Annotated in this window: 40 protein-coding genes and 2 tRNA genes (1 of these 42 running past the window's edge); 20 read left to right on the plus strand and 22 right to left on the minus strand. The window is 68.9% G+C overall.

The features are described 5' to 3' along the window. The 4 genes from pepT to KA383_13670 form a co-directional block, all read right to left on the minus strand. Positions 1-1,223 carry the 5' portion of a peptidase T gene (pepT, locus tag KA383_13655; protein ID MBP7747163.1) on the minus strand. Its footprint begins 7 nt before the window's first position, so 1,223 of the gene's 1,230 nt are visible here — the first part of the coding sequence; the start codon lies at positions 1,221-1,223; its stop codon lies beyond the left edge, outside the window. A gap of 199 nt (positions 1,224-1,422) precedes the next feature. Beyond that, complete coding sequence (locus KA383_13660) at positions 1,423-4,782, minus strand: PD40 domain-containing protein (protein MBP7747164.1); 3,360 nt, start codon at positions 4,780-4,782, stop codon at positions 1,423-1,425. 595 nt (positions 4,783-5,377) lie between these two features. Beyond that, positions 5,378-5,451 (minus strand) — tRNA-Arg (locus KA383_13665). Between the two features lie 53 nt (positions 5,452-5,504). Further along, positions 5,505-5,589 (minus strand) — tRNA-Leu (locus tag KA383_13670). Between the two features lie 168 nt (positions 5,590-5,757). Between KA383_13670 and KA383_13675 the strand changes: the two genes are divergently transcribed. Beyond that, a complete protein-coding gene (locus KA383_13675) occupies positions 5,758-7,026 on the plus strand; it encodes a peptidyl-prolyl cis-trans isomerase (protein ID MBP7747165.1) in 1,269 nt (422 codons plus the stop codon). 107 nt (positions 7,027-7,133) lie between these two features. Here the strand turns inward: KA383_13675 and KA383_13680 are convergent, their stop codons facing one another. Together KA383_13680 and KA383_13685 are read right to left on the minus strand one after the other, a co-directional pair. Next, positions 7,134-7,982, minus strand: coding sequence for a hypothetical protein (locus tag KA383_13680; protein MBP7747166.1), 849 nt, complete (start codon positions 7,980-7,982; stop codon positions 7,134-7,136). Further along, positions 7,982-9,856, minus strand: a complete 1,875-nt coding sequence (locus tag KA383_13685; GenBank protein MBP7747167.1) for a hypothetical protein — start codon at positions 9,854-9,856, stop codon at positions 7,982-7,984. The genes KA383_13680 and KA383_13685 overlap by 1 nt, the downstream gene beginning before the upstream one ends. A gap of 210 nt (positions 9,857-10,066) precedes the next feature. Between KA383_13685 and KA383_13690 the strand changes: the two genes are divergently transcribed. Both KA383_13690 and KA383_13695 read left to right on the plus strand, forming a co-directional pair. Beyond that, positions 10,067-10,492 carry a hypothetical protein gene (locus tag KA383_13690; protein ID MBP7747168.1) on the plus strand — a complete coding sequence of 142 codons (426 nt, stop codon included), beginning with the start codon at positions 10,067-10,069 and terminating at the stop codon, positions 10,490-10,492. Positions 10,493-10,497: 5 nt separating this feature from the next. Then, positions 10,498-11,655 (plus strand): ThiF family adenylyltransferase, encoded by a 1,158-nt coding sequence (locus KA383_13695; GenBank protein ID MBP7747169.1) that lies wholly within the window; start codon positions 10,498-10,500, stop codon positions 11,653-11,655. 111 nt (positions 11,656-11,766) lie between these two features. On the opposite strand, the gene KA383_13700 is transcribed toward KA383_13695, so the two are convergent. The 4 genes from KA383_13700 to KA383_13715 form a co-directional block, all read right to left on the minus strand. Further along, entirely contained in the window at positions 11,767-12,201 is a 435-nt protein-coding gene (locus tag KA383_13700) for a cupin domain-containing protein (GenBank protein MBP7747170.1), read from the minus strand. A gap of 100 nt (positions 12,202-12,301) precedes the next feature. Then, positions 12,302-15,355 carry an indolepyruvate oxidoreductase subunit beta gene (locus KA383_13705; GenBank protein ID MBP7747171.1) on the minus strand — a complete coding sequence of 1,018 codons (3,054 nt, stop codon included), beginning with the start codon at positions 15,353-15,355 and terminating at the stop codon, positions 12,302-12,304. A 66-nt stretch (positions 15,356-15,421) separates the two neighbouring features. After that, positions 15,422-17,047 (minus strand): indolepyruvate ferredoxin oxidoreductase, encoded by a 1,626-nt coding sequence (locus KA383_13710; protein ID MBP7747172.1) that lies wholly within the window; start codon positions 17,045-17,047, stop codon positions 15,422-15,424. Positions 17,048-17,179: 132 nt separating this feature from the next. After that, positions 17,180-17,920, minus strand: coding sequence for a protein-L-isoaspartate(D-aspartate) O-methyltransferase (locus KA383_13715; protein MBP7747173.1), 741 nt, complete (start codon positions 17,918-17,920; stop codon positions 17,180-17,182). Between the two features lies 1 nt (position 17,921). On the opposite strand from KA383_13715, the gene KA383_13720 reads away from it, so the two are divergent. Both KA383_13720 and lepA read left to right on the plus strand, forming a co-directional pair. Beyond that, positions 17,922-18,719 (plus strand): DUF72 domain-containing protein, encoded by a 798-nt coding sequence (locus KA383_13720; protein MBP7747174.1) that lies wholly within the window; start codon positions 17,922-17,924, stop codon positions 18,717-18,719. A 126-nt stretch (positions 18,720-18,845) separates the two neighbouring features. Beyond that, the gene (lepA, locus tag KA383_13725) at positions 18,846-20,642 is read left to right on the plus strand and encodes a translation elongation factor 4 (GenBank protein MBP7747175.1); all 1,797 of its coding nucleotides are present in this window, start codon (positions 18,846-18,848) and stop codon (positions 20,640-20,642) included. A 198-nt stretch (positions 20,643-20,840) separates the two neighbouring features. Here the strand turns inward: lepA and KA383_13730 are convergent, their stop codons facing one another. After that, positions 20,841-21,503, minus strand: a complete 663-nt coding sequence (locus KA383_13730) for a hypothetical protein (protein MBP7747176.1) — start codon at positions 21,501-21,503, stop codon at positions 20,841-20,843. Positions 21,504-21,593: 90 nt separating this feature from the next. On the opposite strand from KA383_13730, the gene KA383_13735 reads away from it, so the two are divergent. Next, positions 21,594-21,977: a hypothetical protein gene (locus tag KA383_13735; GenBank protein ID MBP7747177.1), complete on the plus strand. Its 384-nt coding sequence runs from the start codon at positions 21,594-21,596 to the stop codon at positions 21,975-21,977. Positions 21,978-22,081: 104 nt separating this feature from the next. Next, positions 22,082-23,551, plus strand: coding sequence for a carboxypeptidase M32 (locus tag KA383_13740; protein ID MBP7747178.1), 1,470 nt, complete (start codon positions 22,082-22,084; stop codon positions 23,549-23,551). Between the two features lie 11 nt (positions 23,552-23,562). Here the strand turns inward: KA383_13740 and KA383_13745 are convergent, their stop codons facing one another. After that, positions 23,563-25,992 carry a tetratricopeptide repeat protein gene (locus tag KA383_13745; GenBank protein MBP7747179.1) on the minus strand — a complete coding sequence of 810 codons (2,430 nt, stop codon included), beginning with the start codon at positions 25,990-25,992 and terminating at the stop codon, positions 23,563-23,565. A gap of 171 nt (positions 25,993-26,163) precedes the next feature. On the opposite strand from KA383_13745, the gene KA383_13750 reads away from it, so the two are divergent. Both KA383_13750 and KA383_13755 read left to right on the plus strand, forming a co-directional pair. Then, on the plus strand, positions 26,164-27,894 hold the full coding sequence (locus tag KA383_13750) for a DUF2961 domain-containing protein (protein MBP7747180.1): 1,731 nt from the start codon (positions 26,164-26,166) through the stop codon (positions 27,892-27,894). Between the two features lie 107 nt (positions 27,895-28,001). Then, the gene (locus tag KA383_13755; protein MBP7747181.1) at positions 28,002-30,236 is read left to right on the plus strand and encodes a hypothetical protein; all 2,235 of its coding nucleotides are present in this window, start codon (positions 28,002-28,004) and stop codon (positions 30,234-30,236) included. Positions 30,237-30,252: 16 nt separating this feature from the next. Here KA383_13755 and KA383_13760 read toward each other — a convergent pair whose 3' ends face one another. The 4 genes from KA383_13760 to KA383_13775 all read right to left on the minus strand — a co-directional run bounded on the left by KA383_13760 (position 30,253) and on the right by KA383_13775 (position 35,024). Next, entirely contained in the window at positions 30,253-31,206 is a 954-nt protein-coding gene (locus tag KA383_13760; protein ID MBP7747182.1) for a CDP-archaeol synthase, read from the minus strand. A gap of 27 nt (positions 31,207-31,233) precedes the next feature. Beyond that, complete coding sequence (locus tag KA383_13765; GenBank protein MBP7747183.1) at positions 31,234-32,019, minus strand: isoprenyl transferase; 786 nt, start codon at positions 32,017-32,019, stop codon at positions 31,234-31,236. Positions 32,020-32,021: 2 nt separating this feature from the next. Next, positions 32,022-33,317, minus strand: coding sequence for an adenylosuccinate synthase (locus KA383_13770; protein ID MBP7747184.1), 1,296 nt, complete (start codon positions 33,315-33,317; stop codon positions 32,022-32,024). 135 nt (positions 33,318-33,452) lie between these two features. After that, positions 33,453-35,024, minus strand: coding sequence for a hypothetical protein (locus KA383_13775; protein MBP7747185.1), 1,572 nt, complete (start codon positions 35,022-35,024; stop codon positions 33,453-33,455). Between the two features lie 91 nt (positions 35,025-35,115). On the opposite strand from KA383_13775, the gene KA383_13780 reads away from it, so the two are divergent. Continuing rightward, entirely contained in the window at positions 35,116-35,964 is an 849-nt protein-coding gene (locus KA383_13780; protein ID MBP7747186.1) for a CPBP family intramembrane metalloprotease, read from the plus strand. A gap of 10 nt (positions 35,965-35,974) precedes the next feature. Here KA383_13780 and KA383_13785 read toward each other — a convergent pair whose 3' ends face one another. From KA383_13785 to thyX, 4 genes are all read right to left on the minus strand, one after another. After that, positions 35,975-36,499, minus strand: a complete 525-nt coding sequence (locus tag KA383_13785; protein ID MBP7747187.1) for a hypothetical protein — start codon at positions 36,497-36,499, stop codon at positions 35,975-35,977. Positions 36,500-36,756: 257 nt separating this feature from the next. After that, the gene (locus KA383_13790) at positions 36,757-38,889 is read right to left on the minus strand and encodes a tetratricopeptide repeat protein (protein ID MBP7747188.1); all 2,133 of its coding nucleotides are present in this window, start codon (positions 38,887-38,889) and stop codon (positions 36,757-36,759) included. A 37-nt stretch (positions 38,890-38,926) separates the two neighbouring features. Then, positions 38,927-40,012 (minus strand): hypothetical protein, encoded by a 1,086-nt coding sequence (locus tag KA383_13795; GenBank protein ID MBP7747189.1) that lies wholly within the window; start codon positions 40,010-40,012, stop codon positions 38,927-38,929. 35 nt (positions 40,013-40,047) lie between these two features. Continuing rightward, a complete protein-coding gene (gene thyX, locus KA383_13800; GenBank protein MBP7747190.1) occupies positions 40,048-41,058 on the minus strand; it encodes an FAD-dependent thymidylate synthase in 1,011 nt (336 codons plus the stop codon). Here thyX and KA383_13805 point away from each other — a divergent pair. The 3 genes from KA383_13805 (at position 40,970) to ribD (ending at position 44,468) form a co-directional block, all read left to right on the plus strand. Then, a complete protein-coding gene (locus KA383_13805) occupies positions 40,970-42,370 on the plus strand; it encodes a hypothetical protein (protein MBP7747191.1) in 1,401 nt (466 codons plus the stop codon). The genes thyX and KA383_13805 overlap by 89 nt on opposite strands. A gap of 155 nt (positions 42,371-42,525) precedes the next feature. Then, positions 42,526-43,362 carry a DUF1571 domain-containing protein gene (locus KA383_13810; protein MBP7747192.1) on the plus strand — a complete coding sequence of 279 codons (837 nt, stop codon included), beginning with the start codon at positions 42,526-42,528 and terminating at the stop codon, positions 43,360-43,362. Then, the gene (gene ribD, locus KA383_13815; GenBank protein ID MBP7747193.1) at positions 43,359-44,468 is read left to right on the plus strand and encodes a bifunctional diaminohydroxyphosphoribosylaminopyrimidine deaminase/5-amino-6-(5-phosphoribosylamino)uracil reductase RibD; all 1,110 of its coding nucleotides are present in this window, start codon (positions 43,359-43,361) and stop codon (positions 44,466-44,468) included. The genes KA383_13810 and ribD overlap by 4 nt, the downstream gene beginning before the upstream one ends. Positions 44,469-44,476: 8 nt before the next feature. On the opposite strand, the gene KA383_13820 is transcribed toward ribD, so the two are convergent. After that, positions 44,477-46,120 (minus strand): hypothetical protein, encoded by a 1,644-nt coding sequence (locus KA383_13820; protein MBP7747194.1) that lies wholly within the window; start codon positions 46,118-46,120, stop codon positions 44,477-44,479. Between the two features lie 216 nt (positions 46,121-46,336). On the opposite strand from KA383_13820, the gene KA383_13825 reads away from it, so the two are divergent. After that, entirely contained in the window at positions 46,337-47,245 is a 909-nt protein-coding gene (locus KA383_13825; protein ID MBP7747195.1) for a hypothetical protein, read from the plus strand. An 18-nt stretch (positions 47,246-47,263) separates the two neighbouring features. Here the strand turns inward: KA383_13825 and KA383_13830 are convergent, their stop codons facing one another. Then, positions 47,264-48,289, minus strand: a complete 1,026-nt coding sequence (locus KA383_13830; protein ID MBP7747196.1) for a hypothetical protein — start codon at positions 48,287-48,289, stop codon at positions 47,264-47,266. Between the two features lie 213 nt (positions 48,290-48,502). Here KA383_13830 and KA383_13835 point away from each other — a divergent pair, with 213 nt between their 5' ends. From KA383_13835 to KA383_13860, 6 genes are all read left to right on the plus strand, one after another. After that, entirely contained in the window at positions 48,503-48,961 is a 459-nt protein-coding gene (locus KA383_13835) for an HIT family protein (protein MBP7747197.1), read from the plus strand. 12 nt (positions 48,962-48,973) lie between these two features. Next, the gene (locus KA383_13840) at positions 48,974-51,547 is read left to right on the plus strand and encodes a U32 family peptidase (protein MBP7747198.1); all 2,574 of its coding nucleotides are present in this window, start codon (positions 48,974-48,976) and stop codon (positions 51,545-51,547) included. 20 nt (positions 51,548-51,567) lie between these two features. After that, a complete protein-coding gene (locus KA383_13845) occupies positions 51,568-52,986 on the plus strand; it encodes a cbb3-type cytochrome c oxidase subunit I (protein ID MBP7747199.1) in 1,419 nt (472 codons plus the stop codon). After that, positions 52,983-53,591, plus strand: coding sequence for a cbb3-type cytochrome c oxidase subunit II (locus tag KA383_13850; protein MBP7747200.1), 609 nt, complete (start codon positions 52,983-52,985; stop codon positions 53,589-53,591). Before KA383_13845 ends, KA383_13850 begins: the two co-directional genes overlap by 4 nt. Beyond that, positions 53,588-54,262: a cytochrome c gene (locus KA383_13855; protein ID MBP7747201.1), complete on the plus strand. Its 675-nt coding sequence runs from the start codon at positions 53,588-53,590 to the stop codon at positions 54,260-54,262. The genes KA383_13850 and KA383_13855 overlap by 4 nt, the downstream gene beginning before the upstream one ends. 451 nt (positions 54,263-54,713) lie before the next feature. After that, positions 54,714-56,643, plus strand: a 1,930-nt coding sequence (locus KA383_13860; protein ID MBP7747202.1) for a hypothetical protein, incomplete at its 3' end; no start/stop codon positions are given.

Raw genomic sequence — 56,643 nt, forward strand, 5'->3', positions numbered from 1 at the left:
TCCTTCCCCCAGAGCTGCGCCAGCTCGATCAGCACCTTCACCGACGTCTCCATCTCCTCCAGGCACGCGAACTCCAGCGGCGAATGGAAGTTGTGCATGCCCGTCGAGATGTTCGGCGTCGGCAGGCCCATTTCGCTGAGCCGTGAGCCGTCCGTGCCGCCGCGGATCGACGCGTACTTCGGCTCGATGCCGAGCTTGCGATACGCCTCGGCCGCCAGCGTGACCGCGCGCGGCTCCTTCTCCAGGTGCTCGATCATGTTCCGGTACTGCTTCGTGACGTTCACATCAATCTTGGCTCGCGGGTGCTCGGCGGCCACCGACGCGGCAATCGTCCGCACCAGTTCGGCCTGCTGCGCCAGCTCCGCGGTCACGAAGCTGCGCAGCAGGATCTTGATTTTCACTTCCGGCACGCCGCCTTCGATCACGTACGGATGCAGGAAGCCGTCGCGCTTCTCGGTCGTCTCCGGCGCCAAGCGGTGCCACGGCAGCCGCGTGATGAACTGGCCGGCCAGCCGGATCGCGTTCACCATCTTGCCCGTCGCCAGCCCGGGGTGAATGTTCACGCCGGTGATCGTCACCGTCGCCAGATCGGCGGAGAAAGTCTCATTCTCCAGCTCGCCGGAAGCTTCGCCGTCGAGCGTATACGCGGCCGTCGCGTTGATCTTGCCGATGTCGACCTTGTCGGTCCCGCGGCCGACTTCCTCGTCGACGGTGAAGACCACGCGGATCGGGCCGTGCTTCAGCGCGGGCTTGCTCTGCAACTCGGCGGCAGCGGTCATGATCACGGCGATGCCGGCCTTGTCGTCCGCGCCCAGCAGCGTCGTGCCGTCCGACGTGATGATCGTTTTGCCCTTGAGCGCGGCCAGGCCCGGCGTCTCGTTGACCTTGATCACCTTCGACGGATCCCCCGCCAGCACGATGTCCTGCCCGTTGTAGTTCTTATGGAGCGTCGGCTTGACATTCTTGCCGCTGGCCTCCGGCGACGTGTCCTGGTGCGCGAGCCAGGCGATCGTCGGCGCGCCCGGCACGTTGCCCGGAATCGTGCCCATGACGATGCCGTGCTCGCTGACGTTCACGTCCGTGAGCTTCAGCGCCCGCAGCTCATCGGCCAGCATCCGGCCCAGCTCGAGCTGCCCGGGCGAGCTCGGCGCCTTGTCCGTGTCCTCGACCGCGGTGGTCTCAACCTTCACGTAGCGGCAAAAGCGATCCAGCAACGTATCCACAACACGCCTCCGTCAGCGTCTTCCCAAGAGCCCGTGACCCGCGCGGGGCACGCCCCAATTACCCGGGTGGTACGGGCATCTTGCCCGTCGCCGTGGCGGGCGGGACGCCCGCACCACCCTCCCAAAGGCACCGCCTCCCCACGGCGGTGCCGTAGTCTGCACCGGCGCCACGCCGGTCGCAAGCGCCGGCCGCAACGGCCTACGGCATCCCGGCCTTCTTACTCTTGTCGGGGTACGGCGGCGGCGACGGCAGCTCAAACGGCTGCTCCGCAATCCGCTTCATCACGTTCTCGATCGCCGCGTCGAGCTGCGCGTCCTTGCCCTGCAGCACGTCGCCCGGCATGTTTTGCACCTCGATGTCCGGGACCACGCCCGTGCCCTCGATCAACCACTGGCGGTCGAGGCCGTACAGGCCGAATTGGGGCGGGGTGACCGTGCCGCCGTCCACCAGGTCCTGGTGCGGCTCGATGCCGATCGCGCCGCCCCAGGTCCGCATCCCGATCACCGGCGCCAGCTTGCGGATCTTGATGGCCTCCGCAAAGAACTCGCCGTTCGAGCCCGTGTCCTCGTTGATCAGCACGGCCCAGTGCCCGGCGAAGACGCACTCCGGCGTCGGCAGCGGCTTGCCTTCGCGCGGCTTCGTGACGCTCCACATCTGGCGCTCCAGTCGGTCGATGATCATGTCCGCCGTGAAGCCGCCGCCGTTGTAGCGCTCGTCGACGATGATGCCCTGCTTGTAGTGCTGCGGATACCAGGCCTTCGCAAACTCGATGCAGCCGGCGGCGCCCATGTCCGGAAGATGGAGGTAGCCGACCTGCCCCTTGGTCTTCTCGGCCACGTATGCCCGGTTCCGCGCCACCCACTCGCGGTAGCGGATCGTCGACTCGCCGGCGATCGTCCGCACGCGATAGGTCTTGGCCCCGTCCGGCGACGGCTGGTCGTTGTACGTCAGCGTCACGACCGTGTCGGCCTTGTTCTGCAGATGCTTGTAGACCTCCGCGTCCGTGGTCACCGTCACGCCGTCGATCGCGATCAGGTAATTCCCGGCCTTGATCGGGCACCCCGGCTCGTCCAGCGGCGAGCGCCCGTCCGGATCGCCCGGCGTGCCCGGGATGATCCGGCTGATCTTGTAGTACTTCGCGCCGGGCTCGAGCGCGAACTCCGCGCCCAGCATGCCCGTCGAGACGCGCCGGCCGCGCGAAGCAATGTCGCCGCCCGACACGTACGTGTGCCCGATGTTCAGTTCGCCGAGCATCTCCCCGATCAGGTAATTCAAATCGCTGCGGTCGCCGCAAAACGGCACGAACTTGCCGTACTGCGCCCGCATCGCCGCCCAGTCCACGCCGTGCATGTTCGGGTCGTAGAACCAGTCGCGCTGAATGCGCCAGGCCTCGTTGAAGATCTGCGTGAATTCCGCGATGCGGTCGATTTCGAGCCGCACCGCGCCGAGATTGACGCGCCCGTCACCGACATTCGCCGACGCGCCCGCATCCACGACGCCGTACGTGCTGCCCGCGCGATAAATGAGCTTCTTGCGGTCGGCGGACAGGTGGTAGTTGGCGATGCCAGCCAGGACCCGCTTCGGCTCCTTCTTCTCCAAGTCATAGTGGTGCAGGTCCAGGCTGCCGCCCGTGTGGTCCGTCACTACCTGGTACTTCTCAAACTCGTTCTCGGTCTTGGCCAGGTAGAGGAAACCCTTCTCCGTCGCTTCGAGCCGGAAATAGTTGCCCGCCGGCACGTTCTCCGCCACCAGGATCCGGCGCTCCAAACCTTCCAGATCGATCTTTGTCTTCTTCTCGTCGCCGTTCTTCTGGTCCGGCTTGTCCTTCTTCTTGTCTTGGTCGCCCTTCTCCTGCGGCTCGTCGCGCTGCGGTTCCGCGCCGGCTTCCGGCTCGGCCTTCTTCTCCGCCTCCTTCACTTCCTCGGCGGAGTCCTTGGGCGCGAACGGCGACGGCGTGTCCGCCGCCAGCAACACGATGTACGGCTGCGCCATCTCCAGGAACACGTGGTTCTGATCCACGAACCCCATCACCGGGTTGAACGTCCGGTTCGACAGGAAATACAGGTATTTCCCGTCCGGCGAAAACGACGGGCTCCAGTCCTCGGTCTGATCGTCCGTCAGGCGATACGACTTCTTCTCCTCCAGCGAATACAGGAAGATGGCGTCGAACATCGACTGCTCCATCTTCGTGTACGCGATCCACCGGCTGTCCGGCGACCAGACGTAATCCTGAATGCCCCAGCGCTCCCAGGCGTCGTCGTAGTCGCTCTGGTCCAGCACGGTCCGTGTGCCGCTCTCGACCTCCACCAGGTTCAGCTTCATGAACTTGTCGGAGAACAGCAGGTACTTGCTGTCCGGCGACCAGACCAGGTGCATCCGGAAGCCCAGCCCGCCCTGCGTGAGCTGCCGCCACTCCTTTTCCCCCTTCTGATCGACCAGGTAGATCTCCTCTTCACCGGTCTTGTCGGAGATGAACGCGATCCAGCGGCCATCCGGCGACCACGCCGTGTTCTTCTCGCGCGAACCCGACGCGCGGGTCAGGTTGATCGGCTCACCATCCTTCGCGGGCAGATTCAGAATCTCGCCCCGCGCTTCGATCAACACACGCACGCCCGTCGGCGACAGGCCGAACGAGCCCCTCGTCGGCTCGACACGCTCGAAGGCCGGCCGCACCGCGATGAGATCGCTTGGAATCTCGACCGGCACCGCATGCGACTTGCCCGTCGCGAGGTCGAGCAGATGCAGCGTCTCGCCGTACTGATACACGATGTGCTTCGGACCGAGCGACGGGTACTTCACGTCGTAGTCCTGGTACGCCGTCAGCGGCGTCACCTGCTTGGTCTTGACGTCGTACTTGTACAGGTTCAGCGTCCCGAACTGCCGGTCCGACACGAAGTAGATGGCGTCGCCGTGCCACATCGGGTAGTTGTCGCTGCCGACCCAGTCGGTAATCTTCTGATAGTCGCGCTTCTCCAGGCTCCCCATCCAGAGATCCTGCGCATCGCCGCCCACGTGCCGCTTCCACGTCGCCGACTCGCGCGAGATGCGGTTGTACGCGATCATCTTCCCGTCCGGTGACACGGTCGTCAGGCCGGCCCGATCCACCGGCAGCCGCTCCGGCGGGCCGCCCTCGACCGACACGCGATAGACCTCCTCGCCGCGGAACGGATACTCGCGGACCGCGCGGAACAGGATCCACTTGCCGTCCGGCCACCACCCCAGCACGCGGTCCATCGACGGGTGGTACGTCAGCCGCCGCGGCACGCCGCCCCTCGCGTCCATCACGTACACGTCCGTCCCGCCGTCATACTGAGCGGTGAACGCGAGCAGGCTCCCGTCCGGCGAGAACCGGGCCCACGTCTCCGTACCCGGGTCATTGGTGATCCGCCGGGCCGTGCCGCCCGTGATCGGGACGAGCCAGAGGTCGTCTTCGTACGTAAAGACGATCTGGTCGCTGGAGACGTTGGCGATACGCATCAGGTGGCTTTCGGCGGAGGCGCCAGCGGCCAGCGTCGCCGCCGCCAGGAACAGCGCGAGTCGCAGAGTTCGGGTGCGCATGCTGGGTTCTCCTTTCTGTCTCACGGGCCGGGCGCGGCGAGTTCAGCCCGCCACGCCGGCAACGAAGGTTGCGTCCGGGACGGGACCGCCTGGCCATCCCGCGCCCCACCCGGTCCGAGCGGACCCCCGGGGGGCGGTGAAAGCGGTATCGTAACTCGACGTCCCCGCGCTGGGAAACCACCTCTGACAACTATCAACGGCATGGCAACCCTGGAATTGAGGCCGGAAGCGGCGACTCATGAAGAAATTTCGCCTGCGGCGCGTTGCGCCGGGTCCGCGCCGGCGACTATAGGAAAGTCGGCGCTCCGTGGTGGAGCCTGTCATCTGGTTGCTCCGGCCCGGGTGGATGACAGGCCCCCGGAGCGGCCGCGAGACATCGGTGCGGAGCCTCCTGCCGATGTGCTCCGGCGCGCAGAACCCGGTGCCATGTCACGTGCAGGCGTGGGGGACCACGTCGACGCGGGGCTGGCACCGGGTCTGCGGCCGCACCTGTGGGGATCAGCAGCGCATTACCAGAACAGCCCAACGGTGCGCAGCTTCAGCCACGCTGTGCTTACGGGCGGGTGGGAGTACATTCAGCCAGACAGGGGCAGACCGCGCCGCGGGGGATTCGAACCCTCAACCTTCGGCTCCGTAGGCCGACGCTCTATCCAGTTGAGCTAGCAGCGCTCGCGCTCAGCCGCCGCGCCAACCACCGACGCCGCGGCACAACTCTCACTTCATGCCCGGAACTGGATTCGAACCAGCACGAGGTTAACCCTCACCAGGCCCTCAACCTGGCGCGTCTGCCAATTCCGCCACCCGGGCGAATTCAGGGTCCACAAGCCCGGACCCCGGAACCCAACAGGCTACGAGGCCGGCCCGCCGGCGTCAAGAGGAATCGCCGTTTGCTCGCGCGCGGGACCGCCCGACACGAGCGCCGGTTTTGCCGTCCGCGGGTTGCGCGCGCGCGACCCATCCGCTATATTGGGCTCCATGCGAACATTGCTCTGCATATCTGGGGTGCTGATCGTCGTGAGCGTTTGGGGTCCGTGGGCCTGCCAGCGCGCCCAGCGCGAGACGCCCCCACCCGACGCCCGCCGACCCGAAATCAGGTCCGCCACCGAGCTGGCCGCCGAGCGTGAAGCCCGCATCCGCTCCGGCGAGGTCGTGCCGACCAGCGCGCCGGCGCTGTTGTCGCCCGCGCGGGCCATTACGTCGCGGCCCGCGCCACCGCCGCCCCCGCCGCCCAACGCCATCGCGGCCGACATCCTGATCGTCAACAGCACCGTCCTGACCATTCCGGAGATCCTCTATCCGCTGCGGCCGAGCCTCGAGGAAATCCGCCGCACGCGGACGCGCACCGGGTTCATGGACGAGGCCCGCCGGCTCATCCGCCGCCGCGTGCAGGAAGAGATCGGCAGCGTGTTGATCTATGCCGAGGCGGTCGCGAAACTCCAGGACGACCACAAGAAATCGCTGGACGCGTCGGTGGACAAGGAAGTCGCCGGCATGCTGGCGCGCGAGTTCGAGGGCAGCGAGGCCAAGCTCGACGCCCACCTGCGCGAATACGGGCTGACCAGGGAGCAGTTTCGCAGCAACGTCAAGCGCAGTCTCGTCGTCCGGCAGTACACGCGCGAGAAGATGATGCCGCAGGTGCAGATCCGGCGCGATGAGCTGCTGGCCGAGTATCGGCGGAACATTGCGCGGTACAGTACGCCGGCCACGCGCGAGCTGCTGCTGATCGAGTTGCCGTTCGAGCAGTTCCTGCCCGAGGGACTGACTTGGGCCAAGGCGTCGCCGCCGGAAAAGGCCGCCGCCAAGCTGAAGGCGCTGCGGCAGGCACGCGAGGCGCACGCCGCGCTGGCGCAACAGTCGTTCGCGGACGTCGCCCGCGCGTATTCGCTCGGTCTGCACGCGGACACGGGCGGCTCGTGGGGCATGATCAGCCGCCCGCTGCAGGCGCCGTATGACCAGCTCAGCAAGCCGATCTTCGAGTTCAGCTCCGGGCAGGTCAGCGAGCCGATCGAGACCGATACGGGCTGGTACATCGTCGGGTGCGGGGCCATCGAGCCGGAGCAGCAGCGCTCGTTCGCCGAGGTGCAGGACCAGATCCGCGCCCAGTTGATGGAAAAACGCTTCAGCCGGCTGTCTGCCGATTACGTGGTGCGCCTCGCCGAGAAGGCCACGATCACGGCACTGGAGCCGTTCGTCGCCGCGGCCCTGCGCCGCGCCGACCAACTGACCGCCGTCGCGGCGCGCTGACCCCGCGCGCCACGGGTAGCCAATTCGTAGCCGATTCCCTCGTCAGGCAGCCTATTCACACGCAGCACGGACGGACGCGGTGTACAGGTCCGATCTCCACCGGGCGTTCACTTGATGATGACGCGGATGTCCGGCGGCGGCGGCAATTCGATGAAGATGTCGAGCAGCGGCACCGACTCCACCCGGATGGTCACCTCGCCGAGCAGCGCGGCGAACATGAACAGCGGCCAGAATGCCGCCACGACCGCCGCCTGGAACGCGACGGTCACCGCGGCGAATACCGCCGTCATCAACTGGCCCATGATCACAATCATCAAGTGACTGAGCGCCAGCATCGGCACCACCAGGAGCACCTGCAACAGCGGGCCCAGCGCGCGCTGGCTCAGCTTGGCCGTGTCCGCCGGCGCGGTCGGCAACTCCAGCGTCCGCCCCGTCACGGACTCCACCAGGGCGGCCACTTCGGTCGCGGTCTTCTGCAGATCGACCTCCGCTTCGGCCGTCTCAGTGGTCTGCGTCACCGCGTCGTACACCACAACCGTCGCCTGCAGGCGCTGCAACGAGACCTCGTTGTACGTGATGCGTGCGTAGCTACCATCCGGTCCCTCGAGGTACACCGGCCGCCCAAGCTCAAACACGATCAACGCCTCCTGGCCAGCCGCCGTCCGGATCAGGATCGACTCGACCTCGCCCACCGCGCCACCCACGGCGCGCGCGCCGTACACGTAGAAGGCGTCGCCGGCGGCGTTGCGCCCGGCCACCATGAGCGGGTCGCTGGTGTCCTCATTCAGGAACATGCCCGCCGTGTGCGTGTCCAGGCTGTCCCCGTCCGTGTTGTCCGAGCCACCGTCGATGATCGACTGGATCTGGCAGCCGAACGGCGCGATCACGAGGGCAAGCGCGAGCAGCGTGACGAGCCACTCACGCGCCAGTTGGCGAACAAGCCTTCGATCTGACATCATTGTCCTCCTGGCCCGGAGGCCTGGCCTTCCGGCTTCGATTGCACCAGCGTGAACTGCACGCCCTGCGGAACGGTCGCGATCGTCAGCACGGTCTGCGCCGCGTACCGCGTCAGGCGCACGCCGTTCGTCGTGCCCGCATCACCGGCCAAATCCGCCAGCAGCAGCGCGCCCAACTGCACACCGCCCGGCTGGCTGGCAGTCCCGCCCTGCCCGGCCTCGCGCGCCAGCCGGCGATCCACATACCACGTAAACCACGTCTCAGCGGGCACGCACGCCGCGAGGTGCTGCCACGCGGAACATGCGCTCGTCGCCGCCGGCGTTACTGCGCCGCAAGCCGCCTCCACCGCCCCGCCATCTCCGAGATACAGCCGGTCGGCCGTCACGCCCAGCGCCAAGCCCGGCGGCAGCAGCAACTCCGGCAGCGCCAGCAATTCGAACACGCGCCCACCAACCGCCGCACGCCGCTGAAGCAGGTCTTGCGCGGCCAGCTCGCCCAGGAACAGCGTGACCGCCTCCACGTCGCGCTGCCCGACGCCCAGCAGGAACTCCGCGCCACGGGCACCTGCCGGCACCCGCAGGCTCAGCGTCACGGGGCTCTCCAGGTAGTCCAGCAGATCGCGCCGCCAATCGAGCGACTCATCGCCCGGCCGTCGCATCGGCAGCGCAGTCCGAAAACGCTCGGCCACGTCCGGATCGGCGGCACGCAGCAGCGCTTCCACCTCATCCAACACGGCCGGCACACGCACGCTGCAATGCCCGTACAGACACGTGTCACCCGTCAACGTTGGCGCCGGCGGGCCGTTTGTCCGGCTGAGCAGCCCGACCAGCCCCACGCGCGGACCGACCAGCAGCATGTCCGCCTGCCAGTCACACGCCCCTGCGCCCGGTGCGACGCGGCCCACGATGCCGGCGAGCGGCTCCAGGCCCGCGAGCTTGATCTGCCGGGTGAATTCGTCCCGGGCACGACCGGCCAGCGCCGCGCGCGTCCGTTCGAACAGCCGTGGCACGTTGATGAGCACCTCGATCCCCCCGGGCGGCCCAAGCGCCTGTCGCAGCACGTGATGCAACTCGGTGGTCGAGAGCGCCTCGGCGGTCTTCTCGCTCCAGAGCAGCGTGCGGACGCGCTCCGGCGTGTCGGCTACAACCAGCCGCCCGCGCGACAAGCACAGCGCCAAACGCGGTGGAACGCCCTGTCCGGACAGGATGCCGCCCAGCCCGTGTCTCAGCAGCGCGCCGAATGGCTCCGGCAGCGCCGAGCGCTCCGCATCCAGCGCGCTGAATTCGTCGTCTTCGAGCGCCTCCGGCGTGCGCGCGGCTGCCTCCTGGGCCCCCGCAAACACGTCGATGCTGTCCACGCCCGCCATCACCGTTTCGTGCCGTCCCTGCGTCTTCAGCTTGGCAACCAGCGTGTCGTAATACGTCTTCGCCAGGTCCGCGTCACCGATCCCCGCGACCAGGCCCACCTCCGCGTTTCCGGCCCCCGGCGGCGCGACGACGTACAAAGTCAGCGGACCAGCAAGCGGGTTACGTAACTGCTCCGCGGGCACCCCAAGCGTCCGGGCCAGCCGGCCGCGTAGCTCCGCGAGCACCGCCGCCAGCGGATTGAGCGACCACAGCGAATTCGCCGCTGCCGGATCGTTCAGCACTGCCACGGCGGTCGTCTGCCCAAGGTCACCGAGCACGCGTCCGGCGTCAGCGATGCCCACATAAAGTAGCGCGTCCGCCGGCGCAAAGTCCGCCGGCTGCGGGCCGGCCGGTTGCGCGGGCTGCGTTGTCGGTTCCGACGGCGCCGTGGCCGGCGTCTGCGCCATCGCACCCCACGCCGCGCTGAGTAGTACCAGGACCGCAAGGCGGACCGTCATGCGTTGCATTACGTTGCCCTCTCCACCCGGCCGCACACCGTGCCCGCTCGGCACGCGCGCCATGTACGTCCGGCCGGAAGGCATCCTAGAACCAGCCCAAGTGGGCGACAAGTGCGGCCCAGTTCCATGTGCCGGCGTGACCGGTTCAGCGCCCGCCGGTACGATGCGCGGCGGTGCAGGCCGGCGTACTCACCGTCTAACCAACCGGAGGTGCAAGTTATGAGCGAGCCGGAACCGAATCCACCTGTGCGGTACGCGCGCGCCACCGGCGACGGCGGTGGCGACATCGTGCTGTCGCTGGTCTCCGCCGGGTTGTTCCTGTACGTCGGATACGTGCTCCTGGGTGGTACCGGTGATCCCGTGTACGTCGGCTCCATCAAAGCACTCAAATGGGGTGCGTGCGTTGTCGGCGTCGGCATTCTGTTGACCCTGGGCATGACGCTCGCGCGCATCCCCGGTGCAGCGCTGCTCGACGTGGCCATCAGCGCGCTCGCTACCGCACTATGCCTCGTGGTCGGCGTGATCTGGCTTATCTTCAGCGACACCGACGGCATACTTCTGCTGCTGTTCGCCTTGCTCAACGGCGGCGCGACGCGCTCCGCCTGGTATCGCTGGCGCCGGCAGCGACGCCCGTCGGAGAGATGAACCCCATGCCGCGCGATGCCGACCTCGATCCCGAACTCGCCCGCTACAGCCGCCAGCTGCTGTTTGCCCCGCTTGGCGTCGCCGGCCAGCGCCGCCTGCGCCAGGCCACGGTGACGCTCATCGGCTGCGGCGCCCTCGGCTCGGCGCTCGCCAACCTACTCGTCCGCGCCGGCGTCGGCGCGCTCCGCATCGTCGATCGCGATTTCATCGAGCTGAACAACCTCCAGCGCCAGACGCTCTTCGACGAGCACGACATCGCCCAGAATCTGCCCAAGGCCGAGGCCGCCGTCCGCAAGCTCCACAAGATCAACTCCGCGGTCGAGCTCGAGGGCCTCGTATCCGATGTGCACGCCGGCAACATCGCCGACCTGTGCCGCGCTGCGGACCTGATCCTCGACGGGACTGACAACCTGGAGACGCGCTACCTCATCAACGACTTCGCCGTGCGCGCGGATATCCCGTGGGTCTACGGGGCGTGTCTCGCGGCGTCGGGGCTCGTGCTGCCCGTCCGCCCCCATCAGACGCCGTGCCTGCGCTGTCTCTGGGAAAACCCGCCGGCCCCCGGCACCACGCCAACGTGCGACACGGCCGGCATCCTGGCCGCCACCGCGAACATCGTCGCCAGCCTGCAGGCCACAGAAGCCATGAAATTACTGGTCGGCAGCGGGCAACCCCCGATTCGGCCGGCGGATGCAGCACGCAGCGCACCGACCGGCGGCCGCCTGTTCACGATCGACGTGTGGGCCGGCCGCATGCGCACTGTCAATGTGCAGGCTGCATTCGACGAAGGTGATTGCCCGTGCTGTCGGCAGGGCCGCTACGAGTTTCTCAGCGGCGCGCGCACCGCGGCCAGCACCACCCTCTGCGGCCGCGACGCCGTGCAGATCCTCCCCGCAGACACGGGTGGCACGAGCGTCTCGGGTGGTGCAGGAGTCTCGGGTGGTACGGGCGTCTCGCCCGTCGCGGATGCAAAGAAGCTGAGCTTCAAGGCCATCGCCGACCGGCTCCCCCCACGCTCGAACCCCAAGTGGAACGAATTCATGCTGAAGTTCACGGTCGAGGGGTTCGCTGTGACCCTCTTCCCCGACGGCCGCGCGATCATCCAAGGCACCAGTGACCCCGCCATCGCCCGCGGCGTCTACGCGAAATACATCGGCATCTGAGCCCGGCCGTCCACGGCCTGGCTTCGCCAGACCCCAGCCGGCGGCACTCCCCTTGTCACCTTGTCACGTTGTTACCTTGTTGCCTGCTCAGGTTGTTACCACGGAGCGCGTTCAATGCTCGTGCCCCGGCGCGTCATACGCCGGCGCAACCACATAGATGTACCGCATCAACGCCGTCCCCGTGTTGAACACGTTGTGCCGCAGGTCCGGCGGATTGTACGCGTACTGCCCGGCAGTGATCGGGCGGCGACCAGTGCCCTCGGTCTCGACCTCGCCCGCGCCTGCCAGGCAGATGATCAGCTCTTCATAATTGTCCGTGCTGTGCCAGCCGCAGTCCTTCCCCGGCTCGAGCGTCACGAGCCCCGACCGCATGCGCACGCCTTCTTCTTTGCTGAGCAGCCGCGCATATTCGTGCGTCTCCGGCAGCGGACGCACGAACGCCGCGCGCTGCGGCACCGCATGCGCCGCGCCGCCCGCCGTGCAACCTGTGTTCAGCATGATCGCCAAGACTCCACAGATGAAGGAACCAACCACGATCCGGCTCATCCGAACCTCTCCTGCGACCCGGCTGCGCCAGACCGCGCGCCGGCGCCAATACGGCCCCCATTGTTGCCTTCTCACCTTGTTACGTTGCCACGCTGCTGGCCTACGCCGGCTGTGCGATCCTGCCCGGCACTTCGGCTGCAACCACGCCCGCCGCGTCCATCGTCGCGATCCGGCCCTGTTGGATCCGCACCCGCTGGCACATGTAACGCCCCAGCGCCCGCACCGCCTGGTCCGCCGAGCGGAACACCGGCACGCCCGCCGCCCGCAGCGCCCGCACCATCGCCTCGTACAGCGGCCCCGAATCGATGTTCACCACGATCGGCTTCGTCGCCGCCGCAAACAGCTTCGGCAGCCGCGCGACCAGCGACCCCGGCTTGCCGATCTCGTCCGGCGTCGTCAGCATCGCGGGCGTCAGCGGCACGAACGACAAGACCAGCGCGTCGACCTCCGGGCTTTCCAGTATGACCCGCGCCGCATCCTCGTACGCCTCGTCCGTCGCCATCGGCGTCAGGTCCAGCGGGTTCCGCGCGTTCACCAGCTTGTCGAGTTTGTGCGCCGCCAGCACCTTGCCCAATTGCTGCTTGCACGCGTCCGGCAGCATCGCCATCTCGACGTGATAGTCCGCGCCGATCGTGCAGTCCGCCATCCCAACCGTCTCGAACCCGGCGTTGCTCATCGCGCCCAGCCGCAAACCGTGCACCGGCTTGCTGTGCAAGGCCGTCGCCAGGTCGACGAGCTGCTCGAATTCCTTGAACGTCTCCACGACGAGCGCCCCGGCATTCGCCGCCGCCGCCGTGCACACGTCGTAATCGCCCGCCACCGACGCCGTATGTCCGGCGGCGGCGGAGCGTCCAGACGGCGTGCGGCCGGCCTTGTAGAAGACGACGGTCTTGCCCGCCGTCGTCACGCGCCGCACCGCCCGCACGAAGTCCAGCCCGTCGAGATTGGTGAAGCCTTCCGCGTACACGCCGATCACGTCGATGTCGTTGCGGACGCCGACCGCCTGCACCAGGTCCGCCAGGCTCAGGTCGATCTGGTTGCCCAGCGAGATGGTCAACGCCGGGTCGAGCGTCTCCAGGTTGCTCAGCCGGCTGACGATGAACGCCCCGCTCTGCGACACCAGCGCCACGCGCCGCGCCGGCGCGCTCCAGCGCGTGTCGAGCTTGGACTGTGGAATGAAGAACGTGTCGTAGCGCCCCGGCCGCGACTGGATGCCCATGCAGTTCGGGCCCAGGAACACCGGCCCGCCGTCCTTCTGCTCGCGGCCGGTCGCAATCGCCAGGCGAATCTGCTTCTCGATCTCCTCGGAGCCCTCCGTCTCACCGAGCCCGCCCGGGATCGTGATGGCCGCGCCCACCTTGCCGCTCGCCACCACGTCGCGCGTGATCTGCGGCATGCTGGTGGCCGGCGCGGCGATCACCAGCATGTCCACGAATTCCGGCAGGTCCTTGACGGTCGGCACGCAGGCGATGCCGTCGATCTTCTTCTCGTTTTCCTTGATGACATGCAGATGCTTCGTATCGAACCCGCACTGCTTGATGTTGTTGAGGATGATCCGGCCGAAGTTCATTGCCGTACTCGACACGCCCAGCACCGCGATCGCCCGCGGCTCGAGCAGGCGGTGCACCTTCTCGATCGGCCGCGGCAACGGCCGCTTCGCCGCCGTGCCCAGCCGCCCGCGCCCGTCGAGCGGCACCATGCGCTGCTGGCGGAACGCGAACGGGTTCACTTCCAGCTCCGCCACGTCCGGCCCCTCCGCGCCGCGATCGGTGCAGAAGTGCCGCGCCAGCGAGATGAACGCCCGGAAGCACCGCAGCAACTCGCCATCCGAGACGATCCGGTGATGGCCGCGCGCCTGTCCCGCCAGAAAGTCGTACGCCGCGGTCTGCTTGAACAGCTCGAGGAACTCTTCGGCGGACGTGTCCGTCGCGCAGGCCTTCGCCACCGCGATGCCCGGCCGCATCTTCGCCGCGAGATATTCCGTGTCCACGCCGCCCAGCCCGGCCGCGATGACCGGGCCAAACTCGCGCGTCGCCCGCACGCCGACGAACAACTCCTGACCGAACCCCGACCCCGCCCGCTCCACGCACTCCACCACCAGCGTCCCCGCCACCCGCGACGTGGCGGTGTGACGCCCGACCATCCGCTCCATCTCGCGCCGCACGGCGTCATAGTCCTTCGGCACGAATACCACGCCCCCCGCGTCGCTCTTGTGCGTCACGTCCTGCGACACCAGCTTCAACACCACGCGCTCGCCGGGGAAGTGCTCCAGCGCCTCGTGCGAGAGCAGGCTGTCCTTCGGCACGAACACGTACCGCGGCGGCGAGATCGCCCCCAGCAGCTCCACGAGCATGTAGATCTCGTGTTCGTACAGCGGCCGGCGGCCTTCCTCGTAGGCCCGCAACAGCGTCCGCTCGAACGCCGTCGCCTCCGCCCCTGTCAGCCGGTTCTCCACCAGGTCCACGTCGTCGAACTTCGGCGGCATCGGCGGCTCCGGCTGCATCAGCTGTTCGGGCTTCAGGCCGTCGATCCAACTGCGCACCGCCCGCGACGTGCCGCCCCGCTGCAGACCGTCGCGATACGCCGCCGCCGCATTCCGCCCGAGCTGAAACGCGCGGCGGTTGACCTGCACGATCTTCTCGCCCTTGGCCGCGAACATCTCCGCGACCGCGTCTTCCAGCTCGCCCGCGTCCAGTTCCAGGAACAGCGAGCCCGCCCCCAGCGTCACGATGTTCGCGCTCAGCACTGAGCCGGCCGCCTTGGCCAGCCGATCGGCGTCCAGCAGCACGTGCCGCGGAAACGCCGCGATGCGGTCGAGCACCTGCTCGATCGCCGGGTAGTTCTCGATGTTCACGAACGCGTTCGTGCTGACGATCAGTACCCCGTTGTCGCCGAGATACTGCACGTAGCGCAGCGCCTCCAGCGGCTCGACGGAAAAGATGATGTCGGCGTGCCCAACGGGGATCAGGTCGCTGAACAGCTCGTGGTCGGCGATGCGCAGGTGCGACTGCACCGCCCCGCCGCGCTGCGACATGCCGTGCACTTCCGCCTGCCGCAAATGCATGTTCCGCCGCAACGCCGCGATCGAGATGGCGCGGGCGATGCTCAGAATGCCCTGCCCGCCGACACCCGCGAGAATGAGATTCTGTTCCACGGTGGCTTCCTTTGCGAACGGTTCAGCGCCGGGGGCGCGCTGCGGACCGCGTTACCCCGGCGGCGGCTATTGACTGCACGCTGCCGTGGCCGACTTCGCCGCCGGCTCGGCAGCCTTGGCCTTGCGACGATTGTGAATGCACTCCCGCTGCGCCACGATTACAGACAGCCCACGATGGTTGATGGCCTGCGTGATGAGCGCCACATTCTGCTCGTGGTTCTTGCTCAGCGGTTCCAGAACGTGCAAATGCTCCGGCGGCACCGCCAGCCCGCGCAGCAGGTCAATGAGCTGCTGACCGGCCGCCATGGTCTCCTGCCCGCCCGTCATCGCGACGATCGCGTTGTCGAGTATGAACACGGTGATGTCCGCGTTCGCCCGCACCGCGCCGATCAGCGGCGTCATGCCCGAATGCGAAAACGTCGAGTCTCCGATCGTGCACAACACCGGGTACGCCCCGGCCTGCGCAGCCCCATGCGCCATCGCGATCGACGCGCCCATGTCCACGCACGAGTGCACGGCCCGGTACGGCGGCAGCACCCCCAGCGTGTAGCACCCGATGTCGCTGAACAGCTTGGCCCCCGGAAACGCCGCCGTCGCGTCAATAATCGCCTTGAACGTGTCGGCGTGCGGGCAGCCGCGGCACAAAGCCGGCGGGCGGTTCGTCAGGTCGTCCACCGCCGGCGTCGCCGCCACGAACGGCTGACCCAGCGCCGTCGCGACCAGGTCCGGCGTCAATTCGCCGTCCGGCGGCAACGTGCCATCGAGCTTGCCGTGCACGGCCTTGCCCGCCAGACCCAGCAGCCCGGTCAGCCGCTTCTCGATGAAGGGATAGCCTTCCTCGACCACGAAGATCTCGTCGCAGTGATCGACCAGGCTCCGAATCTGCGCCACCGGCAACGGATAGGTCACGACGCGCGCGAGCGAAAAGTCATCGCGCCCCGCGAGCACCTCCCGGACGTAGTTATACGCGATGCCCGACGCCAGAATGCCGCGCCGCCCCGCCAGCTTCAGTTCGTTCTGCGGCCATTTCTCCGACCACTCGCGCAGCACCGGCTGCATCGTCAACAGCCGCCGGAAACGCCGCCGCGCATTCGACGGCACGAGCGTCCAACTGTTCGGGTCCGGGACCGGCAACTGCCCCTCCAGCGGCGGATCCGGCTCGCGCACGCGAACGTTCGCCCGGCTATGCGACAGGCGCGTCACCAACCGGATCAGCACCGGCAGGTTGAACTTCTCGGACAACGCGAATGCCGCACGCGTCAGGTCATACGCCTCCTGCTGATTCGCCGGCTCCAGCACCGGAATCTGCGCGAACTCGCCGTAGTAGCGGCTGTCCTGCTCGTTTTGCGACGAGTGCATCCCCGGGTCATCCGCGACGACCACGACCAGTCCGCCGTTTACGCCGGTCAGCGCCGAGTTAATGAACGGGTCGGCGGCGACGTTCAGGCCAACGTGCTTCATGGAGACAATCGCCCGCCGGCCGGCATAGGACATGCCCAGCGCTTCCTCGTAGGCGACCTTTTCGTTAGCCGACCAGCGCGCCGAAACCTTGCCCTCGGCCCGGGCCGCCTCGGAGATGAACTCGAAGATCTCGGTCGCGGGCGTCCCCGGATAGGAGAACGCTCCGCCAATGTTCGCGTGCAAGGCCGCCAGTCCGACGGCCTCGTCGCCGAGCAGCAACTCTGTCTTCATCGCGTCAGGCTCCCATGGGCCGCCAACCCAGCCGCTGGAGACAGCGAGAGCCGTCGCTCCAGCCGGGGCCGGCACGGTTCGGTGGTTCCCCCAGAGCATACTGCATTTTGCGTGCCGTTAAAACCGGGCGCCTCACTCCCGCCAGCCCGCCGCCCCCAGCAACTTGACAAATCGGCACTTCAATATGTTGTCCGTCACCAAGCCCGCCGCCGTCCGGGTCACCCGCACGAGCATCTGGTCCCCCGTCGGACCGATCGGCACCACCAGCCGCCCACCTTCCGCGAGCTGATCGCAGAGCGGCTGGGGCACCTCGGGCGCTCCCGCCGTCACGATGATCGCCGGATACGGCCCGTGCTCCGGCCAGCCCAGCGAGCCGTCCGCGCAGCGAAACGTGACGTTGCCGATCCCCAGGGCCCCCAGCCGCTCCGCCGCCTGCGTCATCAGCCGCGAGTACCACTCGATGGTGTATACATGCCGCGCCAAACACGTCAGGATCGCCGTCTGGTACCCCGAGCCGGTGCCGATTTCCAGAACCGGCTGGTCCGGCTGGACTTCCAGCAATTCCGTCATCCGCGCGACCATGTACGGCTGCGAGATCGTCTGCTGACAATCGATCGGCAAGGCCCCGTCGCTGTACGCCGCCCCGCGCTGGCCGGCAGGCACGAACAGCTCACGGGGAATGCGGCGCATGGCTTCCAACACCGCCGGCGCACGTATGCCCCGCGCCGCAAGCTGCTCGGCGACCATCTGCGCGCGCTCCGCGGCGCGCTCGGGCTCAATCGGCTGGGCGGGCGTGCTCACCTGCGTTCCTCGCCAGCTATCATCTATCGTATCGCGGACCGGCGACGAAGGGCAGCATGCCCGGAGCGACATCATGAGTGGCACTATCCGCATCGGCACTTCGGGCTGGTCCTACGACGACTGGGTCGGCCCGTTCTATCCACCCGGCACGGCCAAGGGGGAGTATCTCAGCCACTACGCGACCCGGTTCGACACCGTCGAGGTCGATAGCACGTTCTATCGCCCGCCCAGCCCGGCAATGATCAGCGGCTGGGCTCAGCGCACCCCGGCGGAGTTCGCCTTCGCCCTCAAGACACCGCGCGTCATTACGCACGACCAGATGCTGCAGGACTGCGACGCGGAGATGGAGTCACTGCTGGAGTCGTTGCAGCCGCTCGGCAAGCGCCTCAAGGTGCTCCTGCTGCAATTCGGCTACTTCAACCGCGCCACCTTCGCCAGCTCAACGCCGTTCTTCCAGCGCCTCGACACGTTCCTCGGCCGCTACGCCGCGCGCGTGCCGCTGGCCTGCGAGATTCGCAACAACAACTGGCTGACGCCGGAGTACTTCGACCTGCTGCGCGGCCATCGGGTCACGGCCGCCCTAGTCGAACACGCCTGGCTCCCGCCCATCGACCGCCTGTGTGCGGAACACGACGTGCACACCGGCCCGTTCGCATACGTGCGTCTGATCGGCGACCGCGCGGGCATCGAAAGAACCACGCAGAAATGGGACCAAACGGTCGTGGATCGCAGCGCCGACCTGCGCCGAGTCGCGCGCGCCCTGCGCCAGATCGCCCAAAGTGCCGACGTCCTCGTCTTCATCAACAACCATTACGCCGGCCACGGCCCCGCAACCTGCCGCGACCTCCGCACCGCGCTGGACAAAGCGTAGCCGGCACGGCACGTGGGGCGGAGAAAGGGATCCATATTCCACCGCGCCCACCCGTTCGTGCCGGCGCGTTACTACCGGTATAATGAACGACTCGAAGTATATGGCCGCACTGCGAAACGAGCGGGCATGGACCAGACGCGTATCCGCAACTTCTCGATCATCGCCCACATCGACCACGGCAAGAGCACCCTGGCCGATCGGCTCCTCCAGATCTCGGGTGCCATCTCCGAGCGCGAGCTCAAGGAGCAGGTGCTCGACGACATGGACCTCGAACGCGAACGCGGCATCACCATCAAGGCCTCCGCCGTCACCCTCGACATGGACGTCGACGGCGAAACCTACATGTTCAACCTGATCGACACGCCCGGCCACGTCGACTTCCACTATGAGGTCGACCGCGCGCTGGCCGCCTGCGACGGCGCGCTGCTCGTCGTCGACGCCACCCAGGGCGTCCAGGCCCAGACCGTCGCCAACGCCTACGCCGCCGTCGGCAACGACCTCGAGATCATCCCCGTCATCAACAAGGTCGATCTCGCCAGCGCCACGCCCGAGGACGCCGCCCTCGAAGTCGAGCACGTCCTCGGCATCAGCGCCGACAACGTGCAGTTCGTCTCCGCCAAGAGCGGCCTCGGCGTCCAGGAGCTGATCCGCGCGATCGTGAGGTACCTGCCCCCGCCCAAAGGCGACCCCGCCGCCCCGCTCCAGGCACTGATCTTCGACTCCGAATACAACGACTATCGCGGCGTCATCTGCTACGTCCGCGTGATGAACGGCACGCTGCGCAAAGGCCAGAAAGCCCTGCTCATGGGCCGTCAGCGGACCTACCTCATCACCGAGCTCGGCAAGTTCCGCCCGCACATGACGCCCTGCGAGCAGCTCGCCGCCGGCGAAACCGGCTACATGGTCGCCAGCATCAAGAGCCTGCACGATGTGACCGTCGGCGACACGATCACCGACGCCACGCACCCCGCCGCGCAGGCCCTGCCCGGCTACCAGCCGCCGCAGCACATGGTCTTCTGCGACTTCTACCCGTCGAGCGGCGAGACCTTCGACGCCCTGCGCGAAGCGCTGGAGAAGCTCAGCCTCAACGACGCCTCATTCAGTTTCCAGCCCCAGCACAGCGACGCCCTCGGCCCCGGCTACCGCTGCGGCTTCCTCGGCCTGCTGCACATGGACATCGTCCAGGAGCGGCTCGAACGCGAGTGCGGCGTCAGCGTCGTCCAGACCGCCCCCAGCGTCACCTACGAGGTCCTGCTCCGCGACGGCTCCCTCAAGCGCGTCGAGTCCGCCGGCGACCTGCCCGACATGGGCCACATCGAGGAGCTGCGCGAGCCGATCATCGAGCTCCAGGTCATCACGCCCGCCGACTCCATCGGCAACATCATGCAGCTCGCCGAGCAACGCCGCGGCGAATACAAGAAAACCGAGTACATCTCCACGCAGCGCGTGCTGCTGACGTACGAATTCCCGTTCAACGAGATCCTGTACGACTTCTACGACAAGCTGAAGAGCGTCACCCGTGGCTACGGCACGATGGACTATCACGTCATCGGCTACCGTGCCGGCGACCTCGTGAAACTCGACATCCTCGTCAACGGCGTGCCGGTCGATGCCCTCTCGCTGATCTGCCACCGCACGAAGGCCGAAGCCCGCGGCCGGCGGTTCCTCATCAAGCTCCGCCGGGAGATCGACCGCCACCAGTTCGAGATCGCGCTGCAGGCGGCGATCGGGACGAAGGTCATCGCCCGCGAGACGATCAAGCCGTTCCGCAAGAACGTGACGGCCAAGTGCTACGGCGGCGACGTGACGCGCAAGCGGAAGCTGCTGGAAAAGCAGAAAGAAGGCAAGAAGCGGATGAAGACGATCGGGCGGGTCGACATTCCGCAAAAGGCGTTCATGACGGTGCTGGAGCCGGAAGATTAGGAAGGCATGGAGGCACACGGTGGGCACCGCCCACCACCGTCGCCAAGGTCACGCGGAGGAAAGCGACGCAGCGACGCAGACAGGGCCCCGAGCGCCAGCGAGCAGATCCGCGCAGCGCGCTACGTGCCAGTGCCCTTGAGCAGTGACACACCGCCTCGATCCCCAATCCCTTGCGCCCTCGATCCCCCGCCCCGTTGCTCAGGGAGCGGCAATCCGGGCTTCGAAGTCCGCCTTCAGCACCGGATCGGCCAGGATTTCGTTGACCCGCACGGCCAGCGCCTGCCCGTACGCCAGGCCCAGCCGGCGTTCCTCCTCCGTCGTCGTCCCCATCAGCGTGGCCAGGAAATCGGCCTGCACGTCGCCCGCCGGACCGGCGATGTTCTTGTCGATCTGCACGCTGCCAACCAGCTTCGACAGGCGGTTGTACTTCACGATGCGTTCGTCGAGCAGCGCCGGCCGCTGGGCGGGCGGCGTCGCGTCATAGGACCGGATGTCGTCCATCACCAGCGGCTTCAGCGCGGCGAAGAGGTTCTCACGGAACGCCTTCTGCTCCTCGGGGCTCGACACGCGATACTCGGCCGCGAAACGCTCGCGAAAGCGCGCATCACGCACCAGCCGCTGCACCTGCTCGGCCAGCACCGCCTCCGCCCGCGCCCGGTCCAGCCGCGGCAGGCCCTGCTTATGCATGATGAACTGCGCCACCGCGTCCGCCGGAGTATCCTTGCCCGGCACGGACGGCACCAGCAGCACCTGCGTCACCAGCAGCCACACCAGCCCCAGCCCCACCACCGGCGCGACGCAGGCCAGCACCAGCATCAGGCTGCGCACACGGTACAATGGCTTGATCGACGCGGTGAGCACGGTGGCTTCTCACAGGCTCAACGGGGCATAGCTTCCCCGGCACCGCGAACCAGCGTACGCGAAGGATTCGGCCTCGTACAGACCCGCACCATGCCGGCATTTGTCCTGCTTGAACACAGCGTCCGCCGGGCGGATTACGCTCCGCCGGATGTGCACTGGGACCTGCTGCTCGACGCCCCTGAGTGGGAGCGGCTGCCGACGTGGCGGCTGGCGCGAAACCCGCTGGTGAGCGCGGGTGACATTCCGGCGGAGCGGATCAAGGACCATCGCCGGCTGTACCTGGATTTCGAAGGCGAAGTGAGCGACGGGCGCGGGCTGGTGCGGCGGATCGAGCGCGGGCCGGCGACGATCGAGCGGCTGACCGGCGAACGGCTGGCGGTGGTGCTGGAGGGAGCCGCGCTGCGCGGGCGCTTCGAGACGGTGCGCGACGCCAACGGCGCGCTCATCTGGCGGCGCCGCGGTGACGCGCCGTGAGGCTGTGCACTCGACCGCGCGCCAGCTTCGGCGTATAAGGGCCGTCTTACGATCCGTTCATCCAAGGAGAACCACGCGTGCCGGGCAAGACCTACCAGAAATTCATCGCACAGGTGCGCGAGATTCAGACCGCGACATCCATCGAGGCGCTGCTCGACTGGGACCAGGAAACGCACATGCCGCCCAAGGGCATTACCGCGCGCGCGGCCGCGTTGGCGCTGGTCGCGGGGCTGGGGCACGAGAAGCTGCTGGACCGCAAGTTCGCGCGCCTGCTGGACAAGGTGGAACAGGCGCAGGCGGCGGACCCGGTCGAGGCGACAAACGTGCGCGAAGTGCGCCGCAACTACCAGCGCCGCAGCAAGCTCTCAACCGCGCTGGTGCAGGAGCTGGCGCGCACCGTCGCCGTCGCCAAGGCGGAATGGGCGCAGGCGCGCGCCGCGTCCGACTTCGGGCGCTTCGCGCCGCACCTGGAGAAGCTGCTCGAGCTGAAGCGCGAGGTGGCCGAGCGCATCGGTTATGACACGGAGCCGTACGATGCGCTCATGGACGAGTACGAGCCCGGCGCCCGCGCCGCCGCCGTGCAGCAGGTCTTCGACGCGGTGAAGGCCGAGCTGGTCCCGCTGGTGCAGGCGTTGCGGAGCGCGCCGCGGCAGCCCGACACGACGATCCTGGAACGCCCCTGCCCGGTGCCCGCGCAGGCGGCGTTCGGCCGGCGTGTGGCCGAGGCCATGGGCTTCGATTTTGAGGCCGGGCGGATGGATACCTCGGTGCACCCGTTCTGCACGAGCATGTCCCCGCTCGACGTGCGCATCACGACGCGCTACGACGAGCACTTCCTGCCGATGTCGCTGTTCGGCATCATGCACGAGACGGGCCACGCGCTGTACGAGCAGGGTCTGCCCGCGGAGCACGCCGGCACGCCCGCGGGGACGTCGGTTTCGCTGGGCGTGCACGAATCGCAGTCGCGGCTGTGGGAGAACTTCGTCGGGCGCGGCCGCGCGTTCTGGCAACACTGGTTCGGTCCCTTGCAGGCGGCGTTCCCGAGCCTGGCGGACGTGTCACTCGACGCCTGGTATCACGCGATCAACGTCGTGCGGCCGTCGCTGATCCGCGTCGAGGCCGACGAGCTGACGTACGGCCTGCACATCATGCTGCGGTTCGATCTCGAGCGCCGGCTGCTCGGTGGCACGCTGCCGGTGGCGCAGTTGCCCGCGGCGTGGAACGCAGGCATGCAGCAACTGCTCGGCGTCGCGCCGCCGGATGACGCGCGCGGCTGCCTGCAGGACATTCACTGGAGCCTGGGGATCTTCGGGTACTTCCCGACCTACGCGCTGGGCAACCTGTACGCGGCACAGTTCTGGGCGACGCTCCGTACGGCGCTGCCCGACCTGGACGACCGGCTGGCGCGGGGCGACCTGCGCACGCTGCTCGACTGGCTGCGCCAGAACATCCATCGCCACGGGCAGCGTTATCGGCCCGGCGAGCTGGTCGAGGTCGTGACCGGCCGGCCGCTCTCGCACCTGCCGTACATCGAATACCTGCACGCCAAGTACAAGCCACTGTATGGGCTGTAGAGCGCGAGCCGCTACGGCGTTGGCTCGCGATACGGCCGCTGCTGCTCATAGAGCTGCAGGCGCGCGTCCAACGCTTCTACCTGCGCGGCCGCATTCGCGGACCGTGCCAGACTCAGCGCCTGCCGGGCCGCGCGGACGGCGTCCTCGAAACGCCCGACCTCGGCATACGCCGCCGCCAGCGCATCGAGCGTCGGCAGCGGCGGCGTGCCGGCATACGCCGCGGCCTGCTCCGCCGCCTCAAGCGCCTGCGCACCGTTTCGCACGGCATCGTCCGGCGCGGTTGCCAGCAGCCAGGCGAGTGCAGTAAGCACGCTCACGTTGTTGTTGGCTTGCTGTCGCGCCTGGCGGAGCACCCGCAGGGCATCGGCCCAGCGACCCTGCTTGCCCAGCGCGCGGGCCAGATTGCAGCTCGCGTCGGACAGGGTGGGATCGTGCCGCAGGGCCTCCTGAAACGCCGTGATCGCCCGCGCGAGGTCACCGAGCCTGGCATGCGCGACCCCCAGATTCTGCAGGGCCTGGGCGTGCTCCGGCTGTTCGCGCAGCACCGCCTCGAAGGCGCTGATGGCATCCTGAACCAGGCCCTGGCGCAGCCGGACCACACCCAAGTCGTAGTGGACGGCCGGATCCGGCCGCAGCTCCAGGGCGATGCGCAGGTGCTCGGCGGCCGGCGCGAACTGGTTCACGCCGGCGAGGAGCCGCCCGGTGGCCAACTGCGTATCCGCATCACGCGGGTGAAGCTGCAGCGCCACGCGGAGCTGCGCCAAAGCGTCGTTGGGACGGCCGGTCGCAGCGAGAAACTGGGCATATTCACGACGGGCGGGCACGCTATCGGGATGCTCGGCCACCGCCTGCGCGTACTGTGCGTCCGCCTCCTGAATCTCGTTCAGGCCCACCAGCGTCTGCGCCACCGCCAGTTGCCGGTGCATACTGTGCGGATCCAACTGGAGCGCGGCGCGAAATTCGGCCAGCGCCGCGCGCAGGTCGCCGGGGCCGCGCGGCGGCAAGGTCGCGTACGCCCGCGCGCGCAGATAGTGCCCCTCGACTTCCTCCTGCCGGCGGAACGCGCCGCGCGAGGGCGGCGTCAGGGCCAGCAACACGGCACAGACCACGGCGAGTGCCGCATAGATGCCGGCCGGCTTGAACTCACGCCGCCGCACCCAGTCGACCAGTTGGCAGGCGCCGGCCGCGGCAAGGATTACGAGGACCGGCACGGCCGGCAGGCGGAAACGCGCGGGGCAGAAGAACGCCACAACCGTGGCCATGTAGAGCACGAGAAACGCCAGCGGGAGGAACCACGCGCGGTCACGCCGGCCAAGCAGCATGGCCGCCGGCAGCGCCAGACACGCCACGGGCGCAAAGCCGATCCAGAACAGGAACGAGATCGGCGCCTGGCGGGCGAGGAACCAGATGGACTGATTGTTGGGTATTTCGATCGGGCTCCAGAACAGGCCCAGCTTGCGGAACATGTGGCGCAGCCAGGCCCCGGGCTCCGCGCGCACCCACGCCCAGGCCTGCTCGTACCAGTAGTCGGACACTTCGCCGTCGGTGAGTTTTCGGCCCAGCGCGGTCTCGGGAATCTGGCGGAGATCGACCAGCCACTCGTCCCACGTCGGGCGCAGGCTGGGCGCGGCGGCCAGATAGCCGGTCGATTCGGGGTTGTTGCCGATGTAGAAGTTGATTCCGCCGGCCGACGCGATCAGCACGGCCTCGCCGCCGACGAAGTAGTTGCGCAGCGTGACGGGCAGCACCACGATGACCAGGCCGGCCGCGGCGAGGGCCGCGCCGCGCAGGCGCTGCCCGACGCGGCTGCGGGCCGGTGCGGCCAGCCATGACCAGATCACGATGGCAGGCGCCAGCACAAGTACGTTCGGGCGCGTGATGGCGGACAGGCCCCACAGTATGCCCGCCAGCAGGTAGAGCGCCAGCGAATCCCGGCGCCCGGCGGCCAGCAGCGCCCACAGCAGCGCGACGTTGAGAAACACTTCGAGTCCGGCGGTCAGCAGCTCGGCATCGAAGTAGATCGCGGGCCAATACAGCGCGAAGATGCCGCCCGCGATGAGGCCGACGCGGAACCCGCCGAGCGCGACCCCCAGGCGCGCGACGAGGTAGCAGCTCAGTGCTCCCAGCAAACCGCCCGCCAGGCGCGCCGCGAGCACGCTCGGGCCGGTGACCACGTAGAGCAGGCCCAGCAGGTAGTAGTACAGCGGGGCCCGCAGGTATGGCCGGTCGCCCATGCCGGTGCCGGCCGCGATGCGCTGCGCCCACTCGTGGTGGACGAGCCCGTCCATCTGGGGATAGCCAAAGACCGGATTGTTCCGATATTGTCCCCAGAGGTAGCCCCCGCGCAGCAGCAGGGCGAGCAGCAGGACCAGGCCGAGGAGCAGATGTTGCCCACGCGTGAGCCGCCGAACGCCGGCCACACCGACCGGACGGGGCACCACGGCCAGCGCTCTGGCCGGCGCACCCGGCGACGCCTGCCGGGGACGCTTGCGATCGGCGGGGCGGCGGTCTCTGCCCATACGGACACGCACTCCGGCAGTTCGGGCACACGGCGTCGGCCCGATGTCACACACGCCGGCCGCGGGCACAACGCCCGCGCGCCGCGGGCCAGTATGATATCGACTGCGGCGGCCGCACGCTTCTGCCTCGCCGGCAGCGCGCTATTGTCGCTCATGATGGCGGGCGGCTGCCCCGTGGTCAGCGACGGCCGCGCTCTGGTGCGTAGCGCGCGCGACCAGCAGGCCGCCATCGCGGCGGCTGCGCCCGCGCTCTCGGGCGAGTGCGACCGCGGGCTGCAGGCGCTCAGCGCCTGGGATGCGCTGCCGTGCCTCGGCACGCGGACCTACACCCAGTTCTCCAGCCACAATCGCAACCCAGGCACCGCGGACTTCGAGCCCGGCGAAAAGGACTTCAACAACTTCATCGCGCTGTCCGGCCCCGATCAGCCGTTGCTCCTGGGACACGTGGACGGCCCGGATCCCGACGGCGGCACGCTCGGCGGGTACGTGCTCGCCGCCGTCGATGACGGCCCGGGCTACGTCGCGCGGATGTTCTTCACGCGCTTCGGCCCGACCGACCTGTTCCGCCAGCAGGGGTTCTTCGCCTCGCCAGACCTGGGGCGCTTCGAGAACGAAGTCCTGCGCGTCTACGTCGACGATCTGGACGCGCCCACCCTCGTCATCCCGCTGACCGACTTGGGCACCGCTGCCCCGTTCACACCGCCGCTCGCCGGCCGGACCGCGGCGGCGGTCACGAGTTACGTGCCGATCAGCTTTGGCCAGCGCCTGCGCGTCGTCCTGGACGGGCTAAACCCGCTGAGCGGGTATTTCTATCACATCGGCGTGCAGCGCATCGACGCGCCCACGCGCGCGTACTCGCCGCGGCTGGCGGAAGATCCGGATTATGCCGCGGCGGTGAGCCTGTGGCGACGCTTCGGCGGCAACCCGAACGCCGTCGGCGAATTCCTGGTGGAAGCCGAGGCATTCGAGATCGCCCCGCGTTCCTCCGCGACGATTTGCACTGACGACACGGGGGGCACACTCACGCTGTTGCGGTTCATGGCGAGTGCGCGCCAGCCCGAACTTCTGCATGCCCAGCGACTCCAGGTGTTCTATGATCGCGCCGCGACGCCGGCGATCGACGTGCCGCTGGACGCCTTCTTCGGGTGCGAGGCGGCACTGGCCTCGTTCCGCACGCTGGCCCTGCGCGTCGAGGTCACAGACGAGCGCTTCGACGCCGCCTGCTTTCTGCCGATGCCGTACGCCAGCCGGGTGCGGATCGCCCTGCTGAACGGCGGCGCCCATCCATTCGCCGTGCGGGCCAGCGTGGCCGTGAACCGAGCGTTGCCGGCCGAGCCGTGGGGCTATCTGCACGCGCATCACCACGCAGTCGAGGGCGCGCAGGCGGCGGGTTCGCAGCATGAGGTCGCCAACCTCGTGGGGCGCGGACGGTACATCGGCACATGTCTCGCCGCCGCCGGCCTGAGCGATCCTCGTCCGGGTCAGCCCCGTGCCGTGCTTAACATCCTGGAGGGAAACGAGTTGGGGATCATCGACGGAGAAGTGCGTCTGCGTGGCACCGGCACGGAAGACTACTACAACGGCGGGTTCTACTTCGCGACCGGGCCGTACAGCCGGCCATTATCCGCGGCGAACCACGTGCGGGGTGAGTTCGCCGTCGAACCCGGCGAAGTGTCCTGCTCCCGCTGGCACCTGCTGGGCGACGCGCTCGACTTCCAGCAGTCGTTTCTGCTGTCCTTCCAATACGCGGCCGACAACCCCGCACTGGTGGTGCGCTATGCGACGGTGGCGTACTACTATCTCGATCGACCCGCCCCGCGGTAGGGGCGGCGGCACGGACGGGACGCAGGCACGACCGGCCGGTCGCCGGTAGAATCACGGGGCTGCAACCACGCTGGCGTGGTCCCGGTACGCCCGAGCCCGGAGAGCACATGACGGAAACCATGATTCAGTCGGCGCCGTCTGTGCACACCGAGCCCACGCCGCTCGCGCTACGCCGGGAGCTGGAGCGTCAGTTTGAAGCGTGCGACCTCCTGCGGCCGTTTCGCCGGGCCTGTTACGAGGCCGGCGACGAGTTGACGCTGCCTGTCACCGGCGTGATGCCGGCGCACACGGGGCGTCTGACGGTCGAGGTGGAGCGTTTCGTGGGCGGCGGTTTCGCGGGGCAGGTCTATCGCGTCATTCTGCGACAGATCACGCCGGACGCTGAGCCGCTGGCCGGGCTAACGGTCGGGCAGACCTACGCGATCAAGATCCTGAAGCCGCCGTCGGGCTTTGCCTGTCTGTTCAGGGACTTCCTGTACTTCCTGGCGTACCAGGGCGCGTTCAGCGCCCAGGTCAACCCGGTGGCGGTGCGGGTCGGCGTGCTCTGGCAGAAGCTCATCCGCCGGGCCGCGGCAGGCCGGCTCGGCGCGCCGGACGCGGTCTGTGACACGTACGCCACGTTTTACGACGAGGACCTCCGCAGTTTCGGCGAGATCAACGAGTGGGTGAGCGGGCGCACCTGGAAGCTCGAGGTGGATGAGCGCCTGTTCGAGCGCTGGCGTTTCGAGGGCGCGCCGCCGCCGGGCGTGAACAGCCCCGAGTACATTCACAAGCGCATCTTCATGCGGGAGCTGGTGGCGCTGCTGCACGAGATGGGGGCACCGGAGCTGGCCCGGCAGTACGAATGGTGGACGTGCAAGAGCCAGCCGAACGCGCTCAAGCGCACCAGCGCGGAGCATTCCCCGCAGGCCGGCCTGACGGCGATCGACTTCCGGGCCGGCCTGGCGCTGTTGCCCGTGCTGCCGATGAGTCCGGCGGACTTCTGGCTGATTCTGCGTGGCCTGCTGCGCGGCCGCATCGTGCAGTTCGACCGCAGTGATCCGCGCCGGTTCGCCGAGTTCATGGCTACCCACCGCGCCGAGTTCGCGGATCTGCAATTGGCGGTCGAGGAACTGCAGCGCCAGGAACCGCTATATCGCCGGTCGCTGCCGGACATCACGTACCACCATGTGCGTCTGCTGACGGACGCTACGCTGCGGGAGTCGGTGCGGGCTGGGGCGATCACGGGCTGGCAGCACCTGGGGCGGATCGACGCGGAGCACGCGGCCCGGCTCGGCCAGCGGCCCTGGCTGTGCACGCTGCTGTACGTTGTTGCGCTGGTGCCGCTGCTGGGGCGGTTCGTGCTGAAAATGTGGGGGCATGCGCAGCAGCGCGCCCACGTGTGGCGCGCGCTGACCAGTTGGGACTATCTCCTGCGCGCCATGCGCGGCGCGCGGCTCGAGACGTTGATCACCTGGCATCGCCAGGGACGCGCGAGCGACGAGCGCACGTTGCGGCTTGTCCACCGGCCGGTGCGCTACTGGCTGCAGCGCATCCTCATCGGCTGGTTGCCGCCGCACTGGCACCGCGCGTGCGTGGAGCCGCGCTACGCGTGGGAGCGGCTGCGCGCGCGCGCGCGGTTCCTGCTGCAGTTCCTGGGCCGGCCGGAATTCCGCGAGCAGTGGCTGCTGGAGCAGGTCCACCTCGGGCACGCCGAGGGCATGCTGACCGACGCGGAGGCGGACAAGATCGCGCACCAGGTCCGCGACCCGTACATCCAGAAATACCTCAGATGCCTCGCCGTGCATCTCTGCACGTTGCCCATCACGCAGGTCGTCATGGTCATCGCGGGAGCCGCGGTCGGCGCCTATTTCCTGCTGGTCCGCGGCGCGCCTTGGGCGGAGGCCGTGCTCGCCGGTTCGGGCGTCGCGGCCGCGATCCAGCTCGCCCCGGTTTCGCCGGGCTCCATGGCGCGCGGGCTGTTCGTGCTCTATATGATGGTCCGCGAGCGTGACATTCGTAACTACTACATTGCCGCCCCGGTCTCGTTCATCCACGTGATCGGGTACCTGGCGTTCCCGCTGCAGATGGTGGCGCACGACCCGGCCCTGGCACGGTTCATGGCCGGACGCTGGGCGACGAGCGCGGTCCGGGTCGTGCCAGTCTTCGGCGAGCGCGGCGGATTGCTCGAACACATCGTCTTCGACACGTTCTTCAATCTGCCGCTTTCATTGAAGCGCCGCTTCAAGAGTCAGCCGATCTCGACAGCGGCATGCGTCCTGGCGATGCTCGCGCTGCTGGTGTACCCCGTCCTGGTGATACTCACGCTGGCGCAGGCCGGCTGGATCCACTTGCGCGGCTGACCCCCGCCTACGCGTCTCAGCCCGGCGGGACGAGGTGGAACATGCGCGTCCAGAAGAACCACGCCACGGGCGCGGCCAGCAGCGGCGAATCGAGCACGTCGAGGACGCCGCCCAGACCGGGCAGGGCCTGGCCCGAGTCCTTCATCTCCGCGTCGCGCTTCAGCAGCGACGCGCACAGGTCGCCGGCCACCGAGAAGAGCCCCAGCAGCAACCCGAGCAGGACGAGCGCCCAGGGATGCGGCAGGTAGCGCTCCTCGATCCGCACGATGCCGGCGGTGTGCAGCCAGTGGCCGATGGCGATGGCGCACAGGATCGTGGCGAGGAGGCCACCCACGAAACCTTCCCAGGTCTTCTTCGGGCTGAGCCACTCGATCATCTTGTGCCGGCCGAAGGCGCGGCCGGTGAAATATGCGCCGGTGTCCGTGATCTTCACCAGAAACACGGAAAACAGCAGCACGGCGACGCCGGTGCTGCCACCCACCTCCATTCGCAGCTTGGTCATGAAGCCGGCCAGGCCGCCGGCATAGAAGATGATGAAGATGGTGAAGGCCAGGTTTTCCATCGCCCGCTCGGTGCCGCGGGTCACCGCCTGCAACAGGAACAGGAACCCCAGCGCGACGGCCAGCCAGAGCATGCCCAGCGATTCGTCGTAGCCTCCGGTGACGGGCGACAGGTTGTAGGAGACATACGGGCCGATGACCAGCGCCGCGGCGAACACCTGGGCAGTCAGGCCAAACGGCCGATGCCCGCGGGCCCGCGCGAAATGCACCAGCTCGTGCGTCGCCGCCATCGTGAGCACCAGCACGATCAGCGTGCACAGCGCCCCATCCGTGAGCCACGCCCCCAGGTTGAGCCCCAGCGCCGCGACCGGCAGATGCGGGGCCGGCCGGGACGAGAGGTACCCATCCAGCAGCATCAGCGCGATGATCGCGAGCGCGAGCGGAATCCCAACCAGCAGACGTTTGCGCATAGCCGTGTCCGGCGATTTCGCCGGGTGTCAGTCCCGTTTCTGTTCGGCCGGCGGCGCCGCGTCCACCACCGCGCCGAAGCGCCGCGTGCGACCCGCGTAGTCGCGGAGCGCCGCGTGCAACTCGTCCACGCCGAAGTCCGGCCAGAGCACCGGCGTCACGTGCAGCTCCGCGTAGCTGATCTGCCAGAGCAGGAAGTTGCTGACGCGCATCTCGCCGGCCGTGCGGATCACGAGGTCCGGGTCGGGCAGCCCGGCGGTGTAGAGCGCGTCGGAGATCGTGGCCTCGACAATGTCCTCTGGGCGCAGCTCGCCGCGTGCGACCCGAGTGGCGAGGCTGCGCACCGCGTCGACGAGCTCCGCGCGCGCGCCGTAGTTCAGTGCCAGGCACAGGGTCATGCCGCTGTTGTTGCGGCTCACGTCGACGGTCGTGTCGAGCTCGCGCAGCACGGAGGCCGGCAGCCCGGCCCGCCGCCCGACCGGCACGATCCGCATGTTGTTGTCCATGATTTCCTGGCGCTCGGAGGCAAGATACTCGGCGTAGAGCGCCATGAGGGCGTTCACTTCGTCGCGCGGGCGTTTCCAGTTCTCCAGGCTGAAGCTGTAGAGCGTCAGGCAGGGGATGCCCAGCCGGGCGCACTGCGTGACGATCGCCCGGACCGATTTCGCCGCGTGGCGATGGCCCTCGATCCGCGGCAGGCCGCGCTGCTGGGCCCAGCGCCCGTTGCCGTCCATGATGATCGCGATGTGGCGCGGCAGCGCGGCGCGCTCCAGACCGAGCACGGCCAGGGGATCGGGCGGCGGCTGGGTCGGCATCGCTAGACCTCGTCCCCCACCAGGATCATCTGCTCGCGCGACGGGCCGACACCGATCATACGGACGGGGGCCCCCAGCCGTTCGCTGAGCACCCGGACATAATCGCGCGCCGCCGGCGGCAGGTCACCAAAGTGCCGGCAACCGCCGAGGTCTTCAGTCCAGCCCGGCAGCGTCGCGTAGACGGGCTCGACCGCGTCCAGGACGGCGAAATCGGCGGGGTATTCCTCCAGCAGAGTCCCGTTCGACTTGTACGCCACGCACACCTTGAGTGGATCGATGCCCGCGAGCGTGTCGAGGTGGAGCAGGGCCAGGCACGTGGGGCCGCCGAACATCGTGGCGTACGACGTGGCGAAGGCGTCGAACCAGCCGCAGCGGCGCGGCCGGCCGGTGGTCGTGCCGAATTCGTGGCCGCGCTGCCGGATGGTCTCACCCAAGGCATCGTGCAGCTCGGTGGGGAACGGCCCGGCGCCGACGCGCGTTGTATACGCCTTGATCACGCCGACGACGGACTGCAGGGCGCTCACCGGCACACCGGCGCCGCTGACCACGCCGCCGCCGCCGGAGTTCGAGCTCGTCACGTAGGGGTAGGTGCCGTGGTCGAGGTCGAGCAGGCTGCCCTGGGCACCCTCGAACAACATGCGCTGGCCGGCCTGCCGCAGCTTGTGCAGCAGCACGGTGGTGTTGCACACGAAGGGGCGGAGCTGGTCGGCGAAGGCGAGGTACTCGTCGGCGATGCGGCTGGCGTCGAACATCTCGCGCTCGCCGTACACCCCGGCGAGGTAGGCATTCTTGTGGGCCACCACCGCGGCGAGCCGCGCGCGGAAACGGTCCGCCGGGTAGAGGTCGCACACGCGAATCGCCCAGTGGCGGGCGCACTTGTCGGCGTAGCAGGGGCCGATGCCGCGGGCGGTCGTGCCGAGCTTCTCGCTGACGCGGGCCGCGCCCTCGGCCAGCACATCCTCGCGCCGGTGGTGGGGGAAAACCAGGTGCGCGCGGTCACTGATGCGCAGGTTCTCCCCGATCGCCACGCCCCGCTCGCGCAGCGACGTGATCTCGCCCAGCAGCACGGCCGGATCGAGCACGACGCCGGACGTGATGACGCTCAGGACGTCGGGGCGCAGGATCCCGCTGGGCAACTGGTGCAGGGCAAACTTCTCGCCGCCGATGACGACGGTGTGGCCCGCGTTCGCGCCGCCGCCGTAGCGGACGACCACGTCGAAGTCGGCGAGCAGCAGGTCGACGACCTTGCCCTTGCCCTCGTCGCCCCACTGCAGACCGACGACGCACGTGTTGCCCAAGTCGCGAAAGCTCATCTCAGCTCAATCCCTGCGGCCATGGCCGATCGATGGCCGCGGCGCGCAGTTCACAACGCGCCGCGGGCACCCGGCAACACGCTTTGTAGCATCAACCCCCGCCGCTGGCAAACCGCGCCGTCAGCGCCCCTCGATCAGCCGCTGCAGCCGGCACGCGAGTCGCTCTTGGAACTCGATACTGCCGTCGCCATGCAGACCCTCGTCATCCGGCAACTGGACAGCCGAGCCGGCAGCACCCAGCCGCACCCGCACGACGGTCGGCGGGACGTCGCAGGCATCCGCCGCGTCGAAGTTCGCGGCGTACTTCAGGCCGGAAGCCGTGTCGAACTGCCAGGTGACGATCTGGCGTGCGAGGTGTGTCTGGGCCCAGGCGGTCTGCTCGCGGGCTTCGCGTGCCAGCCACTTCATGAAGATGGCCATCGGCTCCGCGGGCAGCCCGTCGTGCGCGTCCAGGTTGTCGATCCGGCCGGTGCGAATGACCAGGTGACGCTTGGGCCGGGCGACGGACGGGTGCAGGACGATGCCCAGGTGCGCGCACGCCGGGTCGGGGGACGCCCAGCGCACGGCGTGCAGGGGCGCATAGCGGCGGGCCAGGTCGGCCAGGTCGCGCACCACCGTGTCGCCGTCATCCCAGCGGTTCCAGAACTGCACGCAGTCCGCGACCGGCAGCGCCACATGCGTGCGCAACAGGTGGGCTGCCACGCGCGGCGCGACCAGCGTCCCGTGCTCTCCGGCCAGCAGCCAGGGCAGATCGGTCGCGAGCAATTCGCCGCCGCCGACCGCCCGCATGGCCGACAGCACCGCGCCATGCCGGTCGGCCCACGGCGTTTCGCTCGACAGCAGCGTCGCGAAACCGACCTCATCCGCGTAGCGCTTCCACGCCCGCCCGGGTTTCAGTCCACGCTGGACAAATCGGCTGCGCGCATCGATGGTCGCGTACGGGACGACGTCCTGCAGCGCGAAACCGCGCGTCGGCACATCAGCGTATTCCACGCGCGCCGACATGAGCCCGTGCTGGTCGGCGTAGCGCACCGGCCGCACGTCCGCTGCGCCGGCGGCAGTCGCCAGTCCCGCCAGGGTCTCCAGATCGACAATCAGCCAGGACGCTGCGGCGACGCGCTCAACTGCGGACAGGCCAAGCCGCAGGGAGCAGACCCAGCGCGGGTCGAGCACGCAGGCCGCGCCGCGGGCCTGCCGCGCGAGGTCGTCGAGCGACGCCGGCGCCGCGAGCACGCGCACTTCCATGCCCGCCAACAAGGGGCGCAGCCCCGCGAGCGATGCCGGCAAGATGACACGGCGCACCGTGAACGATGTTCGGTAGGTGCTCCAGCGCGGCACGTTGGCCAGCGGGTGGCATTTCGGGTCGCGCTCCGCCACGACGTGCAGCGCAAGCTCGGCGAACTGCCCGGCGGACGCGCCGGCCGAAAGCGCGAGCCGCAGATGCGTCACATCAGCCGGTGTGCGGAACCAGCCGAGCAGCTCGCCGGGCGGGCCGCCCGCGTGCAGGGGCACGCACCGTCGCGACAGCAGTTGGGACCCCCGCATGAAGCTCACCACCATCGCCGACCGTCGCAGCACCACCCCCGCCACCAGCCGGGCCCGCACGAGATACCACTCGGCGCGCTTGCAGCGGACCGGCCGCGCGTCCGGCGTACCCACCGGTCGGGCAATTCTTCCGCGCTGGACCGACATACTGACTCCATCAGGGCGCCGGACTGGAACCGGCAGGGTATTATCGTGGCCGCGCGGCCCGCGCCAACCGCGCGCCGCGACGAGCCACGATATGAGCGACATGCCGACCATTCCAACCCCGCGGGACCGCGACATCATCACCGCACGTCCCGTGACCTGCGCTGCGCTCCCGCCCGCGCCGGCCCCGCTGGCCCTGGCGTCGCTGTCACGCCGGGCCGCGGCCCTCGATCTCCTCCTGGTCCTGCTGGTGACGCTGTTGGTCCCCTTCGGTTTCGAGCTCAGCGCGCTGCTCGTCGTCCCGGAAGGGCCGGACTACCCCGTGCAGCAGATCATCATCATTCGGAAATGGTTCGATGCGCTGCTGCTGATCGGCATGGCGGGGTACCTGGTGCACCGGCACCGTCTGCCGAGTTCCGACTTCGGCATGCAGGCCGCGCGGCTGGGGACGCAGGTGCTCTGGGCCCTGCCGACGCTGTGCGCCATCTACGCGGTGTTCGTGTGCCTGATGCTGGTGATCAGCGCCGTCGTGCTGACTCAGCCGGGGCTCGAAAGCGACCTGGCCCGCCGTTCGGAGTTCATGCGGTACCTGCCGCTGCACGACTTCGCGGGGACGGTCCTGCTGCTGATCGCGGTGGCGCTGCACGAGGAGCTGCTGTTCCGCGGGCTGCTGCTGCCCTACCTGCACCGGCTCGGGTGTTCTTGGGCCGTGGCGATCCTGATTTCCAGCACGGTCTTTGCATTGCTGCACGTCACGCAGGGTTGGCTGGGCGTCGTGCAGGTGTTTGGCGTGGGGGCGGTGCTGGGACTGTTCTTCGTGCTCTCACGCAGTCTGCTGACGGTCGTGATCGCGCATTTCATGTTCAACCTGATTCAGACCCAGCTCGTGCGCGTGCTGCTGCCGTGGCTGGAAGAATTCGCTCAGCGGGTCACCCCCCACTGATTCCCGGGGCTCAGACGCCGAGCCAGCGCACCAGGAGCATGAAGAGCGCCGCTGCCAGCGCCCCCGCCCCCGCGAGGCGCGCCCAGGCCCGGCCCGCGCCCACCGTCGTCCGCGGCCGCGGCAGGATCGGCCGGGCGACCGGTGGTTCGTCGCCGTCAAATTGCACCTGGGCAATGAGCAACTGCGCCCGGAATTCGTTGATGCCCAGTTCGGCCGCCCGCTCCAGGATCGCCTGACGCCGCGAATGCCGCAGCAGACCATCCTCGAGCGACGCGGCGATCAGCGTGCGCAGCTCACCCACGGGGTCACCCTCGACCGCGTGCGTGCGCAGATACTCATCTTGGCGCCGCGGGTCACAGAGGGCCGCGTACGCCAGGTGCAACTCCTCCAGGTCACGACGCGAGACCTGATGCCGCCGCGGGTCATCCAAGTCTGCCAGTAGCCGCGCCCGCCGCTCCAGGAAACGACCGGTAATCTCGCGGGGCGTGTGCCGTCCCGGCGTGAGTCCAAGGATGGTGAAATGATCCTGGGCCATCTTTCCGGCCTCCTACTAAACCATACGCCGGAAAGCGTCGAAGACAATCGTTTCCGCGCGCCGGGGGGAGCGTGCGGTTCACCCCAGGGCTGAGCCGCGGCAAAGGTCCGAGAAGATCTCCAGGAAGCGGCCGGGGTCCGCGCGCGGCACGGCCCGCGCCCAAGCGGTCGGCGCCCACCCGCATGCGGGCGGTCGGCCGCGCCGCGAACGTGTCACGGCGAGCGATAATTCGTGCGGTCCGGCAGTAGCCAGGGTGATTACTTCCCGTCGGCGGGCGGCGCCTCGAGCGCGGCCAGCAGCCGGCGGGCGTCAGGATGTTCCGGCTCGCGTTGCAGCACGGCGCGCACTTCGGCAAGCGCCGCGTCACGCTGCCCAGCCCGCGAGAGGCTGACGGCCAGGTTGTAGCGCGCCATGGTGTGGTCGGGATGGTGCTCCAGAACCGCGCGGTAAGCCGCAATCGCCGCGTCACGCTGACCGAGCCACTCGAGCGTGACGCCCAGGTTCACCCCGGCCTCGACAAAGTCCGGGCGCGCCTGGAGGGCGCGGCGATACCGGGCGAGGGCGGCTTCGTGCTCACCGCGTTGCCCGTGCAGCAGGCCGAGCATGTAGTGTGCCTCGGGCTGCTCGGGCTCCAGGGCCAGGGCGCGGTGACAGGCCTCGCGCGCTTCCTCCAGACGCTGCTGCGCCAGCAGAATCTCCGCCATGCGAACGTACGCTTCCGTCGCGTCCGGCTGGCGGCGCGCGACTTCGCGGTATTCCGCGAGCGCCTGTGCCAGATCGTGGCGGTCGCGCTGCACCAGCGCGAACTGCAGGCGGGCCCGCGTGTCGTCGGGCGCGAAACGCAGGATTCGCTGCCAGGCCGGCACGGCCTCATCCAGCCGCCGGGCGTCGGTGAGTGCCTTCGCCAGGCCATACGCGGCGGTCCGGTCGAGCGGTTCAATGCGCAGGGCCGCATGGTATTGCTCAATTGCGTCGTTCAGGCGGCCACTCCGCGCGTAGATCGCGGCCAGGTTGTGGTGCGTGATCGGCCCGGGCGCGGCGCGGATTGCCTGTTCCCAGAGTGACTCCGGCGTGCGCCAGACCAGGCTTTGCCGCGCAGTCAGGACCGCCAGACCGGCCAGGCCAGCCACGCTGACACCGGTGCCGGCGAGCGCCAGCCCCCGCCACCGTGGCCGGCGCCAGAGCCACAGCAGCCCGCCGCCCACCAGCAGCGCCCAGCCGATCGACGGCAGGTAGCTGTAGCGGTCCGCGACTTCCTGCAGCCCGCTCTGCGCCAGCCCCAGCACCGGCGACAACAGGACCGCGTGCAGAAGCGCGACGACGGTCAGCCAGGGCCAGCGCCGGCCATAGCGCGCCAGTACGAGCACAATCAGGAGGAGGGCGATCGGCGCCAGCAGGTACTTCACCGACCGCAGCGAGATTTCGGCCGGCATCTGGTACAGCGGCGAGAGACCGAACGGCGCGACGGTCTTCCACAGGTAAAACACGACCCCGTAGCACGCCTGCAGCAACCGGGCCCAGACACCGTGCTCGGTCAGCGGCACCGCGGCTTCGGCGTACGTCTGCGCCAGCCCGGCGATGACGGCAAACACAAGCGCGGGCACAAGGAAGGGGATCTTCTCGACGTACACGCGGCGCGCGGCCGCGGTGAACCATCCGCCCGTCGCCGGACCGAGGCGGCGGAGCGGATACCAGTCCAGGACCAGCAGTACGACCGGCAGGGTGATGCCCACGGCGCGACTGAGCAGCGACAGGAGAAACACCCCGAGCGCTGCGGCGAGCCAGGCGCGCGGGCGCTGAACACTGGCGCCGCCGTGGGCATGCAGGTAGAGCAACAAGGTCAGCAGCAGAAAGAACGAGCTCAGGACGTCCCGGCGTTCCGTCACCCAGGCGACTGACTCGACGCGCAGCGGATGCAGGGCAAACAGCAGTGCGGCGACGATCGCGGCCAGATGCACCGCCCACCCCGGACGCCGGGGCGTCGCCTGCTGGTCGGCGCCGCGCGCTCCCAGCACCGCCAGCGCCAGCCAGAAGACGAGCAGCGCGTTGGCGACGTGCAGAATGAGATTGGTGAGGTGGTAGCCGAAGGGCCGGTCGCCCCAGAGGAGATAGTCCGCGCCCAGTGTCACCCACGACAGCGGCTGGTAGTGCCCCATGCGAAAGGTCGTGAACATCCAGCCGAGTTGGGCCGGCCCCAACCCGCGGTAATGCGGGTTTTCGATCACCGTGCTGAGATCATCGTAGTTGAAGCCGTTGGCCAGGCCGTTCCAGTGCGCGGCCAGGACTGCCGCGATGATGACCAGCGCACCGCACCACGCGCGCGGATCACGGGCGGCCGCCGTCCACAGGCGGCGCTCGTCCGGCGCCGGTGGCATGGTCGTGGCAGGCACGGAGCGCTTCGGCTTCATTCGCGACTGGGCCCCGCAGTCATGGCAACGCGTCGGCCGGTGGGCTCTCGGGCGCCGGCTGAGACTCCGCCGGCGGCTCGGCTGCACCCGCGTCCGCAGGCGCGCCGCGGCGCCCGGCGTAGGGATTCTCGTACTCGAGCCCGTAGTCCGGCCGGGGGACCAGCAGGCTGTTGATCCACTCGAGCACCACCCGGTATTGCCGGTCCGTCACGTCCCGCAGCACCGGCTTGAAGCTCGGCCCCTTGCCCACGGGCGGATGGCCGCGCTCGCTCAACTCCGGCGGCATGAGATAGGAGAGGAGCACGCTGCCCTCGGGATTGGTGCGGTTCAGCAGCGGCCCATGGGGCGTTTCGAGCTGGTCCAACAGAATGAACGTCGTGTACGCGTAGGTGTCGCTGCTCGGCGAACCCTGCGGGAAACGGAAGACCCGCGCCGTGCGTCCGCCGTGGCATCCGGCGCGCGCGCAACCGCGATTCACCAGCGGCAGGATACGGCGCCGGAAGAGCGCGAACGTGCTCGGATCACCCTCGACGACGATCCGGTCCACGTGCTCGGCGCCCGTCTCGCGAATGATGAGCTGAAGCTTCTCATGGGGCTGGCCGCGGGTCAGGACGTCCTCCCACTCCGGCCGGTAGTTCGCGCGGCGCCGCAATTGCTCCAGCACCTCGGTCGGCAGATCGCGCTGCCGGCCCTTGCGGAGAAAGCGCACCCGCACGGGGTCGGCCGCCCCGTCGAGGGCCAGCTCCCCGATCTTCAGCCGCTGAATGTCCCGGTCCGAGATCGGCGGCGCGGGCGCGATCTCCGGCCACGCGGGCGGCGCCGCGGGTCGCGACGCCGGCAACGTGGCCGGAGCGGACGCCGACCCCGGCTGGCTCGTCGCCGACCTGACGCGCTCGATGCGCAGGACCTCAGCCGGCACCAGCCGCACTTCGCCGGCGGCGTTGCGCACCACCACTTCCGTGTCCGTCACCACCACGTCCCCGCGCAGGCGCAGACCGTTGGCCAGGTAGACATCGGCCAGCTCCGCCGACGCCGGCAGCGCCGCCGCCCACGCGCTCAACCACACCGCCACCACGACCAGCGCCCGGCCGCCGAATCCGTTCATGGGCTGCTCCACCGGCCACCGCAACATCCCGCGCCTCACACCTTGCGATGCTCCGTCTGGGCCACCTCGGTGCCGTCCGGCAACGTCACGATCTCGTAGTCGCCGAACAGGCTCGGCGCCTCGCGCTGCATCAGCCGCAGGATGCGCAGCGCGACCCGGCGAATCTCGACCTCCGCGTGCTCGTGCGCGCGGGCCTCGATAAAGTGCCGCAGTGCCCGGCCGTTGGCCGTTACGAAGATCTTCGTCTCGGTCGCGTTCGGCAGCACGCTCCGCGCGGCCTGCCGCGCCAGCTTCCGCCGCAGCGTCGGGTCCGGCTCGGCGGCAAACTTCCGCTGCAGGCCCTCGACCAGCCGGCAGTACGCCGCGTGCGACTGCTCGATCGCCGCCAGCCAGACCTGGTGCAGTTCGTCGTCGGCCGCGATGCAGTCCGGTTCGATGAAGTCCGCGGTGGTCTCGTCCACGTAGCGCTGTGAGAGCTGCGAGTAGCCGAAGCCCGCGCGGTGCCGCACCAGCTCGTGCGTGAACGAGCGCGACACGCCGGTGATCACGAAGTTCCACACGGCGTGCTCGAGGACCGAGCCGTGCGCCGAGCCGATGATGTTCGCCATGTACTCGGCGTTGGTCTTGCGGCCCTTGCCGAACGACATGTAGCAGACCCGCCCGGCCACCTCGCAGAGCTGCTCGGCACCGATCGCGGTGTCGGTGCTCCAGCTCGCGGCGTGGTCGTTCAGGAACTGGTCCAGCACGGCGGAGTCCACCTGCTGGCGGCCCACCAGGTAGACGCGCGGCTCTCGGATGATCTTCACCACCGCACCTCCTTCGTCGGGGGCGCATTGTAATCGGCCGCCGCAGCGGCAACAGCCGTCGTGCGGCCCGGCAGACCAGCCCGGGGCCGGCGCAGTTTTTTCGCCGCCCGCTATCCACTCCTTCGGCTGCCGCCGGTACCCTACCCGAGCTATGTCGCAGGCCCATGCATCGGATTGTGCGCCGTCCGCGCCGGTCGCGCCCGGCGCCGGGCGGCTGGCCGGGGTCGTGCTGCTGGCCATGACCGCCGCAGCCGCGGCGGAGCCGGCGCTGCGCTACCGTTTGGAGCCCGGCACGTGCCTAGTCTACGAGCACCGGGCCACCGTGTTTGCGGGCAGCGACACAGAGGCCGGCACAACGCGGACATCCGAGGTGCAGGTCTGGTGTCTGCAGCGCAGCGGGAGTGGCGTCCTGCTGCTGGTCGTGCTGGCGCCGCCCGTGGAAGGTCAGGCGGCCCCGGCGCGCAGCGCGCTGCTCTACGTGGATGAGAACGGACGGCGGCGTTTGCCGGAGGAAACGATCACACGGCTGGGCGCCGTCGACCCGGCGCTCGACATCCTGCCCATGCTGCCGCTGACCACCGCGCACCTCGGGGCGTGGACGACGCCGGAGGACGTTTTCGCGCGGCGGTGGCGCTGCACCAGCCGCGGCCCCGACCCCGCGCAGCCGGACTATGAGCAGGTGGCGTTCGAGCTGGACGATCCCGCCGGCGTGATGGAAGTGCTCGGCCAGGCCCGGAGTGGACAATTCTGGTTTGACACGGAGGCCGGCCACGTCGTGCGCTGCGCGGCCGAGACACGGGACGAGCAAGCTGGCACGCGTACGCACACAAGCACCACCTTGCGCCAGCGCGCGACGCGCTCGGCGACCTGGGCTGCCCGGCGCGCCGAGGAGGCCGAGCGGTACCTGCGCACCTTGCGGCATGAGGACCGGCTGCTGGGCGAGGTGACGAACCGGCCGGCCGAGCTGACGCGGACGCTGCAGCAGCTCGATCAGCTCTGGGCGACGTTCGCAGCGGATGTGGACGGTCGGGCCGGCTCGCCATTTGCGCAAATCGCCGAGAGCCGTCGGCAGCAGTTGCGGGCGGACGCCGGGGTGCTGCGCGCGCGGGCCGCGCTGGCCCTGCGCTGGCTGAACCAGCCGGCCCGGACCTGGTCCTTGCAGGATGCGTCGGGAACGGCGATGACGAGCGAGCGCGTGCGGCGCGGCGTCGTCATCGAGTGCTTCTGGTCGGCAAGCACGCCGGATGGGCTGCGGGTGCTCGAACCGCTGCGGCGTTGGACGACCGAGCCCGGCCATCCGGTGGTTCCGGTGCTGTGCTACAACATGGACTTTAATCTCGCGGTGGCGCGGCGGGCGATCGAACGCTGCGGGAGTGGCTTGACCCAGATCATCGGCGGCCCGCTGCAGGACGTGGAAGGCTTGCGCGAATTCCCGGTTATCCGGGTCGTGGACGGGGCCGGACTGGTGCGCGGTGTGTGGGTCGGCTGGGACACGACGTATGCGGCCGCGCGGGCGCTGGCCCAGCGGTTGGCACGCGAGTCGGCGCCGTGAACACGCTTTGCGGGATCGGCGCGGCACAGGCGGGCCAGCGCTGAACGGTTGGACTGATAGCCGGTTTCACACGGGCAGTGCTACACTACGGGCCAATGACCTGCATCCGTCAGATCGGCAACGTGGCTGACGCGCGGCGCCGGCCGGTGCTTTGCATGTGGCCGATACTCTGCGCATTGCTCGGGCTGCTCAGCGGCTGCGCCAGCCAGGGACCCGCGGAACCGCAACTGGAAACGGCGCGCGGCCTTGCACCCGCCGAGGCCGACGCCCGCGCCGAGATCGTCCGCCGCGCTCCAGTGGCGTATCTCGAACGGGTGGCGGCCAATTGCCGCGCGTTGCAGCAGTACACGCTGCACTTCACGCGGCACGAACGCCGCGGGCTGTTTCGGAAGCTGCACGGCCCGGAGCATATCCAATGCTGGTTCCGCCGCCGGCCCTTCAGCGTGCGAATGAAATGGCTCGACCCGGACGTGAAGTACGGCGAAAGCGTGTACGTCGAGGGCGCCGCCGAGAACAAGGTGCGCTTCGTCACGCGCTGGTGGTCGCCGCCGCTGGTTCCGCCGCCCGGCGTCAATCAGGTCAACCTGTATACGCCGGTCGCGTTTGGCGAGGCCAAGCACCCGCTGACCGAGTTCGGCCTCGAACGCTTGATGGAGCGGACGCTGGCGGAGCTGCGCGCGGCGGGTCGCGACGTTGTCATTACGTACGCGGGTCTTGAAGAACTGCCGCCGGGCGGCCCGCGCGTGCATCACATTCGCCTGGAGTACCCCGCCGCGCGGTACACGACGCCGGTGCAGGAGCTGTACTGCCATGCGACCACCGACCTGCCGGCCGGCACGATCCTCAAGTTCGCGTCGGGGGACATTGACGCCAGCTACTTCTACACGGACGTGGACCCGCACGTCCGGCTGACAGAGCATGATTTCCTGCTGGAGGCGGAGCGTGCGACGCTCCGTGCTGAGCAGCCCCCACCCGCGCCGGCCCGACTATGACTTGCTTCACGAGTGACGATGAACGCTATCTGCGCCGCGCCCTGGCGCTCGCCATGCGCGGGCAGGGACACGTCGAGCCGAATCCGATGGTCGGGTGCGTGATCACGCGCGGCGGGCGCGTCATCGGGGAAGGCTATCACCACCGTTTCGGCGGTCCGCACGCAGAGATCGAGGCGCTCCGGGCCTGCGCCGGCTCGCCCCGCGGCGCCACGGTGTACGTCACGCTGGAGCCCTGCTGCCATTACGGCAAGACGCCGCCCTGCACGGATGCGCTGCTCGCCGCGGGCGTGGCGCGCGTGGTCGCGCCCCTGAAGGATCCGAATGTGCCGGTCGCGGGCGGCGGTTTTGCGCTGTTGCGCAAGGCCGGGGTACGGGTAGAGGTGGGCATGTGCGCGGACGAGGCCGCGGAGCTGAATGCACCGTTCTTCAAGCTGGTCCGCGCACGCCGGCCGTGGGTGATTCTCAAGTGGGCGCAGAGCCTGGACGGCAAGATCGCGACGCGCACGGGCGATGCGAAGTGGATCAGCGACGAGGTCTGCCGGCGACACGCGCACCGCACGCGCGGGCGACTCGACGCGATCCTGGTTGGCCTCGGCACGGTCCTGGCCGACGATCCGCTGCTGACCTGCCGCGTCGGTCGGCCGCGCCGCATCGCGACGCGCGTGGTGCTGGATTCCAGCCTGCGCACGCCGCTCGGCAGCCAACTCGTGCGGACCGCGCGCCGGACGCCCACACTGATCTTCCATGGGCGCCAAGCTTCGGCGCGCCGGGCCCGCGCGCTGGTCCGTGCCGACTGCGAATTGCAGCCCGTCGCCCTGACGCGCGCCGGTCTGTCGCTGCCCGCCATCCTCGACGCGCTCGGCGCGCGGCAGATGACGAACATCCTGGTTGAAGGCGGCGGCCGGCTCTTGGGGCAGTTTTTCGACCAGCGGCTGGCCGACGAGCTGCACGTCTACATCGCCCCCCTGCTCATCGGCGGCCGCAACGCGCCCGGCCCCCTGCACGCCCGCGGCGCGGCGACCGTCGCCGACGCGTGGCACCTGCCTCCCGGGGCCCGCCTGAAGCCGCTTGGCAACGGGTACTTCCTCCAGTGCCGCATGCACTGAGCGCCCGTTCACCCCAACATCCGCAGGATCAAGAAGATCAGTGGCGCGTAGACGATCTTGGCGATCAGCGCCATCGGGTACACGCTCGCGAAGCCCACCGCCGCCGCGTCACAATCGGCCAGGTTGCTCGCGGCCGCCAGCCCGGGCGGATTCGTCATGCACGCACACAGCGACCCCGCCCCATACAGCACATTCCAGCGCAGCAGCAGGAACATCACCAGCGCCGCCGCCGCGACCGTCACCAGCGTCACCAGCGCGCCAGCAATGAGGATCTGCGGACCGGCATCGCGCAGCACCGGGACGAAGCGCTGCCCAGCCCCGGCCCCCGCCCCCGCCAAGAAAATAATCAGCCCCAACTCGCGGGCAAACTGTTTCACCGCGTGCGGCACATACATCCGCACCGGCCCCGTGTTCCCCCAGTGCCCCAGCCACAACGCCACCAGGAACGCCCCGCCCGCCAGGCCGAGCTGCACCTCCAAACCGCCCGGCAAATGCAGCGGAATCAGCCCCACTGCCGCACCCAGCGCGATCCCCGCCGCGAACGGCACGAGACTGGTTTCATACAGCCGCCGCTCCTCGCGCCCCAACGCCGCGGCCAGCGCGGCGATGTCCTGCCGCTGGCCAACCACGCGCAGGACGTCGCCGGGCTCCAGGCGCAGATCGCCACGCGGCGTGAACTCGACGCTGTCCCGCCGGACGCGGCTGACCACCACGCCGAAGCGTTCCCACACCCCGATCTGCCGCAGCGACTTGCCCAGCACGTCGCGGCGTGAGACGACCAATTGCTCGCTGGTGACGTTGCCGGTCGGGTCGTACATCGACTCCACGACGACATCGCCCAGCAGGGCCTCGAACTTCGCCAGCTCCTCGGGCGTGCCCACCGCCAGCACGACATCACCGAGGTGCAGGGTCGTCTCCGGACGCGCCGGCCCGATCTTGCCCTCATGCTTGACGCGTGCGATGACCGCCCGCGTGACGTGCAAGGCCTGCAGCTCGTCAATCGTCCGGCCGGCGCAGTTGCGATTCGTGATGCGAAACGCGCACTCCTCCAGCGGCGGCCAGCGCGCGGCCTCGGCATTGCGAAACTCCGCCGCCGCCTCGGACGCGCGGACGCGCAGCAGGCGCGGCAGCAATTGAACGACCAGCACGACCGCCGCGACGCTGAACGGATACGCCGCCCCGTAGCCGACCGACGCGATGTTCATGTCCTCCGGCGACACCCGCCGAATCGCGTCCAGGACAGCCGCGAGCGCCGGCGTGCAGGTCGTCGCGCCGCAGTACAGGCCCGCAGCCAGATGCGCCGAGAGCCCCAACGCGCGGGCCAGCAAGATCGTCGCCAGCGCGCCGACCGCGGTCGCGCCGGCCCCGACCAGCAGGAACGCCCCGCCCCGCGTGCGCAGGGTGTCCATGAACCGCGGCCCGGCCTGGAGCCCGACCGCGTAGACGAACAACACCAGCCCCAGCTCGGTCAGCTCGTGCGGCAGCGACCATTCCCAACCACCGAGTGTGACGGCGACGCCCAGGGCGAGCGCCACAAAAAACACACCCGCCGCCCCGAGCGCCACGCCGCGCACGCGCACGGCCCCTACCAGCGATCCCAGGGCGACCACCGTGAACAACATGACGAACGGCGAATCCAGCAAAGCCTTCACGACACGCACCCACACCGGGCAGCGCGCTGAGCGCCCCCCGCCGCCCGGACCGCGCCGCGGCATCGTACCACCGGCCGGCCAGACCGGCGACCGGCGTGCAAGAATCGCTTTGCGACCCGCCGCCCCGGTGCTACCATGCGCGCGTACAGGCACGGTGACGCCCGCCGCTCCGGCAGGCGCATCTGTCACCGCCCTGGCGTACAAAAGGGGCCGATCATGTCCGCATGGAAGAACGGTTTCGTCGCGGTTGCCTGGACGGCGCTCGTCTGCTGCGCTCTCGCGGTCGTCTCGGGTTGCCCCAACACCAATGGCAACAACGGTCAGGACACGACGGATGCCAACTCCCCGGACGGCACGGACGAGCACAACGACAATAATGGCGTCACGCCCGGAACCGGCGGGGAGGTGCCGGCCGGCGGCGTGATCGCCGACCACACCGCCGCCGTGGCCTTTGATGATATCCCCGCCGCCGCCATCGCCGCCGCGCAGGCGGCCTTCCGCATCTTTTACGGCCACACGTCGCATGGCAGCCAGATCGTCACAGGGCTGGAGATGCTGCAGGTCGAGGACGCACGCTACGCGTTCAACACCGGCGCGGACACGCTCACTCTTACAGAAGAGAGCGGCGATCTCGGAGAGAACGGCGACCTCGCGTGGGTGGACGTGACCCGCAACGTGCTCGACGCGCCGGGCAACAACATCAACTTGGTGGCGTGGTCCTGGTGCGGCGGCGTCAGCGGAAACACGACGGAGGGCATCGACGCCTATCTCACGGCCATGGACGCGCTGGAGGCCGACTACCCCGACGTCGTGTTCATCTACATGACCGGCCACCTCGACGGCACAGGGCCGACCGAGAACCTGTACGCGCGCAACAACCAGATCCGCGCCTGGTGCGCTGCCCACGGCAAGGCCCTGTTCGACTTCGCCGACATCGAGAGCTACGACCCCGCCGGGAATTACTACCCCGACGGCTCGGACTGGTGCGAGTGGTGCACAACCTGGTGCGAAGCCCATACCTGCCCGACGTGCATCGAGTGCGCGCACTCGCAGTGCATGAACTGCTATCAGAAGGGCCGGGCGTTCTGGTGGCTGCTGGCGCGACTGGCGGGCTGGAACGGGTAGACCGCGCAGGGCCGCGGCCTAGTCGCCGCCGTCGATCAACGTCACGTTCTTGAATTCCACGGTGCATACGCCGTCCGAGTCGCGCTCCAGGCTGCCGTCCAGCAAGTCGGCCTGGGCCGCGCCGTCCCCGCGCAGATAGGCGTTCAGGAACGCCGTGCTCGCGTCGGCGATGTATGCCGCGTACTGCGGATGGAGCAGCCGGTCGAGCGCCCACGGGCTGCGGTCATCAAACGTGCCGTGCGTCGCGTTCTCCAGCGTGACAAAGTACTGGTCCGGCCCGGGGGAGCGCTCGAAGACCATCTTGCGCAACGTCGGACTGTGCGTGACTGGGTCGACGTCGAGCGTGCCGGCGATCGTCATGCACGGCATCGTGATGGCGTCCCAGGACTGCTCGTCGAGGCCCAGTGAACCCGGGCCAGGCGGCGACAGGGCGACGACGGCCTTCACCCGGGCGTCGGCCAGCTCCGCGTGCGCCGCCGGCAGCCCGGCGACCTGCATGCCGATCAGTTGCAGGGCGGTGTAGGCGCCGAGCGAATGCCCAGCCACGCCGACGCGGTTCCAATCCACCTGCGCACTCAGTTTCGGGTCGGCCGCGACCTGGTCGAGTGCGAACGACACGTCCAGCGGCCGGTCCCAGCGCAGGGAGATCTGTTGCACCGCCTCGTACACAGCCTGGAGAACGATCAATGCTGGGCGCTGTTCGCCGTAGATTACATCCTCATCCGTTTCGGGGTGCGTGACGAAGACCGCCACGTAGCCCTGGCCCGCCCAGTGCCGTCCCAGAAACGTGTAGTGGTCGCGCGAGTTGCCCGTGCCGGGCGAGAACACGAGCAGCGGAAACGGCCCGCCGTCGCTGTCGGGCGCGTAGATACGCACGGGCAACGGGCGCAACCGGCTGACGTCGTACCAGACGTAGGCCTGCTCGCGGACGGCATACGGCCCCGTGCCGGTCGCAGCCGGGTCGTCGAGCCGGGTACAGGAAGACCCCGGGCCGATCAGCAGGGCGGCGGCACACGGAATGGCAAATCGCAATCGGCTACGCATGCGGACGCGCTCGAGTCTTGGTGTCAGAGTATATCGCCCTGAACAACACCCCCCTTCCCGGGCCGGCGCGGATCCGGGCGTCCGAAGCGGGCGCTCCCGGCCACCGCCCGGGGTGCCCGCGGTTTTCTGGACGCGGACGGCCGCAGCCGGCGCTACAAGTCCCGCCCCGTGTCCGCTAAGCTGGTGGTCCGTTGGGCCGAATATGAGGTGCCCATGTTCGATGCACCAGCGTGGGCCGCGCGGCTGCGCGGCGCGGATTGTCCGGTCTGCGGCGCGTCCGGCGCGCGCGAACGCACCTGGCTCGCGGATCTCCCCTCCGGGCGGGTGTTGTTGCAGGACGACGCCGACTTCGCGGGCTATTGCATCCTCTACCACCGGCGACACGTGGCCGAGGTGTTCGACCTCCGTGTGGCCGAGCGCGCTGCCTTCATCGAGGACGTAAGCCGGCTGGCCGCGGCGGTGGCCGCTTGCTGCCGGCCGGGGAAAATCAACTACGCCATCCTGGGCAATGAGGTGCCGCACCTGCACTGCCACGTCGTGCCGCGCTATCCGACGGACGGCTGGTGGGGACAAGCGTTCTCCCTGCGCCCGGCGGCCCAGCGCAAGCCACTGTCGCCCGCCGAGTACGCGCGTCTGCAGCGTGCGCTGCGGGCCGCCCTGACCGGCACCTGAGTGAGCCCCGTCATGTCCGCGACGCCGACCACCGTGCCCGAGCTGCTCGCCCCGGCGGGGGATTGGGACGCGCTGCGGGCCGCGGTTGCCAACGGCGCCGACGGGGTCTATTTCGGCCTGGAGAGCTTTAACGCGCGGCAGCGGGCGCAGAATTTCACGCGCGCCGCCCTCCCGGAGATCATGGCGTACCTGCACGGCCACAACGTCAAGGGCTACGTGGCGTTGAACACGCTGATCTTCTCCGCAGAGCTGCCCCAGGCCGTCGCGTACGCGGAGGCGCTCGCGACAGCCGGGGCCGACGCGGTCATCGTGCAGGACCTGGGGCTCGTGCGACTGCTCCAGCGGGTCGTGCCGACGCTCCCCATCCATGCCTCGACACAAATGACGCAGACCGCGGCCGGCGGGATCGCGTACCTGCAAGCGCTCGGCGTCAGTCGCGTCATCGTGGCGCGCGAGCTTACGCTCGCGGAGCTGACCACGCTGGTCCACGCCAGCCCCCTGCCGCTGGAGGTCTTTGTCCACGGCGCGCTGTGCATCTCGTACAGCGGGCAATGCCTGGCCAGCGAGGCGCTCTGGAGCCGCAGCGCCAACCGCGGCTTGTGCGCCCAGGCCTGCCGCTTGCCGTACCACCTCATCGTGGACGGGCGGCCGCTGGAGCAGAGCCATCGCGAGTATCTCCTCAGTCCGCACGATCTGGCGGCGCATGCTTTGCTGCCCAAACTCGTGGCGCTCGGCATCGCCGCGTTCAAGATTGAAGGGCGGCTCAAGAGTGCCCACTACGTCGCGGCCGCGACGCAGGTCTACCGTGCCGCGCTCGATGCCGCCGTGCAGCGCCGGCCGTTCGTCATTTCGCCCGCGCAGCAAGCCGACCTCACGCAGAGCTTCTCGCGCGGCTTCGGCCACGGCTTCCTGGAGGGCGTCAACCACCAGACGCTCGTGCCCGGCGCGTGCCCGCGTAACCGCGGCGTGTGCGTCGGCACTGTCGTCGCACGCGTCGCGCAGGGCGTGAAGATTGAGCTCACCGACCCACCGCCTGTACCGCCACTGAAGCCGGGCGACGGCGTCGTTTTCGACCCGGGCCACCCCGATCAGAACGAGCAGGGCGGACGGATCTACACGGTCGCGCCGGTGCGGCATGCCCAGCGCGGTGCCGCAATGCAGGTCCTGCTGACTTTCGGCCGCGGCGACGTCAGTCTGGCGGCCCTGCGCAACGGCTGCCGCGTGTGGCGCACCGATGACCCCACGCTCCGGCGGAAACTGGAGACCAGCTTCGGCCGTGATGTGGTCGTCCGACGCGTGCCAATCCACGTGCGCATCGAAGCTGCCGCGGGCCAGGTGCTCGCCGTGACGGTGCGCGACGAAGCCGGGCGGACAGCGCGCGTGTGCTCGGATGCCGCGCTCGAACCCGCACGCAGGCATTCGCTGACGGTGGGGCTGATTCGCGAGCAGTTCGCGCGGCTGGGCGATACGCCGTTCGCGCTCGGCGAGGTCGAATTGCAGGGCCCGGAAGGTGCGACGGATTCCGTGCCGGTCATGGCGCCGAAGAGCGTGCTGAACCAATTGCGCCGCCGGGCCGTGGAAGAACTGGGCGCGCTCCGCGCCGCAGCGGCCCGCCACCCAATTGCGGAACCACGTGCGCTGGAGCAGCTCCGGCAAGCAGCCGCGGCACTGCTCGTGACGCCACCAGCGTCAAGCACGCAGCCCCGACTGCACGTGCTGGTCCGCGACGGCGAGCAATTCGCGGCGGTGTGTGCGTGGTCGCCGCCGTCCACGGCGCTCGCACGCGGGACGCTCTATTGCGACTTCGAGAGCACCGGCGACTATGGACGGGCAGTGGCCGCGGGTCGTGCCGCGGGCTGGCCGGTCGGTCTGGCGACCGCGCGCATTGTCATGCCGAGTGAGGAAGGCGACATCGAGCAATTGGCCCAATTTGCACCCGACGCCGTGCTCGTGCGGAACCTTACCGCACTACGGCACCTGCGACAGCACGCCGGATCCCTCCGGCTGATCGGCGATTACGCGCTGAACATCGCGAACGAGATCGCCGCGGCAGAGTTGTGCGCGGGCGGTCTCAGCCGCATCACGCCCAGCTACGACCTGAACTGGCCGCGGCTCGCCGACCTGCTCGCGCGCATCCCCGCCGATGCGTGCGAGGTCGTCATCCACCAGCATATCCCGCTCTTCCACACGCGGCATTGCCTCTTCGCCGCCAGCCTCTCCGATGGCACGCGCTGCGGCGACTGCGGCTGGCATTGCCGGAGCCACGCGCTGCACCTGCGCGACCGCGTGGGCATGTGGCACCCCGTGCTGCGTGACCCGGAGGGCCGCAACACGGTGTTCCATGCCGCCGTCCAATCCGCCGCCGAACTCGTTCCGGACATGCGCCGCCGCGGCGTGCGACACTTCCGCGTCGAGTTCCTCCGCGAGCCGGCTGCGCGGTGTCGCGGTGTGCTGGACCTTTACGCAGCGCTGGTCACAGGCGAGGATGAGCCGGCAGCGGTGCTCCGCCGGCTGCATGCGCTGTGTCCCGCGGGGCTGGGGCGCGGCGCGTGGGCTGCGACGGCCGAGCGGACGGAGACAGACTGACGGAGGGCGGCGAGTTGACCGTGATCGACGTTCCGGCGCCGCACCCGCCTGACCTGACCGCACCGCCGACCGCAGCCAGGCTCGACGCCGCCAGCACCGCCGTCGTGAAGACCTTTTATGCCACTGCCACGTTCTGGCTGCTGATTGCCAGCGCGCTGGGCTTCATCGTCTCGATCAAGCTGCACACGCCCGGCTTCCTGGCCGGCTCAGCGTACTTGACGTTCGGCCGCCTGCGCCCGGCACACGTGAACACCGCTCTCTACGGCTGGGCCGGCCTGGCGGGCATCGGCACATTGCTCTGGATGCAGTCCCGGCTGTGCGGCGTGCGACTCCCGTTTCCCGGGTTGCTGATCGCCGGCGGCGTGCTCTGGAACGTCGCTGTGGCCGGCGGGACGCTGGCAATCCTGTGCGGCGCCGGCACCGGCGTGGAATATCTCGAGTTTCCGTACGTCTGGTCACTGGTCTTCGCCGCGGTTCTCGGGCTCATCGTCGTCGCATCGCTCACCATGCTGGCGGCGCGAACCACCCGCCCGCTCTACGTGTCGCAGTGGTACATCCTGGCAGCGGTGCTCTGGTTCCCCGTGTTGTACCTGCTGGCCAACCAGGTCATCCACGGCGGCGTCACGCGCGGGATCCCCGCCGCCACCGCGAACTGGTGGTTCGCGCACAACCTGCTCGGCCTCTGGTTCACGCCGCTCGCGCTGGCGACCGCGTTCTACCTGTTCCCGGTCCTGCGCGGCGCGCCCCTGTATAGCCACGCGCTGTCGCTGTTCGGCTTCTGGACGCTCGCGATCTTCTACAATTGGGCGGGCATGCACCATCTGATCGGCGGCCCGGTCCCGCAGTGGCTTATCACCGTCAGCGTGGTCGGCAGCGTGCTGATGCTGATCCCGGTCATCGCCGTGAGCGTCAACCTGCACGGCACACTGCGCGGCGGCTTCGCGCTGCTGCGCGCGAACATTGCACTGCGGTTCATCGTCTGCGGCGCGCTGGGCTATACGGTCGTCAGCGTCCAGGGCGCCATTCAGGCCCTCCGCTCGGTCAACGAAGTCACGCACTTCACGCACTACACGGTCGGACACGCTCACCTGGGGCTCTACGCGTTCTTCACGCTGACCATGTTCGGCGCCATGTACGCCAGCCTCGCGCGCCTCGGTCCGCGTCCACCGCTCATGCCCCAGCTCATGCGCCTCCATTTCTGGACGTGCACGGTCGGCGTCGCTTTTTTCTGGGGCGCACTCACCATCGGCGGCCTCATCCAGGGCACCCAGATGAATGACGCCGACGTGCCGTTTCCGGCCATCGTCGCCGCGACCTTGCCGTACCTGGGGGCGCGGAGCATCGCCGCGTATCTGCTGCTGCTCGCGCACCTCATCTTCGCGGTCCTGTTGATCGGCCTGCTCCGCCGCGCACGCCCGGCCAGGGAAGTCCGCCCATGATCCGCGTCACGCAGGTTTACCCGGCCGCCTTGCTCACAGCGCTTGCCGCCTTCGCTGGGCTGGTCGCCATCCCGCAGGTGCAACTTGCCGGCCTGATCCCGGTCGAGGACGAGCTGGGCGACCTGCGCCCCTTCGATCCCGGCGGGCGCGAGCTGGTCGGACGCCGCGCGTACATCAGCCTTGGCTGCGTGTATTGCCACACACAGCAGCTCCGACCGGCCGGCTGCGGCGCGGACATCGAGCGTGGCTGGGGCGCAAGGCGGACCGTGGCCCGCGACTATATCCATGATCAGCCGCCACTGCTGGGCACGCTCCGCACCGGACCAGACCTGGCCGACATCGGCAGCCGCCAGCCGAGCGCCGCATGGCACTACCTCCACCTGCTCGACCCGCAGCGGGCCACGCCCGGCTCGATCATGCCTCCGCACGCATTCCTGTTCCGCCCGCAGGCACCCGATCAGGCGCGGTCGTTGGGCACGCTCGCCATACCTGGACCGCGCAAGCAGGAACCATCGCAGTGGCTCCCAACCGACGAAGGTGCGGCGCTCGTGGCCTACCTGCTCAGCCTGCGCTGCGACTACGACGTGCCGGAGGTCGGTCCGTGAGCAGCACACCCGCCGAGCACGAACTGCGAACCGGGCACGCGGCGCTGCCGCGCGGCGTAGTGGGCTGCGCGCTGGTCTTACTGGGCTGGGGCGCGTGGTATGCCGCTACACACGTGGCCGGCTTCCGCGGCGACGTACACGACGCCGACCCGGCGGCGGCGGACAGCCGGCGGCCACCGGCGACTTCGCTGGTCCTTGGCCGGCGATACTACCGCTCCTGTGCGGGATGCCACCAGCCCGATGGTCAGGGCGTGCCGGGAACGTATCCGCCACTCGCGGACTCGGAATGGGTCCGTGGCGATCCGGACGTGCTGACGCGCATGGTTCTGCACGGCGTGCAGGGGCCACTTGTCGTCCGCGGCGTCACCTATGATGCATGGATGCCGCCGTGGTCCGGCCTGCCCGACGAGCGGGTCGCGGCCGTGCTCACGTTCATCCGAGCGGAGTGGGGCGCCGGCGCGGGTCCGCTCGATGCCGAACAAGTGGCAGCGATCCGGCAGCAATACGCTGACCGGCGCCGTCCATGGACTGCCGACGAACTGGGCGGGCGCGCCCATCGTGACGGAACGCGGTGCCCCGGTGTTCAGTTGCCGATAACTAATGTTGCACAAGCGACACGCGCCAGTCGTTTTCGGGTCTGCGGTATTGACTTGAAGCGTGGCGGCGAGTAGAACCGATATCGGCGGAAAGAAGTGCGCGCCTGGGATTGGGACTCAATCGGTGCCATCCGGTGCGGGCTAAGCAGCCTTGGTGGACGCTCCGCCATTAGTGGTTTGTAACAGGTCGGTGCGTTACGCTGCGGAAGTATTTTGTATTGCAAGCGTGGCCCGCGAATCGGAACCCGCGCAGCCTGTCCGGGGGGACACGCGGCTGTTTGCGCGGTGCGGCGCAATCGCGCACAGGCGCGCGGGCGCCGGCTCAACTTGCGCGCAGAAACTCCCGAATACACCGTTGCCCTGAGTGCGAAAGTCCCGCGCTGGCAGGGCCCCATAATCGATGGACTTCGACGCCACCACGCGGCCTGCGTCTCTGCCCGGTGAGTTCCGGGCCGGTCCGCGCAGTGGCTTGGCCGTCTGGAGCTGTCTGGTAGTCGGCTGCGAACTTGATGGAGGACACGCAATCATGAAGAGACTCGGTGTGTTTTGTACCATGCTCCTGGTGTGCAGCGTCGGGCTGGCCCAGGACGCAATGCTGAGCAATGTGGCCCCGGCCGGCGCCGGCAGTTTTGCGGCCCGGCCAACCCCCTCGCCCACTAACAACCTGATCGGTTACATGGCCGACGACATCGACGCGCTCGTCGTGCCCGTCGTGACGGGCGAGAGCTTTGCGGAGCGCGCCGGCGAGGATTGCCCCACCGGCTCCATCTGCGGCCAGGATATCGGCGCCTGTGGAACGTCCCAGTGGTTCTTCTACTCGGATATCCAGTTCTGCAATCCGGCGCCATCGCCCTGTATCCGCGTGCGCTGCGAGAACTTCCCGCCGCCGAGCGTGACGATCAACAAGCCGATCGGCATCATCACCTGGCGCGGCGTGTATGTGGACGACGCCTCGAACGGCTGCACGAAGTCGCAGCACCTCTTCCGCATCCGCTTCTACAGCGACAACGCGGGCGCGCCCAACACGGCCAGCCCGGTTTACACCGAGAACCTCGTCGCCACCGCCGTCGACACCGGGGAGACCGTGACCTTCGCGACGGTCCCCGCGACCCTGTGGCAGTTCACCGCCGTTCTGACCACCCCGGTCAACCTGACGACCGGCTGGTTCTCGATCTGCGGCGACGGCACCCCCGGCTGCTATCACCTCTGGGAAGGCTCCAACGAGGGCGACAACAAGTTCTACCAGTGGTATGAAGTCGGCGGCACGGTCCCTGGACCCGCCGTCACCGCGCAGTGCGACCTCGGCTACTGCTTCGGCGAGAAAATCGTCGGCGCCTGCTGCGATGACCGCACCGGCGAGTGCCTCAACAACGCGGCCCAGCTCTACTGCGACGGCATCGGCGGTCGCTTCGTCCAGAACGGGACTTGCGGCGCGCTCAGCCCGGCCTGCGGTCAGGCTCTGGGCGCTTGCTGCGGCGACGACGGTTCGTGCAACGTGACGATCTTCGCGGATTGCGAAACCACCCAGCCGCCGGAGCCGTGCTACGGCGACCTCAACTGCGATGGGCAGGTCAGCTTCGCGGACATCAACCCGTTCGTGCTGTATCTATCGAACAACCCCGTCTGGGTCGTGACGTACCCCGGCTGCGATCCGCAGAACGGCGACATCAACGGGGACAACACCTTCCCGTCCTTCGGCGACATCAACGCCTTCGTCACGCTGTTGAGCACCAACTCCCTGCCGATCATCTGCCCGGGCGCCCGCACCCAGGGCAACGTCTGGGCTGGTTGGGGCACCACCTGCGATCCGTGGCCGACCGGCGGCTGCTGCACCGTGGTCATCCCCTCCGGCGCCGTGCTCGAGAACGAGCCGGATGATTGCGCCGCCGACGTCTTCAACGGCGGCTGCAATCTCGATACGCCGCTCTTCTCACCGATCACCGTCGGCACGACCGTCTACGGCGAGGCCGCGACGTTCGATAACACGCGTGACATGGACTGGTATCGCTTCACGGTCGGCGGCGCCTCGCCGGTGACTATCAGCGTGGCCGTCGAGGCCGAGTTCGACCCGGTCATCTTCCTGATCCGCGAAGGCCCGGCCGGCGCCAATGACTGCGACGGCTCGCGTGACGTGGCCGCCCCGGTCGCCGGCACCAAGTGCGTGCTCACCACGCTGACCAGCCGCTGCGTGCCTCCGGGCACGTACTACGCGGTGGTCGCGCCGGCGACGTTCTCCGGCATCCGCTGCGCGGAAGATTACAAGGTCACCGTGACGACCGCGGGTTGCGAGCCCTGCACGCTGGCGGCTTGCCCGGCGGGCTCCTATGTTGAGAACTCCACGTGCGACCAGGATCCGGATCCGAACGGCGGCTGCAACTCGACGCCGTACGCCTTCGAAACCCTGCCCTACACGCTGGGCACGCCCTTCACCGTCTGCGGCACCATCTGGGCCAACG

This window comes from Phycisphaerae bacterium, assembly GCA_017999985.1.
Classification (GTDB): domain Bacteria; phylum Planctomycetota; class Phycisphaerae; order UBA1845; family Fen-1342; genus JAGNKU01.

Excerpts from the sequence above, each read along its gene's own strand:
- KA383_13835 (MBP7747197.1), top strand. The coding sequence starts at position 48,503 with ATGTTCGATGCACCAGCGTGGGCCGCGCGGCTGCGCGGCGCGGATTGT.
- ribD (MBP7747193.1), top strand. The coding sequence starts at position 43,359 with ATGACTTGCTTCACGAGTGACGATGAACGCTATCTGCGCCGCGCCCTG.
- KA383_13785 (MBP7747187.1), bottom strand. The coding sequence starts at position 36,499 with ATGGCCCAGGATCATTTCACCATCCTTGGACTCACGCCGGGACGGCAC.
- KA383_13780 (MBP7747186.1), top strand. The coding sequence starts at position 35,116 with ATGAGCGACATGCCGACCATTCCAACCCCGCGGGACCGCGACATCATC.
- KA383_13775 (MBP7747185.1), bottom strand. The coding sequence starts at position 35,024 with ATGTCGGTCCAGCGCGGAAGAATTGCCCGACCGGTGGGTACGCCGGAC.
- lepA (MBP7747175.1), top strand. The coding sequence starts at position 18,846 with ATGGACCAGACGCGTATCCGCAACTTCTCGATCATCGCCCACATCGAC.
- KA383_13830 (MBP7747196.1), bottom strand. The coding sequence starts at position 48,289 with ATGCGTAGCCGATTGCGATTTGCCATTCCGTGTGCCGCCGCCCTGCTG.
- KA383_13750 (MBP7747180.1), top strand. The coding sequence starts at position 26,164 with ATGATATCGACTGCGGCGGCCGCACGCTTCTGCCTCGCCGGCAGCGCG.
- KA383_13755 (MBP7747181.1), top strand. The coding sequence starts at position 28,002 with ATGACGGAAACCATGATTCAGTCGGCGCCGTCTGTGCACACCGAGCCC.
- KA383_13840 (MBP7747198.1), top strand. The coding sequence starts at position 48,974 with ATGTCCGCGACGCCGACCACCGTGCCCGAGCTGCTCGCCCCGGCGGGG.
- KA383_13715 (MBP7747173.1), bottom strand. The coding sequence starts at position 17,920 with ATGTCGCTCCGGGCATGCTGCCCTTCGTCGCCGGTCCGCGATACGATA.
- KA383_13850 (MBP7747200.1), top strand. The coding sequence starts at position 52,983 with ATGATCCGCGTCACGCAGGTTTACCCGGCCGCCTTGCTCACAGCGCTT.
- KA383_13825 (MBP7747195.1), top strand. The coding sequence starts at position 46,337 with ATGTCCGCATGGAAGAACGGTTTCGTCGCGGTTGCCTGGACGGCGCTC.
- KA383_13685 (MBP7747167.1), bottom strand. The coding sequence starts at position 9,856 with ATGCAACGCATGACGGTCCGCCTTGCGGTCCTGGTACTACTCAGCGCG.
- KA383_13680 (MBP7747166.1), bottom strand. The coding sequence starts at position 7,982 with ATGTCAGATCGAAGGCTTGTTCGCCAACTGGCGCGTGAGTGGCTCGTC.
- KA383_13675 (MBP7747165.1), top strand. The coding sequence starts at position 5,758 with ATGCGAACATTGCTCTGCATATCTGGGGTGCTGATCGTCGTGAGCGTT.
- KA383_13735 (MBP7747177.1), top strand. The coding sequence starts at position 21,594 with ATGCCGGCATTTGTCCTGCTTGAACACAGCGTCCGCCGGGCGGATTAC.
- KA383_13720 (MBP7747174.1), top strand. The coding sequence starts at position 17,922 with ATGAGTGGCACTATCCGCATCGGCACTTCGGGCTGGTCCTACGACGAC.
- KA383_13660 (MBP7747164.1), bottom strand. The coding sequence starts at position 4,782 with ATGCGCACCCGAACTCTGCGACTCGCGCTGTTCCTGGCGGCGGCGACG.
- KA383_13760 (MBP7747182.1), bottom strand. The coding sequence starts at position 31,206 with ATGCGCAAACGTCTGCTGGTTGGGATTCCGCTCGCGCTCGCGATCATC.
- KA383_13810 (MBP7747192.1), top strand. The coding sequence starts at position 42,526 with ATGTGGCCGATACTCTGCGCATTGCTCGGGCTGCTCAGCGGCTGCGCC.
- KA383_13765 (MBP7747183.1), bottom strand. The coding sequence starts at position 32,019 with ATGCCGACCCAGCCGCCGCCCGATCCCCTGGCCGTGCTCGGTCTGGAG.
- KA383_13710 (MBP7747172.1), bottom strand. The coding sequence starts at position 17,047 with ATGAAGACAGAGTTGCTGCTCGGCGACGAGGCCGTCGGACTGGCGGCC.
- KA383_13690 (MBP7747168.1), top strand. The coding sequence starts at position 10,067 with ATGAGCGAGCCGGAACCGAATCCACCTGTGCGGTACGCGCGCGCCACC.
- KA383_13805 (MBP7747191.1), top strand. The coding sequence starts at position 40,970 with ATGTCGCAGGCCCATGCATCGGATTGTGCGCCGTCCGCGCCGGTCGCG.
- thyX (MBP7747190.1), bottom strand. The coding sequence starts at position 41,058 with ATGGCCAGCAGCACGACCCCGGCCAGCCGCCCGGCGCCGGGCGCGACC.
- KA383_13795 (MBP7747189.1), bottom strand. The coding sequence starts at position 40,012 with ATGAACGGATTCGGCGGCCGGGCGCTGGTCGTGGTGGCGGTGTGGTTG.
- KA383_13700 (MBP7747170.1), bottom strand. The coding sequence starts at position 12,201 with ATGAGCCGGATCGTGGTTGGTTCCTTCATCTGTGGAGTCTTGGCGATC.
- KA383_13695 (MBP7747169.1), top strand. The coding sequence starts at position 10,498 with ATGCCGCGCGATGCCGACCTCGATCCCGAACTCGCCCGCTACAGCCGC.